Source organism: Phycisphaerae bacterium (assembly GCA_028714855.1).
Classification (GTDB): Bacteria; Planctomycetota; Phycisphaerae; order Sedimentisphaerales; family Anaerobacaceae; genus CAIYOL01.
Map to the genome: position 1 here is coordinate 1 of JAQTLP010000009.1, position 57671 is coordinate 57671.

At 47.4% G+C, this 57671-nt stretch carries 43 protein-coding genes and 1 tRNA gene (1 of these 44 running past the window's edge); 35 read left to right on the forward strand and 9 right to left on the reverse strand.

Annotation, left to right across the window (positions count from 1 at the left end; genetic code table 11):
• A partial coding sequence (locus PHG53_08260; GenBank protein ID MDD5381610.1) for a LamG domain-containing protein occupies positions 1-1219 on the forward strand: 1219 nt, incomplete at its 5' end.
• 143 nt (positions 1220-1362) lie between these two features.
• Here PHG53_08260 and PHG53_08265 read toward each other — a convergent pair.
• A complete protein-coding gene (locus tag PHG53_08265) occupies positions 1363-3762 on the reverse strand; it encodes a hypothetical protein (GenBank protein MDD5381611.1) in 2400 nt (799 codons plus the stop codon).
• A 358-nt stretch (positions 3763-4120) separates the two neighbouring features.
• Between PHG53_08265 and murJ the strand changes: the two genes are divergently transcribed.
• Positions 4121-5767, forward strand: a complete 1647-nt coding sequence (murJ, locus tag PHG53_08270) for a murein biosynthesis integral membrane protein MurJ (GenBank protein MDD5381612.1) — start codon at positions 4121-4123, stop codon at positions 5765-5767.
• Positions 5768-5795: 28 nt separating this feature from the next.
• Here murJ and PHG53_08275 read toward each other — a convergent pair whose 3' ends face one another.
• Complete coding sequence (locus PHG53_08275; protein MDD5381613.1) at positions 5796-7031, reverse strand: FtsW/RodA/SpoVE family cell cycle protein; 1236 nt, start codon at positions 7029-7031, stop codon at positions 5796-5798.
• Between the two features lie 613 nt (positions 7032-7644).
• Here PHG53_08275 and PHG53_08280 point away from each other — a divergent pair.
• From PHG53_08280 to PHG53_08300, 5 genes are all read left to right on the forward strand, one after another.
• Positions 7645-8952: a PASTA domain-containing protein gene (locus tag PHG53_08280; GenBank protein MDD5381614.1), complete on the forward strand. Its 1308-nt coding sequence runs from the start codon at positions 7645-7647 to the stop codon at positions 8950-8952.
• Between the two features lie 155 nt (positions 8953-9107).
• Positions 9108-9674, forward strand: a complete 567-nt coding sequence (locus PHG53_08285) for a PEP-CTERM sorting domain-containing protein (protein MDD5381615.1) — start codon at positions 9108-9110, stop codon at positions 9672-9674.
• 553 nt (positions 9675-10227) lie between these two features.
• The gene (locus PHG53_08290; protein MDD5381616.1) at positions 10228-10806 is read left to right on the forward strand and encodes a hypothetical protein; all 579 of its coding nucleotides are present in this window, start codon (positions 10228-10230) and stop codon (positions 10804-10806) included.
• Between the two features lie 130 nt (positions 10807-10936).
• On the forward strand, positions 10937-11515 hold the full coding sequence (locus tag PHG53_08295) for a hypothetical protein (GenBank protein MDD5381617.1): 579 nt from the start codon (positions 10937-10939) through the stop codon (positions 11513-11515).
• A gap of 440 nt (positions 11516-11955) precedes the next feature.
• Positions 11956-12453 (forward strand): PEP-CTERM sorting domain-containing protein, encoded by a 498-nt coding sequence (locus PHG53_08300; GenBank protein MDD5381618.1) that lies wholly within the window; start codon positions 11956-11958, stop codon positions 12451-12453.
• Between the two features lie 51 nt (positions 12454-12504).
• Here the strand turns inward: PHG53_08300 and PHG53_08305 are convergent, their stop codons facing one another.
• Complete coding sequence (locus PHG53_08305) at positions 12505-12999, reverse strand: type II secretion system protein (GenBank protein MDD5381619.1); 495 nt, start codon at positions 12997-12999, stop codon at positions 12505-12507.
• A gap of 128 nt (positions 13000-13127) precedes the next feature.
• Entirely contained in the window at positions 13128-16010 is a 2883-nt protein-coding gene (locus PHG53_08310) for a right-handed parallel beta-helix repeat-containing protein (GenBank protein ID MDD5381620.1), read from the reverse strand.
• Between the two features lie 213 nt (positions 16011-16223).
• On the opposite strand from PHG53_08310, the gene PHG53_08315 reads away from it, so the two are divergent.
• The 14 genes from PHG53_08315 (at position 16224) to PHG53_08380 (ending at position 32883) form a co-directional block, all read left to right on the forward strand.
• Positions 16224-17258 (forward strand): alcohol dehydrogenase catalytic domain-containing protein, encoded by a 1035-nt coding sequence (locus tag PHG53_08315; GenBank protein ID MDD5381621.1) that lies wholly within the window; start codon positions 16224-16226, stop codon positions 17256-17258.
• A gap of 4 nt (positions 17259-17262) precedes the next feature.
• Entirely contained in the window at positions 17263-18498 is a 1236-nt protein-coding gene (locus tag PHG53_08320; protein ID MDD5381622.1) for a competence/damage-inducible protein A, read from the forward strand.
• A 59-nt stretch (positions 18499-18557) separates the two neighbouring features.
• A complete protein-coding gene (locus tag PHG53_08325; protein MDD5381623.1) occupies positions 18558-20297 on the forward strand; it encodes an ATPase, T2SS/T4P/T4SS family in 1740 nt (579 codons plus the stop codon).
• 27 nt (positions 20298-20324) lie between these two features.
• The gene (locus tag PHG53_08330; protein MDD5381624.1) at positions 20325-21458 is read left to right on the forward strand and encodes a type IV pilus twitching motility protein PilT; all 1134 of its coding nucleotides are present in this window, start codon (positions 20325-20327) and stop codon (positions 21456-21458) included.
• Positions 21459-21699: 241 nt separating this feature from the next.
• On the forward strand, positions 21700-23466 hold the full coding sequence (locus tag PHG53_08335; protein MDD5381625.1) for an ATPase, T2SS/T4P/T4SS family: 1767 nt from the start codon (positions 21700-21702) through the stop codon (positions 23464-23466).
• Positions 23467-23526: 60 nt separating this feature from the next.
• Positions 23527-24786, forward strand: coding sequence for a type II secretion system F family protein (locus tag PHG53_08340; GenBank protein MDD5381626.1), 1260 nt, complete (start codon positions 23527-23529; stop codon positions 24784-24786).
• A gap of 58 nt (positions 24787-24844) precedes the next feature.
• Complete coding sequence (locus PHG53_08345) at positions 24845-25762, forward strand: hypothetical protein (protein MDD5381627.1); 918 nt, start codon at positions 24845-24847, stop codon at positions 25760-25762.
• 42 nt (positions 25763-25804) lie between these two features.
• Positions 25805-26671 (forward strand): type II secretion system protein, encoded by an 867-nt coding sequence (locus PHG53_08350; protein ID MDD5381628.1) that lies wholly within the window; start codon positions 25805-25807, stop codon positions 26669-26671.
• Positions 26672-26696: 25 nt separating this feature from the next.
• The gene (locus PHG53_08355; GenBank protein ID MDD5381629.1) at positions 26697-27359 is read left to right on the forward strand and encodes a type II secretion system protein; all 663 of its coding nucleotides are present in this window, start codon (positions 26697-26699) and stop codon (positions 27357-27359) included.
• A gap of 28 nt (positions 27360-27387) precedes the next feature.
• Positions 27388-28149: a hypothetical protein gene (locus tag PHG53_08360; protein MDD5381630.1), complete on the forward strand. Its 762-nt coding sequence runs from the start codon at positions 27388-27390 to the stop codon at positions 28147-28149.
• Positions 28150-28201: 52 nt separating this feature from the next.
• The gene (locus tag PHG53_08365; GenBank protein ID MDD5381631.1) at positions 28202-28552 is read left to right on the forward strand and encodes a four helix bundle protein; all 351 of its coding nucleotides are present in this window, start codon (positions 28202-28204) and stop codon (positions 28550-28552) included.
• A 26-nt stretch (positions 28553-28578) separates the two neighbouring features.
• Positions 28579-29364, forward strand: a complete 786-nt coding sequence (locus PHG53_08370) for a prepilin-type N-terminal cleavage/methylation domain-containing protein (GenBank protein MDD5381632.1) — start codon at positions 28579-28581, stop codon at positions 29362-29364.
• A gap of 47 nt (positions 29365-29411) precedes the next feature.
• Positions 29412-30311 (forward strand): prepilin-type N-terminal cleavage/methylation domain-containing protein, encoded by a 900-nt coding sequence (locus PHG53_08375; protein MDD5381633.1) that lies wholly within the window; start codon positions 29412-29414, stop codon positions 30309-30311.
• Positions 30312-30351: 40 nt separating this feature from the next.
• The gene (locus PHG53_08380; GenBank protein MDD5381634.1) at positions 30352-32883 is read left to right on the forward strand and encodes a hypothetical protein; all 2532 of its coding nucleotides are present in this window, start codon (positions 30352-30354) and stop codon (positions 32881-32883) included.
• Between the two features lie 18 nt (positions 32884-32901).
• Here PHG53_08380 and PHG53_08385 read toward each other — a convergent pair whose 3' ends face one another.
• On the reverse strand, positions 32902-33723 hold the full coding sequence (locus tag PHG53_08385) for an inositol monophosphatase (protein ID MDD5381635.1): 822 nt from the start codon (positions 33721-33723) through the stop codon (positions 32902-32904).
• Positions 33724-33777: 54 nt separating this feature from the next.
• On the opposite strand from PHG53_08385, the gene PHG53_08390 reads away from it, so the two are divergent.
• Positions 33778-34239 (forward strand): DUF2752 domain-containing protein, encoded by a 462-nt coding sequence (locus tag PHG53_08390; GenBank protein MDD5381636.1) that lies wholly within the window; start codon positions 33778-33780, stop codon positions 34237-34239.
• 16 nt (positions 34240-34255) lie between these two features.
• A complete protein-coding gene (locus PHG53_08395; protein ID MDD5381637.1) occupies positions 34256-34915 on the forward strand; it encodes a hypothetical protein in 660 nt (219 codons plus the stop codon).
• 372 nt (positions 34916-35287) lie between these two features.
• On the opposite strand, the gene PHG53_08400 is transcribed toward PHG53_08395, so the two are convergent.
• Entirely contained in the window at positions 35288-36313 is a 1026-nt protein-coding gene (locus PHG53_08400; protein ID MDD5381638.1) for a hypothetical protein, read from the reverse strand.
• Positions 36314-36535: 222 nt separating this feature from the next.
• On the opposite strand from PHG53_08400, the gene PHG53_08405 reads away from it, so the two are divergent.
• The 7 genes from PHG53_08405 to PHG53_08435 all read left to right on the forward strand — a co-directional run bounded on the left by PHG53_08405 (position 36536) and on the right by PHG53_08435 (position 47693).
• Positions 36536-38401, forward strand: a complete 1866-nt coding sequence (locus PHG53_08405; GenBank protein MDD5381639.1) for a right-handed parallel beta-helix repeat-containing protein — start codon at positions 36536-36538, stop codon at positions 38399-38401.
• A gap of 170 nt (positions 38402-38571) precedes the next feature.
• Positions 38572-40158 (forward strand): phosphoglycerate dehydrogenase, encoded by a 1587-nt coding sequence (gene serA, locus PHG53_08410; GenBank protein ID MDD5381640.1) that lies wholly within the window; start codon positions 38572-38574, stop codon positions 40156-40158.
• A gap of 6 nt (positions 40159-40164) precedes the next feature.
• Positions 40165-41529: a phosphoglucosamine mutase gene (gene glmM, locus PHG53_08415; protein ID MDD5381641.1), complete on the forward strand. Its 1365-nt coding sequence runs from the start codon at positions 40165-40167 to the stop codon at positions 41527-41529.
• 21 nt (positions 41530-41550) lie between these two features.
• Positions 41551-42453 (forward strand): cation diffusion facilitator family transporter, encoded by a 903-nt coding sequence (locus tag PHG53_08420; protein MDD5381642.1) that lies wholly within the window; start codon positions 41551-41553, stop codon positions 42451-42453.
• Between the two features lie 106 nt (positions 42454-42559).
• Positions 42560-44662 carry an acetate--CoA ligase family protein gene (locus tag PHG53_08425; GenBank protein ID MDD5381643.1) on the forward strand — a complete coding sequence of 701 codons (2103 nt, stop codon included), beginning with the start codon at positions 42560-42562 and terminating at the stop codon, positions 44660-44662.
• Positions 44663-44678: 16 nt separating this feature from the next.
• On the forward strand, positions 44679-46550 hold the full coding sequence (locus PHG53_08430; protein MDD5381644.1) for a GNAT family N-acetyltransferase: 1872 nt from the start codon (positions 44679-44681) through the stop codon (positions 46548-46550).
• A gap of 9 nt (positions 46551-46559) precedes the next feature.
• Complete coding sequence (locus tag PHG53_08435; protein ID MDD5381645.1) at positions 46560-47693, forward strand: acetoin utilization protein AcuC; 1134 nt, start codon at positions 46560-46562, stop codon at positions 47691-47693.
• 81 nt (positions 47694-47774) lie between these two features.
• Here the strand turns inward: PHG53_08435 and PHG53_08440 are convergent, their stop codons facing one another.
• Complete coding sequence (locus tag PHG53_08440) at positions 47775-49082, reverse strand: OFA family MFS transporter (GenBank protein MDD5381646.1); 1308 nt, start codon at positions 49080-49082, stop codon at positions 47775-47777.
• A 117-nt stretch (positions 49083-49199) separates the two neighbouring features.
• Entirely contained in the window at positions 49200-51182 is a 1983-nt protein-coding gene (acs, locus tag PHG53_08445) for an acetate--CoA ligase (protein MDD5381647.1), read from the reverse strand.
• 215 nt (positions 51183-51397) lie between these two features.
• On the opposite strand from acs, the gene PHG53_08450 reads away from it, so the two are divergent.
• Complete coding sequence (locus PHG53_08450; protein MDD5381648.1) at positions 51398-52171, forward strand: hypothetical protein; 774 nt, start codon at positions 51398-51400, stop codon at positions 52169-52171.
• Between the two features lie 57 nt (positions 52172-52228).
• On the opposite strand, the gene PHG53_08455 is transcribed toward PHG53_08450, so the two are convergent.
• Positions 52229-52302, reverse strand: a tRNA-Arg gene (locus PHG53_08455).
• 214 nt (positions 52303-52516) lie between these two features.
• Here PHG53_08455 and PHG53_08460 point away from each other — a divergent pair.
• The 4 genes in view from PHG53_08460 to PHG53_08475 are tightly spaced (at most 10 nt apart) and all read left to right on the forward strand, a layout consistent with a single transcriptional unit that may run on beyond the window.
• Entirely contained in the window at positions 52517-53710 is a 1194-nt protein-coding gene (locus PHG53_08460; GenBank protein MDD5381649.1) for a pyridoxal phosphate-dependent aminotransferase, read from the forward strand.
• Positions 53695-56691, forward strand: coding sequence for a hypothetical protein (locus PHG53_08465; protein MDD5381650.1), 2997 nt, complete (start codon positions 53695-53697; stop codon positions 56689-56691). The genes PHG53_08460 and PHG53_08465 overlap by 16 nt, the downstream gene beginning before the upstream one ends.
• A gap of 3 nt (positions 56692-56694) precedes the next feature.
• Positions 56695-57432 (forward strand): glycosyltransferase family 2 protein, encoded by a 738-nt coding sequence (locus tag PHG53_08470; protein MDD5381651.1) that lies wholly within the window; start codon positions 56695-56697, stop codon positions 57430-57432.
• Between the two features lie 10 nt (positions 57433-57442).
• A protein-coding gene (locus PHG53_08475; GenBank protein MDD5381652.1) for a gamma-glutamylcyclotransferase crosses the window boundary here: on the forward strand, positions 57443-57671 show its 5' portion. Its footprint extends 1691 nt past the window's final position; the window shows 229 of its 1920 coding nt (coding positions 1-229); the start codon lies at positions 57443-57445; its stop codon lies off the right edge, out of view.

Genomic DNA, 57671 nt, shown 5'->3' on the forward strand with positions numbered 1-57671 from the left:
TATCGGCTTCGGCGATACAACCACCAGAGGCCAAGGCACAGTGTACTTTGAGGATATTCAGATTTATGCTACCAGATGCGCCCTTGTGGAGCGCGATGCCGACTTTGTTCCCTTTGACTACGCTCCATCTGGCGTCCCTGCCGGTGACTGCGTGATAGACTATCTCGAGATTGAGGCAATGGCAGACGCCTGGCTTAACAGGGATGCGCTTATTAAGACGCGCAACCCGAGCCTTAACGGCGGTCCTGTTGTGTACTACCCGCTGAACGAGGGAGACGGCAACAGGGTATATACTGATCCCTGCGATTCTCGATGGAAAGGAACCTTCTGGAACAGTGCTACTACCCCGCCAAGTGATTTCGGCACCACATGGGCGACACCCGGCTACGATGGCAATGCGCTTAACCCCTGCATCTACGTGGCCGGCCTACAGGGTTCCAGGGTTCAGTGCGGCACAACCTATCGTGAGTTAAATCTTGGACCTGGTAACCTCGGAATTGGCGTCCAACGTCCAACAGATGTTAACGCGATAACCGTTTCTGTGTGGGCTAGGTGGTTAGGACCCCGCCTATGGGACGATTATCTGCGCAGCAAGGGTCAGGGCCTACTGGGTAAAAGAGGCGGTTATGGTGAAAACGCCATGATATGGACGTTCTGGATTAGTCAGGACCCTGGTGTTGAAGGTGCATTAGGTCTTGGGCATTATGCATCTGGTGACACTGCCACACCCGATTTGGTTACTAATGGTGGTTTACTGAATTCGTTTATTGGTCAGTGGGTACACTTAGCTGCTTCGTTCCCACATCCTCCAACGGCGACAGACGCAAACAGCCAAGCCAAACTTTATCTCAATGGCGGCCAAGTAGATTCCGGTCCGTGGAGGTTTAGTCACGGGTATGATCCCAATATATTCTTGACAATAGGCCAAACCAGTGATCAAAATGGCTGGTCGAACAGCCCTGCATCATTTTATGGCTACATCGACGAAGTCCGCATCTACAATCGCTGTCTGGAGCCCAATGAGGTAGCATATCTGGCTGACCTGACTCCTGAAGACGGCTCGCTGTGGGTTCCGATACCATCACTTGCTGAGATATATGATGCTAATGAAACACCTCCGTACATTGGTGAGCAAGCGAAAGGCCAACGAAGGATTAACTTCAAAGACTTTGCCCTTCTGGTTGATAAATGGCTTACCGAGCAGATGTATCCTCGCTAATCAATGCGAGATGACATAGACTTTGCACCAATCTGGGGCCTATGCTGAGCTAATCGGCATAGGCCCCGGTTGTTTTTGTATAGTGGGTAAAAGATGACGAAACGAAACAATATAACCTCTTAATTCGGTTTTTGCAGAGGTTGTTATGGGTATTGTTGCTGCGGGCTATCTTGTATCGGCTGGTTTGCCGGGTTGTCTGGTTCTGCGGTTTGCTGAGGCGGTGGTGGTGGTGTGCCGCCGAGGGCAACGGCCAAGTCGCGGACAGATTTGCTTGAATCGTATTTGGCGGCCCAATCAAGAACCTTAGTGAAACTGCTATCCTGGTTCTTGGCCAGCAGATAAAGTGCTATTAAACGAACCGGCCATCGCGTATCATTCAGATTTTTAGACAGCACGTTTAGAAGACCGTAATCCAGCGGTAAAGAAGTCATATCGGTCATAATATGCACCTTAACGACCCAATCATCCGAGGCGAGACCATTTAACAATGCGGAACTCAGTAAAGGCGGCATCGAATCGGAGTACGTAAACTTATAGGGAGGCTTAATGCCAGCCATTGCGTGCTGCTCCATCAGAAGGCCGATGAAAAGCCGAGCGGTTTTAATTTTTTGACCTTGTTGCCCTCTTGTGAGTGAACCGATCCGGTTTTTCAAGAAACTATCGATGATTTCGATTTTATGCCGCCTTATGGTGACAGTGGCTGGCTTCAGGTCAGGTATACGGCTGATTATACGGCCCTGGTCAGTTGTTACGGGGTCGAGATAAATGGTAAATTCGATATCAACAGATGCCTGCGGATGTGTAACCAGTAAATCCCTAAGTTCGCCGGTGGGCAGACTCAGAGGAACAAAGAAACTTGCACCAGGCCTGATAGGTGAAGCTGGCCTGATTTTGATAGACGCGAGGTTGGAGATGTTCTTGTTCAGATCGCCTGTGAGATTGGCGTCAACTCTGATATAGCCGGTGAACAATCCATCATCAGAGATCACAAGCGGCTCGGAAGAGATATTTGTTATTGCGATAATACCATCGAGGTCACCGCTATAAGAGAAGTCGTTGCCTCGGAAGTTTAACTGTGCTGAAATAATATTTTCCGGTTTAGCGAATTGAGGGACAAGCGCTTGTCCGAAACTGTTTCTTAGCGCCATCAAGGTCATATCCGGGTCGATGGGCGGGACATATTCCCCGCCGTTACGGCCCAGGATTTCCTTGGCGAGCTCAGCCTCCAGCGAGCCTGGGTCCTTGGTTATAGCAGACTTTAAGGTTTCAATAGCTGCATCTCTTTGTTGCTGCATCAGTTGAATCTGAGCCAGTGTTAAGTCGGAGATTTGGTTATGTTCATACTTATCGATAAGTGACACAGCCCAATCTGCTTGTCCATTCATTACAAGCGAATAAGCCAGGATGGCGGCTGCCGCAGCTGAATTTGGTTCAGCTGAGTAAGCCTTGTTAGCCCAGTGGAGCGCTTTGTTCGCGTCCGGTGAGGCAAAACAATAAAACCATGCGATATTCTGATTGTTGATTGTAGATGACTGCGTATTGATTTTTTCTTCGATGGCGCTGAATATCTGACTTGCCTGTTCTGCATCGCCGATTTTCAGTGATGCTTTGCCGGCAATAGCTTCAGCAAACAGGTCAAATCGTCCGCTCTGACGGAGCTGGGAAGCAATTTGCAGACAGTTATGCTGGTTTCGCTGTGTGTTGTAACTGTTAAGTGTCCATGGAAGATAGATATGAGACGGCAGCTCCTGCGAAGGATAAAGATAATTGAATAACTTGGCGCAGTATTCGTAGGACTCGGCAGCGGTTTGGTAAAGCTGCAGGCGTTCGGCGTATTGCGCGAAGGCCAAGGCGGCTTCCATGTCGAATAGATTTTCGCCTAACATTAATCTCAGGTGTTCAAGATATATCGGCGGCGCTATCTGTTCAGGTGCGAGCTCGGCCAGCTTTGCAAAGGCAAGCCTGTTGTATTTATTGTTGTTGTAGGCCTGCAGAAAGTAAACTTGAGCGGCTTTGGTATCGGCTTTTTCGGCGACCAACAACCCAAGCAAAGTGGCTAACTCGGAATCGAAACAGGCGTTTTTACCGCCTAAACTCCCTAATAAATTTACAAGAAGCTGCTCTCGCTGTTCACGAGAGTCCAACCGTTCGAGCAGATACTGCACTGCTTGTCGGGCTGGCTCAAAGTCGGCAGATTTATCTAAGTATCTCACGAGCGATATATACACCATCTCGGAGTAATCCTGCCCTGGATATTGAGTGGCAAGCTTAATCAGTAGAGGGTAAACCTGGTTGGCACGGTTATCCAAACCAAGTGCGGCAGTTAAGAAAACAATAGCCTGTTCGGTTTTAGGTCCGTTAATATCTTCAGAGCCCTCGACTGCGGTCGGGACTGGGTTAGCCAGTTCGTAAGCTATTTCATAGAATTTTTGGCCAACAGAGGGAGAAAAAAGCTGTTCTGAATCTGTGGGGCCTTGAGGCAGGGCCAGCGAGGAACAGAAGGGAACTATTAAAAAAACCCAAAAAGGCCACTTTTTAAGCATTTATAGTCTCCGATAAGGCGGGCAACCATTTTGCGAATTTCTGCAAACACAGCAAAAACCGCTTGGAAACCCACAAAAATGGGGTTCCGCCTGAGAAAACGTTTATTTAACAGATATTTCGGGCAATTGTTCTGTGTGCTTTAGGTATTATATGTGGTTGGATCATTGATTTTTTACGTCCTTTAGTTCCTGAATTTTGCCTGGGACAAGCTTTTTGGACTTGTTTTTCAGCTATACGGACGATTTTTTAAGCGGTGCGAGTTTATTGAGTCCCGAATAGGTTTTTTGATAATTTAATCTTTCTTTGTATCATAAGCCGAATAGTCAGTTTAATGATGCCGAGGAAATTTTGTTTATTATGAACACAAAACTCCATGATGAACATACAGAACGGGAACACTTCTTCAGTTCCGCCAAAACAATTGCGGTCATAACGCTGATTTCACGGATATTCGGTATGCTTCGTGATATGGCGATTACGTCACTTGGCGCTAACCGGCTCACCGATGCGTACGGTCTGGCTTTCCAGATTCCGAATTTATTTCGACGATTGTTCGGCGAAGGCGCTTTGACTTCGGCGTTTGTGCCGGTGTTTACGGAGACAACCGAGAATAGCGGATTTGAAAAGGCGTGCAAACTTCTTTCAAACGCATTTGCGCTTTTGGCGGTAGTACTGACGGCGATTATGCTGGTGGTTGAAATCGTTTTTCTGATTACGGCATTTTTGCCGGGACCGGAAGACCGGAAACTTCTGATGGTGCTGGCGTCAATCATGTTTCCGTATATGGTTACCGTATGCCTGCTGGCGATGGGTTCAGCGGCGCTTAACTGCAGGGGACACTTCGCATATCCGGCAGCGGCACCGATTATACTCAACATCTTCGGAATTGTTGCCGCCTGGTGGGTAGCACCGACTTTAAGGGAGGAGTTATCTGACAGATTAATAATTGTCGCCATCAGTGTGACATCTGCGGGAGTCGTCCAGCTTGCGGCGGTTTTATGGCTCCTCGGCAAAAGCGGTTTTTCGCTGAAGCTGCGATTAAAGCCCGTGGAAGAGGGCATAAGGCCTATGGTGAAATTGCTGGCGCCTGTGTTGCTTGGGCTGGGGTTTTTACAGATTTCGGAATTATTAGCTACGATAATCTCATGGAATTTAACCGCGGTTTCTGCGAATCCGACAATTAACATATTCGGCTGGGTATTACAACGTCCGTTGGCTCCCGGAGTTATTGTGCGGGTCAACGCTGCGAGGGCGCTGTATCAGTTTCCTATGGGGGTTCTGGCAATCCCGGTGGGCGTAGCGGTCTTTCCGCTGCTGACGCGTTATGCGGCTAGAGGGGACATTAGTAATCTGCGTGAAAGCATCAACCGCGCTTTGCGGCTGGCATTGATGGAGGGAATAGCAACCGGCGTGGGACTATTTATTCTGGCGGAACCGATTATAAAACTTATTTATACCCGAAGGAATTTTACGGCAGCGGATGCTGAACAATCGGCTTTTATTCTTAAAATGTATGCGGTCGGTATGGCGGCTTACTGCAGCTATCAGATATTGACGCGGGCATTTTATTCATTCAAAGATACGATTACGCCGCTGAAGATTTCCTCCTGGCTTGTGTTTTTGAATTTAGGGATGCTGGTACCTATGCTGTGGATACCATCATTGGGCGCCGGCGCCTTTGGGCTTTCAACAACAATTACTTTTACCCTTAATGTGATTGTTTTAGCGTATCTGCTGCGGAAACGGCTGGGGCTTTTCGGAGGCCGAAAAATACTGATAAGTGTTATCCGCACGGTTATCGGTTGTGCGGTTATGGCAGCGGTGGTGTATCTATTGCGATATAAGCTTGGGGATGTGCGGAACTGGATTGTGGTTGCGGTCTGCGTACCAGCCGGCGCGATTACCTTCTTTGCGATGGTTTGGCTTCTTGGGGCGCCGGAACTGGGAGAGCTAATGGGCGGCATAAAAGCAGCAAAAGAGCAGGAAACAGGCATTTCACAATAAGGCAACTGATTAGGTGGCGGACTGGTTGCTAAGGGGTAGTAAAAGGCCGGCATCTTCCGATGTTATTTAATAAACCTACAGAAGCCAAACTGACCAGCAGGCTCGAACCGCCATAACTTACCAGCGGCAAAGTCAAGCCAGTGATAGGCATCAGCCCCACAGTCATACCTATGTTGACGATGACCTCGACAGCAAACATCGCCACAATTCCGACAGCAAGCAATCTGCCGAACGGGTCGGTATTGTGCTCTGCGATTTCCAGACCGCAGCTGATGATAATCACATAAAGCCCCAGCAGACCCAGGCAGCCGAGAAATCCCCACTGGTGGGCGATTACAGAGAATATAAAATCGTTGTGTCTATGGACGAGAAAATCATACTTGATAAAGGGGCCTTGCCGGAAGCCGTATCCTGTCAATCCGCCGGAGGCGACCGCGAATTTCGAGCGTGTCAAATGATAACCCCACTCATTCTCCATCTGCGATGCGCTGAATTTTTTGCCGACGAGGAATTTGCCCAGAAGGGGATATTGTTCGGCTTTTTGCTGGAGCCATTTGCTTTGCAGCAGGACGCTGCTCACTCTGAGTCGCTGGTAAGGTCTCATTTCCCGCCACAGCAGGGGACTAAACAGTAAGGCCAGCAGGACTATAATCAACAGGTGTTTGGCTTTCGCCCCAGCTACGAAGAGCATTGTGAACAAAATCGGCATCATCAGAAGCACCGTTCCCAAATCCGGTTCGAGCAAAATCAAAACCATCGGCAGCAGAGTCAAAACAAAAGGGCCGATTAGGGCGCTGAAATTACGATAGTTGCTGCGGTATCTGAGATACCAGGCAAGAGCGAGTATGTAAGTGAGCTTGCAAAATTCTGATGGCTGGATCTGTAGAAAAGCGGAGGATGCTCCGATTTTTATCCATCTGCGAGAGGAGTTAATAACTGGAACGAAGGGGAGGTCTATAACTGTATCGAGCAGTAACACAGCTAAGAGTATCAGCGTGAAGATATATATCCCGCCGCTTATTGCCCCCAGTCGGCGGTAATTTATGAGGTTGGCCGCGATGAAGCCAACCATACCTATCCCGGCGAATACGACCTGCTTTTTCCAGAGTCCGCCCTCGCTTGTGCTGCGGCGGATAGAATCACCCACATCGCCGGTTTGGCCGGCGACGGCGGATAAGACGGGATTTCCGATGGAATAAATGGTGGCTATTCCTATCACGACCAGCGTTAAAGTGGCCGCCAGCAGCGTTAGTCTCACGGCCATAAGCCGGCCTTTTAGAAAGTTATCCATAAAGTGGCAAAATAACAAAAAAAGGCCAAAATTGCAAAAAGAGACCCAAAATAGAAAAAATTTATTTTTTAGTGAAAAAGGGCCTTTTAAGCTTTCTATGCCAGCCTAAACAGACATCTCTGAACCTTGGTAACGCCGTAAGCTGTATAAGCAAGGTTTTCGCGGTACGGATTGCCTAAATTGACATCCAAAGGCGTATTTTTATTGGGTTCCCATAAAAAACAGGAAAATGCCGATATTTTTAATTTTTTTGGTTTTTTTACATTTTTTTCTTGATTTATTAGGGGGGTTATGATATTTTACATTCAACCTTCACATATAAAGAACACTGTGCGGATAAGCTAAATAGGAGGTTTCTGGCACGAATTTTCGCCAAATGGCGGGAAAGGAGGAGACGGAAGAGCATGTAAGTATGCCTTTTCTGTCTATGCTGTTCTTGTCAGTCAGGGCATTATGCTCATTTAAAGCATGTTTTACAGGTATATTGAATTGCAAATTTCAAGACGGGAAGAAACCAAAGAAATAAACCAAGATTATGCAGAGTGTGTAGCTCTGAGATAAGAAGAAAAGAAAGGAAAGGTGTATTATGAGGAAATTTGTATTATTATTTTTTGTTGCGCTGTTTATGACTGTACCGGCAATGGCAGCGTCAACAGTTGACATCACCTGTACTGAGGCAGTTATAGGCGATGTAAACTGGGTTACTGTGTCGTATACCAGCGACATAAACCGGATTCGGGCGTTCGGCCTGGATATCAATGTCCCAGGGGGTAGTATCATAGATGTGTGTGATATAAATCCGAATTACAGGATTTACCCCGGTCAGATTAGTATCGTTGACGGTGACGTTAACGACTACTACACGCCTTATGACGCCTGCGACCTCGCGGACCATAATAATGTTATCACCCTTGAAATGGGTTCGCTTTACACAACTGACTCGAATTACGAATTAACCCCGAATGCAGGCTACAATATGATACCGGGGTTGAGCGGGACACTTCTGAAGTTCGCCTATCAAGATGCTAACTGTTACATTATTGACGTAAACGCACTTCGCGGCGGCATTGTTATGGAAGACCCAAATGAAGCGCCGAGCCTGGATAGCCCCCTTTACGCCACCGATTGTGGAGGGCTGTGCACTATGCCTAACCTAATAGGTGAAGATAAAGACGATGTGGACGCTATCCTTGCGGCGGCTGGTTTCCCAGCAGGTAATGGAACGGGCGTGAATAGCTGCGAGACTTTAGATGAGGTTCTCTCTCAGGACCAAACCGCTGGCACGGAGATTGACTGTGCTACGGTGGTTAATTATACGTATTCGCTGTATCAGACGGTTGTGCCGGACGTTATTGGTATGACACAGGCTGCTGCAGAAGCAGCTATTACTGCTGCCGGTCTCACTGTTGGCACTATAACTGAGGGAGACGGCGGCGCCACAACGATAGGCAATGTGTATGCCCAGAGCCCGACTGATGGCGGAACAGTTGTTGCTTGCGGTACGACAGTGGATATCAGCGTGGCTGCTTACTGCATGAAGTCAACGCATCCTGACTATGCCAAGTGGGTAGCGCAGGGCAGGCCGAAGTGCTGGTGCTATTCCAAGCAGTGCCGTGGCGACATGAGCGGTGCGAAAGAGGGAGTATTCTGGGTTAGTAATACAGATAAGGATATAATGGTGTTGTATTTGAACAAGTACCCGAACGCACCGGCACCATTCGCTGGCGCATGCGCGGACCTGAATCACACGAAAACCGGGTTATTCTGGGTTGAGAATACGGACAAGGCTCTCATGCTACCGTATTTTAACAAACCTGCAATACCTCCGGATTGTGATGCTACGTACATTAACTTCTGGTGTACTCCTGGCTCGACTGGTTTAGGATGTCCGTAACGTTTAAGTTGTTTTAGCAGTAAATGTAAATCTGCCTGCGGCGGATTGATAAATCCGCCGCAGGCGGATGAAGACGTAGGTTATAACAAATTTGGCTACCTTGAGATGCCTGTGTGTGGAGGGTGTTTGGAGGTAGTGATACATGAAAGGAGAAGATGATGAAGAAGTTGTTAGTTTTGATGTTGGTTCTTGGGCTGGCGTCGTTTGCCAGCGCGGCCTTGCAGCTTTCGGTTCACACCAATCCTCCGGGTGGAGAGACGTGGGACCCGATGAATCCGGAGGATTCAGAGATTACTATATCACCGAGCCAGACACTACTCATTGATATCTGGACAGATAGTCCGATATATTCAGGAGTTGGCGAAGGTTACTTCCTTTTAGGGGTTTCCGTCACCAAAGGTGTCCTGTCCGGCGGCGAGAGTCTCTATCCTGATGATGTTCAGTATTATTCTGGTCTGGGCACCGATTATCTTCCGGCGGGTGAGGCCGGCGATTTGGTTGCTATTGGTACTTTCCGGACTTCGGCATCTCCGATAACAGGGACGATCGTTAACACGATTTTATTCCATTGTGAATCAGAATTTGATGGGGTAATCAATCTGTACGAGACTGATTGGGTAACGCCTACACTGATAGATTCAGTGGTCATCCATCAGATTCCAGAGCCGGCAACAATTGCATTGCTCGGCCTTGGCGGACTGCTTCTGAGACGTCGTAAATAAGCAACCAGGAACCTAATATTAGTCGTGAAAAGAGGCAAGCTTTCGAGCTTGCCTCTTTTTTTAATTGGTCTCGTTGCGGGAAAAGGGCCTTTTGGGGCCGTAAAAAGGCGTTATAAAGGTTTGAAAATTTTTTGAAAAAAAGTGAATTTTTTTCTTGCATTTAGTGGAACTGTTCTGATATACTGATGTCTAATCTTTAGGGGGAAAGAAAACTCATATGCTCGGGGGCTGAGAAAACTCACCGGTTAAAATGGTATTTGGTATTTTATTGTAATTAAGCTGCCGCGTTTTGTTCCTAAGGAACTACGCAGAGGTTAGAGCAAATATCGGGGCTGGGAAAACTCATCGAAGGAAGCAAATTGACAGTTATTGGTTCTTTTTTGGATGAATATTGGTCTAAAGAAATAGCAGAAAGTAACTATGGACTATAAGCAGCAGACTGATTTGAAAGGAGGTATGTCAAATTAATTAAGTTAAAAGTATTGTTTTCGGCATCCCGCCCTGGGCGGGTAAAAACGTTATTTTGAAGTCAACAATTTTATTAAGGAGAAATATGATGAAGAAGTTATGTGTTTTAATGTTGGTTCTTGGATTGGCCTCGTTGGCCAATGCACAACTGCAGATTTCGGTCCACAACAATCCTGCAGGCGGCGAGAATTGGGACCCGATGAATCCTGAGGCTTCGCAGATTACTCTGTTGCCGGGCCAAACGCTCCTTCTGGATATCTGGACAACTACTGATATATATTCAGGTGTTGGTGAAGGCTACTTTGTTTTAGGAGTTTTGCCCAGCAGTGGAACATTAGCCGGCGGCAACAGTCTCTATCCGGATGATGCGCAGTATTATTCTGGTCTTGGCAACGATTATCTTCCAAATGGCGAGCAGGGTGATTTGTTAGCTATTGGTACTTTCCGGACTGAGACATCTCCGATAACAGGGACGCTCGTTAACCAGATTTTATTCACATGTGCAGGTGTTGGGGATGCGGTGATAAATCTGTATGAGACTGATTGGACAACGCCTACACTGTTAGACTCAGTGACCATCCATCAGATTCCAGAGCCGATGACGATTACTTTACTTGGCTTGGGCGGACTTTTGCTGCGTCGTCGCATGAAAAAGACAGCGTAAAATGTTTTTTAAGCATGAAGCGTATAGCAAAGAGGCGTTCTTAATGAACGCCTCTTTTTTTATTGTAAAATCGCTGCTGCACTTCTATAATAACCTGAGAGATTGAATGGTTATTTTAGAGGATAGAAGAATGAATAAGATATCGGCTGTGTTCGGAAGTCTTGTTTTCATATTGGTATTTGGGGGTTGTGGGCAGCAGGGCGGGAAGGTATCGAGCCAGCCTCAGTTGAAAAGCGAAACCAGTAAGAACAAGCTCCCGTCGTTTTTAGCCGGGGTGTGGGAAGTAAAGATGGGTAAATACAAAGGTAAAGTGGGCATTAAGATTGAGCCTGATGGCTCGGTTTCGAGGGCTCTTTACACGGAGGCAGGGCCGGTGTATCTCGCAGAAGGAGAGTCTTATGGGGAGGCAAAGGATAAAGATGAAAATGGTTACTATTTGTTTACTACAGCCCTGTGTGAGGCAAAGTATGTGCCAGAAACACGTGTGCTTAGTATGAAGATTGTAACGGATTCTATCTTACAGTTATCTATTGCGGAAATGAAAGGCGGAATGAATGAATACTTCGAGGGACCTGTCTCAGAGGACGGCAGGACTTGGGAGGCGGAGTGGTCTTATTATAGCTGGCTTGATGAGCAAGGTCCGCCTGATCCTAATACAATGAAGGCCAATCCTGTTCTGCTGATATTTACTAAAGCCGATACAAAATAGTTTTAACAGCTTAAATTAGTAATCATAGTAGCTGATGTCGTCGCTATCTGTCCCTATCCAATCGAGCTTTATTGTCTTTGTCTGGGGCTTATAGGCCTATCCTGTGCTATCCGCTGGTCCCATGGGGATTTTCCGGTTATTGGCTCGGTTAAGTTCTTACAAAGTCGCAACCGTAAGGGAACGGGCAAAGTCTATTCGGCTAAAACCCCACCCTACTTTTTGAGCTAAAAACCGCGATTTTTGGCTTGCACCGCATACCTCACAAAAGACAATCGCTATGAACAGAAAATAATGAAAAAAACAAAAAAATAACCAGAAAAGTCTTGACAATCAGCAACGGTTGGGGGTATTATGAGTATCAATAAAATAGTACGCCATAACATCGCGTATGTTATTACGTCAAAGAGAAGTTTTTGACCATTTTGAGAGTAGGAGGAGTTATGAAGAAGGTATTAATCATATCTTTAGTTCTTGTCATCACTTCCATAGCCAACGCCGTAACGTGGACAATCACAGACGAGATGATTAGCCCAACATACGAAATCACTGCTTCTGTAATTGACGCCCTACCAGATTATCAGTATGGCGTTGTTCTTGCTCTGGCGGTTGACAGCGGCGGTATCTTAAGCAATTTTGCCGCCGGGCCTGATGCCCCGCCCGATTCGTCCTTCTATTTTACGCTGAATGACTACGGCATAGGTTACCTCGGTCAGGGCGAGGTTTGGGGAATGGAAGATTGGGACTGGCCGGGTGAATTCAACGATGGTGACTGGCTGACCGCTGATTTTGAATTTGCATCCGGAGAAACCTCGGCGACTATTTCTCTATATTGGATAACGGATTCACCAATCCTTTTGACTTCACATACTGTGGTTCCGGAGCCGATTACATTGTCTTTGTTGGCTCTCGGCGGCCTGTTTCTTCGTCGCCGCAGATAGGAAAAAAGATTTGATGACGGCATAAAAACCCCGGCCAAGACCGGGGTTTTTTTAATAATCGTAATGTTTAACACCTTTTGAGTCAGTGCCTTTATCATCAACCTTGATGGCCTTTATAGAGGGTTTATATATCCAGCCGAAAGCACCCGTCGGCGGGTCGGGAAATAAAGTAGCGGGACCTAATACCTGCATAGTATTTTTATCATTAAATGGATTTTTGGGTATTGTCGGTAAATATGGTCCTAATGGATAGCCGGCGGTTCCTCTTGGTGCGGATACCCCGTCCGGAGTTGTTGCCCAGCATAGTTGTCTCGTAACAGTCGTTGGTACAGGGTTGAGTGTTCCATTTATATAGCCGGGTGGGAAGCCATTGTGCTGGGCGGCGTAGAGTTCGATTGCATTTCGCAGTGTGCGCAGATTGTCTTTTGCGGCGGATTCCTTGGCTTTCTCTATGTGGTTTTGAAAAATAGGCACGGTCATAGCTGCGAGGATGCCAAGAATAGCCACCACTATCAGTAATTCCACGAGTGTGAAGGCTTTTTTCATTTTTTGCCCCAGTCTACACTTTGCTTTTTCGCTCTCGCTTATTTTATATCGTCCACGAGGGAAGTGTACTTTGGGGAAAAAGCTTTATGGGACTTTACTTGCGATGAAAAATTGTCAAGTGAAGGCCGTTATTGGTGCCACGCGGCTGTCCAGAGCCATTGCTCGGCGAATACAGCATAGTCAGCGAAATCTACGAAATCATCATCATATAAATCACTCTGAAGATCACTGCCGTTATTGAGCCACTCGCTGGCCATTATATCAAGGTCAATATAATCAACAATGCCATCGCTATTGAAATCAGCGAGGTTAGTTGTTGTTACTACCTCATCGGCTCCCATATCGACTATATTGTTGAATATTCGCTGTTCGCCGTCTATGTCGGTGGTAGATTCAAGCGGGACAGATGAGTTATCTCCGGCATTTATACAGCCGGATATTGGCAGGAGGTGATAGTTACCTGTGATGAAGAAATCGTCATTAGGGTCGTCAGGTGTGTTGGCATCATTCCAACTGCCTGGGTCCATGAAATTAGGGTCGATGTCGATGTTGCCGTCGCCCCAGTTGAGTGTGCAGCCGGTGTCTATACAGGCTTGCCCGAAACCGCCCTCGATATCGCTGAATGCGACTGTCATCTCGGTGCCGATGGCGGTAGGCCATACGCGGCGTGTGTTTATAAGAGCAAGCTGATTGCCGTCCGGTGCAATGTTGTCGCGGACGATGCAATTTATAACCTGCGGATCGCTTTGTCTGAATGAGCCGACACCGCCGCCTTCCAGAGCTTTGTTGCCAATGACGGTGCAGTTGACGAAGGTTGGGTTTGACCAGTAAGCGTAGAGTCCGCCGCCTCGGTGTCCTGCTGAGTTGCCGCTTATGATACAGTTTGCAACTAAGGCATCACCACCTACATCCTGGTCTCCCCAGCAGCAGATTCCTCCGCCGTGACGGCCGGAGCCTACGGCTGAATTGTTGGTGATAATGCAATTCGTGATTATTGGGCTGCTTTTATAGCAGTATATTCCTCCGCCGTAACCGACGACGGTGAACGTGTTGAAGCTGATAATGCAATTTGTGATTATTGCGTTGCTGCCGTAACCGCAGTAGATTCCGCCGCCGTGGTCGTGCATAGAGTTATTTGTAATGATACAGTTTTTTATAGCTGGGCCGCTCCCGTAGCAGTAAATTGCACCCCATAGAGTGCCGCCGCCGTTAGTGATGGTAAGGCCGTTCAAGATTGAATTTGCATCTTCACCGTGGTGGAAGGAAAACCCCCGATGAGCTTCCAGTTGGCTGCCCTGGCAGTTGATTATAGTTGAGGCGACGATGTCTGGGTCGTTCGGGTCGATGCTCTGGACAGTTACAGCCTTGCCGCCGAAATCTATGTCTCTGTTGCCCGCACCAGTGTAGGTGCCGACAGTAACAACAATAGTATCATAATCATTCGCATCGTTTATAGCCTGCTGAATAGTTTCATATTGCTTATTGCTGGTGATGTTCCATACGGACCAGACCTCGTCAGCTCCCATATCAACATATTGATCCAAGATTCGCGGGTCGCCTTCATAGTCGGTTTCGTCCGCGACAGGGACAAAATTGGGGTCGCCTGTATTTATGCAATTGCTGTTGTAGTTGAGGGCAAAATTATTGCTGTCCGGGGCAATGAAGTTGGGAATGATGGAAATGTTTCCGTTGATTCCGGTCTGGTCGCCGATGACAGAGTTGTAATTGCCAGCCCCATTTCCCCATACGTTGTTGTATCCTATTACAGGTGGAGTGGACAGGGCGTATATGCCGTAAGAGTCACCGTTCGAGGCGATTATATTGTTCTTAATAATTGGAGCGGAATCACTTAGGCAGTCCACGCCGCCGCCATAGCTCGGTGATGCCGTATTTCCGACTATAGTGTTGTTGGTGATAATTGGTGTTGAGCCGCCTTTTACCCTTATGCCTGCGCCTTTTACGTTATTGATGATCATATTATTGCGTATGGTTGGGTTGCTGGTCCAAAATACCCCGATGCCGGCCCCGTTGGTGGATTCATTTTGTGTAATGATATTTCGCTCGATCAGCGGATTGGAGTAATAGTAGACGTAAATACCACCGCCGCCCAAATCATACAGGGGGCCTGCAATATTGGCTTGAATCAGGTTGTCCACGATGTTTGGCGCTGAGGTATAAGTAACGTGAATGCCTGCTCCGAGTTTAGAATCGTTGCCGATTATGTCATTGTCCTCTATCAGGCTATTGGCCCACTGTCGAAAGTGTAATCCTCCGCCATAGTTGTCAGCGTGGTTGTTCTCAATAAGATTTCTCTTGATAATCGCATCGACGCCTTGGAAGCCGACGATAGCGCCGCCGTCACCATGGTTGTTTACAGGGTAATCATTGTTGGGCGGGTTGAAGCCGTGTGCGACGACGGCAGAGTTATTGGTGAAGGTGTTATCGGTGATGACCGGGCTGATATGCACCGGCGGGTCGGTTGGATTATTAGGATTGACGGGGTCACCGTAAATATAAATCCCGCCGCCTTCGCCCGCTGTGTTATTCGAGAAAACGTTCTTGATTATAGTCGGCCCTGACATATTATAGCAGACTACTCCGCCGCCGCAGCGGTTCCAGCAGACTTGGCTCAACTGCCAGGCGATTGGCAGCCAGGAACCGGTGCCGCTGGTAATGGTAAAGCCGCTCAGCACCGAATTGGCGTCTTCGCCGTTATTGAAAGTTACTACGCTGCCAATGTTCATGTCTACAGGATTTGAACCATCAATTGTCGTTGCTGCCACTACATTCGGGTCGTTCGGGTCAGCAGACCGCACCGTAATAGCTTTTCCAAGAAAGTTGATATTCTCCTGATATGTGCCGTCTGAAACTACGATGGTGTCACCATGATCGGCGTCGTTAATTGCTGACTGGATGCTGCTGTATTCTCCGGGGGAAACATATAGTGTTTCTGCCGAAACTTGTGTCCAGCACAAGGTAAATGCGACAATTATTAATAAAATCCTCTTCATCTTCGGTCCCGCCTCGGGAAATTCAGCCCCAGCCCTTTATAACCCCTTATTATAGCAAAAAAGGGAAGAGAAATCCAGTAAAGGTGCTGGTTTTTGCCTCATAAGAATTGTATTATCGGTAATCTATGGAAGAAACTGCAATTTTTTGCTATAAACTGGTATTAGCGCAAATAGACGGGTGATTTACAAAAGCAGCGTTTTTGGAGAGAATTTGTGAAGGCGATTGTATTGACCGGCATCCGGCAGATGAAGATGACGAATGTGCCGGAGCCGGTTATAAAAAAAGATGACGAGATTTTACTGAAAGTCGAGGCGGTCGGCGTCTGCGGCTCAGACGTGCATTACTATGAGACTGGCAGAATCGGCTCGCAAATTGTTAAGTATCCCTTTGTAGTCGGCCATGAATGTGCTGCGACAGTTGAGGCCGTCGGCTGTGCAGTTACCCGCGTCAGGGCTGGTGATAATGTTGTTGTCGAGCCGTCAATGGCCTGTAACAATTGCGACCAGTGTAAAAGCGGAAGAAAGAATACCTGCCGGAACCTGAAATTTCTCGGCTGTCCCGGCCAGGCAGAAGGGTGTTTATGTGAGTATATCATTATGCCTGAAGATTGCTGCTTTCCCATCGATGAAAAAATCACCTTTGAGCAGGGGGTGTTGTGCGAACCGCTGGCTATAGGTATCTACGCTGTTAAACAGGCTCATCTATCGGAAAATACAGATATAGCGATACTCGGCACAGGTCCAATTGGCTTGAGCTGTTTGGTTAGCGCCAAAGCTAAAAATGTAAATTCCAGTTACGTTACCGAAAAAATTAAGGAACGTATGGAAGCAGCGAAAAATAATGGCGCAAGCTGGGTTGGGAATCCGAATAAAGAAGATATAGTTAAAGAAATTCTTAGGCAGAAACCATCCGGGGTGGATGTTGCCTTTGAATGTGCCGGGCAGCAGGAAACAATCGACCAGGCGGTAGAGATACTAAAGCCCGGCGGTAAACTAATGCTCGTTGGGATTCCGCGACTTGAAAGAATCTCGTTTAGTATTGATAAGATACGCAGGAAAGAAATCACTATTGTGAATGTTCGCAGACAGAATGAATGTACGCAGGCGGCGATTGATATGATAGCTGACGGCAAAATAGATGTTGATTTTATGATAACCCACAGATTCAAACTCGAACAAACCCAGCAGGCCTTCGATATGGTAGCTGAGTATCGTGATGGCGTTATTAAGGCACTAATTGAACTTTAGGCCTATGAGAAAAGCGAGCATCATTAGCATCGGCAATGAAATTCTCAGCGGTCAGACAGTAGATACTAACGCTGCATATCTGAGCGGGAAACTGCTTTCAATCGGCATACCTGTTGTCAGCTCCTACACAGCCGGAGATGATATGGATTTGATTGTGCGAATGTTGAATCTGGCGAGCGGTGATGCGGATGTAGTGTTAGTAACCGGTGGTTTAGGGCCTACTGATGACGATGTAACACGCCAGGGGTTTGCCAAATTTCTCGGCAGCGAATTAGAGTTACAGAGCGAGCTTTTCGAGAAGATTCGAAATATATTCGCTAACCGACAGCGGCCGATGCCGGAGAGAAATAAAATCCAAGCATACATACCGGCTGGTACTAAGGCCATCGAAAATAATCTCGGCACAGCTCCGGGAATAAGGGCTGAATTGAAGGGTAAATTGTTTTTCGTAATGCCCGGCGTGCCGTCGGAAATGAAGCAAATGTTCGAGGGGTCGGTTTTTCCAGAACTACAGAAATTTGCCGGCAAACAAGCGGTTATTGTGCTGAAATTGAGGTGTTTTGGGGCAGGGGAGTCAGATATTGCTGAAAAGCTCGGTGACCTTATGCAGCGAGGCAGAAACCCTTTAATTAACTGTACGGTGCATTATGGCGTCATTACGCTGCATATTATAGCAACGGCGGAAGATAAAGGGCAGGCGCAGGAAATGGCTCAAAAATGCGAAAAAACGCTGCAAAATGCTCTCGGAGAGCTAATTTATGGTACAGGAGAGCAAACTTTAGCTGAGGTTGTGGGGGCAAAATTAGCTCAACAGAAAAAGACAATCGCCGTAACTGAATCCTGCACAGGCGGCACTTTGGCCAAGTTACTGACCGATATCCCGGGGGCCAGCAAATATTTCACGCACGGCTGGGTTACTTACAGCAACATCGCAAAAATCAAGGCGCTTGGCATAGAAGCCGATTTAATTAAAGAAGATGGTGCTGTAAGCTGCAGTGTAGCAGAAGCTATGGCCAAGAAGGCCAGGGAAATAGCCGGAACAGACTTTGCAATCGGTATAACTGGTATAGCCGGCCCAGACGGCGGAAGCGAACAGAAACCCGTCGGACTGGTATATATTAGTGTGGATTCCGATAGTGGCTGTGAAACCAAGCGTTTTGTTTTTGCTGCTCACAGCAGAGATTTTGTACGGCTTCAGGCGGCACAAACAGCCCTGAATATGCTCCGGCTAAAGTTATAGCTTTGGCCAGTTGCGTCCTGATAGCAATTATGGTATAATAAAGAGTCTGGGATGCATATATGGCAGAGAAACGTAGACATTTAGGTGAGATACTCTATAAAGCGGGGCTGGTTGAAAAGCAGGCGCTTCTTAATGCAATCAAGACTTCTAAAACCAGTAATAAGAAGCTTGGTCAAGTATTGCTTGAATTGAAGCTTGTAGATGAAGAAACCCTTACCAAGGCGATCGCCAAGCAATTTGGGCTGGAATACATAAACCTGGATAAAGTCACCATTCCACCCGAAGTAATTAAACTTGTGCCGGAAGATCTTATGAGAAGGCACAATGTCCTGCCTCTTAGTATGAATAACGGCAGGTTGAAACTGATTATCGGCGACCCGTTAAACTTAGATGCGATGGATACGCTTCGGTTTCGTCTTAATGCCGAACTGGACTACTGCCTTGCAAACCCTTCAAAAATCAAATCTTATCTTAGTGATTCAGTAGTAGAAGAAACAAAAAGCGAAGAAGACGATAAGTTGAGACACAGCATCGACGCAACAGCCGCCGAGCTTGCAGAGGCCAGCCGAGAGCTGCAGGCAGAAGCCCTTAAAGCCGAGGCAGCAGGTGGCAGCGATGATGGCCCAATTGTTAAACTGGTAAACTTGATAATAGATAATGCCTATCATATGCGTGCGAGCGATATTCATATTGAGCCGATGTCCGACAGGGTACGTATAAGATATCGTGTCGACGGCGTCTGTCTGGAAAAAGATAACATTCCCAAAAATATGCAGCCACAACTGCTTGCCCGCTTCAAAATCCTGTCTGGTATGGATATTGCCGAAAGAAGATTGCCGCAGGATGGTCGTATTAAACGCATGATTGGAGACAGCGATGTTGACTTTCGTGTCTCTGCTCTGCCAGGCAACCACGGAGAAAGCGTGGTATTGCGTATTTTGCGCCGTGATTCAGTTAATATCGGTATTCAGTCACTCGGTTTTGAACAGGACGATTACGAGCGATTTTTGAGAATAATCAAAAGGCCCAATGGTATCTTTCTGGTGACAGGTCCTACCGGCAGCGGAAAAACCACAACTCTGTATGCAGCTCTGCAGGAACTTAACAGGCCGGACAAGAAGATTATTACCGCTGAAGACCCCGTGGAATACAACTTTACAGGGATGAATCAGTGCCAGGTCAAAGAAGAAATCGAGCTTACGTTCGATAAAATCCTAAGGGCAATGCTGCGACAAGCTCCTAATATCATACTTGTCGGTGAAATTCGAGACGGTATCGTTGCGGATGTCGCGATTCAAGCAGCACTTACAGGACACCTGGTTTTCAGTACTTTGCATACCAATGATGCCCCCGGTGCAATTACGCGTTTAATAGATATGGGTGTTAAGCCATTCCTTGTAGCCAGCTCGATTCAAGCTATTATGGCGCAGCGGCTCGTAAGAGTCATTTGCAGTAAATGCAAAGTAGTCGATGAAAATCCGGACCCGCATTATTTGCGAATGGTTAATATCACACCTGAAGATCTCAAGAAACATCCTATTTACAAGGGAGCCGGCTGCAGCAACTGCCAGAAGACCGGCTATAAAGGCCGAATGGCAGTATTTGAGATGGTGGAGCTAAACAGCAAGATAAGAGAATTGGCCTTTGAAAAGGCAACTAATACCAATTTGAGAAAGGCCTGCCGGGCAAGCGGAATGAGGACGCTGGCTGAAGACGGCAGACTGAAGATATTTAAAGGAGTGACTACACCGATAGAAGTAGCGGGTGTGGCGGAGGCCGAGGACATGATCACGGGATAGATAAAGTGGGTTATTGAGGATTCTTAAATGGCAACAGTTAATATGGATCGGTTACTGCAGGCTTGTGTCTCGCAAAAAGGCTCGGACATACACCTTACCACCGGCCGGGCACCGGTATTGAGGATAGATGGTTCACTGAGGTCTTTGGAAACCAAGGTTCTTGAGGCTGATGATACCGTGGCTTTGATGAAAAGTATCGCACCTGAGCGGAATCAGCAGGAACTTCAGGAAGAGGGCGGAACTGACTTTGGTTTTGCCTACGGTGATATAGCAAGGTTTCGTGTATCTGTTTTTCGGCAAAGGGGTGATATCGCGATAGTCTTACGTCTTATCCCAACAAAAATTCTGACATTTGAAGAGATAGGCCTGCCCAAAATTTGTGCTGCTTTGTGCCGGAGACCGAGAGGGATGTTTCTGGTTACAGGCCCGACGGGAAGCGGTAAAACAACCACCCTGGCGTGCATGGTAAACTATATTAATGAACATTTTGACCGTCATATTATAACAATAGAGGAACCAATAGAATATTATCACAAGCACAAAAAGTCGCTTGTCAACCAGCGAGAGGTCGGCGTTGATGTTCCAAGTTTTAGTGAAGCACTAAGGCGCGTTTTAAGAATGGACCCGGATGTTATTATGGTAGGTGAACTGCGAGACCTGGAGACAATCGAGGCGGCCGTTAGAGCTGCCGAAACCGGCCACCTTGTTTTCAGCACACTGCATACAATAAGCGCTGCGGGAACGATTACCAGAATTATTGACGTATTTCCGGTAAACCAGCAGGAACAAATTCGCACCCAGTTAAGCTCCAATTTGATGGCAGTTCTCAGTCAGGACCTTTGTCCTTTGGCTACCGGCAGGGGAAGAGTAGCTGCTTATGAGTTTATGGTTGTTACTCCTGCTATTGCCAACCTTATCCGTGAAAACAAGACTTATCGAATTGATTCGAGCATCCAGACGGGTAAAAAATTAGGGATGCAGCTTCTCGACGAACATCTTTGGCAGCTATATGAAACCGGCAAAATTACAATGGAGAGTATGCTGGATAAGGCCCGCGCACCGGGGGCATTGCAGGACAAGGCTATGGCCAAGCTAAAAGGTGTGAAGGGGAAGAGACCGACAAAGGAAGGCGAAGAGGAAATAGAAATTTTCCGGACGTAGCTAGCCACAAAAAACGAGTCAATTTTGACGAAATACCAGCTTGGAAATGAATTCGGCTGGTATTTTTTTGTATATTAAAAGGGCAGTTTTTTCGATAAATAGAGGGGTGTCTGGCGTTAAAATAGGCACTTTTGTAAGTCTTAACAACTAAATGTCCAATTTGTAATTTACTTGTCAAGAAGCTTTTAATGTGATATAATTAATACAGATTAGGAACCGATTGGTTAGAGGTATAAGGCAGATGGAAAAGGTAAAGACTGCAAAAACACTTCCTCCTATAGAACAATTAAGGGGTAGAACCCTCGGCAGGATACTTATAAAAATGGGTGTCCTGACAAGAGAAAAGGTCCATGAGTGCCTTAAGGTCCAGAAGCAGAAGCCCGGGGTTCGCATAGGCCAGATATTCCTCGAACTTGGCTTGGTAGATGAAAATCAGCTGCAAATGGCTCTCGCGGCCCAGCGAGGGATGGAATATATAAAACTGAGCGATATTGATATTCCCGCTGATGTAATCGAGAAGGTGCCGATGCAGATGGCAAAGACATATCACATCATACCCATCGAATATGATAAGGCGAAGAAAGAGCTATGTGTTGTTCTTGACAGCGCCGATAATTTCAAGGCGACCGATGACTTGAGCACCTTAATGGGTTTTAGAGTTACCGCGAAGATAACTGACTCTGATGCGCTTGAAGCTGCGTTAGCTAAATATTACAAAGAAGAGCAGGAAGAAAACATCAATGAACTGATAGGTGAAATCCAGGCGGACGGTTTCCTTGCAGAGTTCGAAGGCAGGAACGCGAGTATAGACCTTGATGAATTAAAGGAGCTGTCAGAATCGAATCCCGTCAAGAAGCTGCTGAACCTTGTTTTGATGCAGGCAATTCGTGACAAGTCCTCGGATATTCATTTTGAGCCGTTTGAAAATGAATACAAGATGCGTTATCGCATAGACGGCGTGCTTTACGAGATGGTTCCTCCGCCTAAGCACATCGCCGCGGCGCTTAGCTCGCGTATAAAAGTTATGGCGAGCCTGGATATTGCAGAGAGACGGTTGCCGCAGGACGGCCGAATATCGCTGACCGTCCAGGGTAAGCCGGTTGATTTGCGGGTTAGTGTTTTGCCCACAATGTTCGGAGAAAGTGTGGTGCTGCGTGTCCTCGATAGAAGTCAGCTAAGCCTGGATTTGGAAAAACTGGGGCTGAGACCATACGACCTTGATTTATTCCGTCAGCTTATTCACAAGCCTAATGGTATTATAATTGTGACGGGTCCCACCGGAAGCGGCAAAACTACTACTCTTTACTCGGCCTTGACCGAACTTAATGACATTGAGACTAAAGTTATCACCACTGAAGACCCCGTAGAATACGACCTTGACGGTGTTATTCAGGTTCAAATGAAGCCGGACATCGGACTGACATTTGCAAAGTGCCTGCGTTCGATTTTGCGTCAGGACCCCGACGTTATAATGGTCGGTGAAATTCGTGACCTTGAAACGGCAGAAATCGCGGCCCAGTCGTCTCTGACGGGCCATATAGTGTTTACCACGCTGCACACAAACGACGCCCCAAGCTCAATAGCCCGACTTTTAGATTTGGGTGTCGAAACATTTCTTATTACTGCTACGCTCGAAGGTGTCGTTGCTCAGCGATTGGTCAGAAAGATATGTGAGAAATGTAAAACACCATTCGAGCCAACAGAGACTCAACTGCTGGAATTAGGGCTTTCACCGGCAGATGTCAAAGGCAAGAGTTTCCATTACGGCAGAGGCTGCAGCAAATGCAATAATACCGGTTACAGAGGGCGAACGGGTATTTACGAGATTATGGTATTCACCGATGAGATACGTGAGTTAGTTATGAATCAGGCTTCGACAAGTCTCCTGCGTGCAGCAGGGCAAAAGGCCGGCATGAAGCTATTGCGGGAGAATGGTTTGGCAGCTATTTATGACGGCATTACTACTATAGAAGAGATAGTAAAAGAAACAATTTCAGAGGAGGCATAAGAAGACCAGTGGCTATGGAATATTTCATAGTAAATCATCGATCCGAAGGAGGTGATTAGAATGCCTATTTTTCAATACGAAGCGTTGGATTCTCAGGGTGTAGGAGTCAAGGATGAAATAGAAGCCCTGAGTCAGAAAGAGGCGATAAGCAAAATACGAAATATGGGCTATTTCCCCACGAAGGTCCGTGAACATGGGGCCGGGAAAAAAGCTCCGGAAAAAGCCGCCGCAAAGCAGAAACCGAGGCGTGGCGCCGGTGGAAAGGTTAAAGTCAAACTTGTAACCCAGTTTGCGAGACAGCTTTCTACGCTGCAGGACGCAGGACTGCCCATTTTGAGGTCACTGCGTATTCTGCAGGAGCAGCAAAAAGCAGGAACATTCAAGAGAGTCATTGGTTATGTGGCAGATGACATCGAAGGCGGCTCAACACTCTCGGAAGCTATGAGCAGATTTCCACGGTGTTTTGACCGGTTGTTTGTGAACATGGTGGCAGCCGGAGAGACCGGCGGCGTGCTCGACCTTATTTTGGCACGTATTGCTGATTTTATGGAGAAAGCCCAGAAGCTTAAATCCCGGGTTAAAAGCGCCATGGTTTATCCGCTTGTGGTTTTGAGCGCGGCATTCGGTATTCTTTTAATGTTGATGTGGAAAGTGATACCCACGTTTACCGAAGTGCTGGGTGAAATGACAGAGGGTGGAAAGTTGCCGGCGTTGACGCAAATGGTGTTCGGAATGAGCAACTGGATAGCATATCACTATGGCTGGGCTATTCTGTTAGGAGTGCCGTTCGGAATAGTTTTTATACTCAAAGCTGTAAGAACAGTTCGTGCCGGCAGATACGTTCTGGATACTGTCAACCTGAAACTGCCGGTGGTGGGCAAACTTAGCGGTTACGTGGCCGTTACACGGTGGACAAGAACGTTAGGGACATTGATTGGTGCCGGTGTGCCGATTCTGGATGCTATTAACACTTCGCGGGAGACGGCTGGAAATGAGGTCTATGCCAGCATGCTTGGCAAGGTTCACAACTCAATCAGGCAGGGCGATACCTTCGCCAGCCCGCTAAAACAATCCAAAACCGTTGACCTAATCGTATCCAGCATGGTTTCCGTAGGCGAGGAAACAGGCGACCTGGATAAGATGCTTCTGAAAGTAGCCGACAACTTCGATGAGCAGGTTGACGTGATGGTCGGTTCACTGATGTCACTGCTTGAGCCGATTATGATTATTGTGCTCGGCTCTATCGTTATGACCATCGTCTTGTCGATATTTATGCCGATGATATCAGTTATCCAAAGTTTATCCGGAGGCTCCAGCTAAAAGCTGGACTAAATTAACAGGTCAAGCATTTATTTAATTGAATAATGAGGAGAATAAAATGAAACCGATTACCAAACAATCTGACAAAAAAACAGCGTTTACCATTATCGAGTTGCTGACCGTTATGAGTATTATCGTGATTCTCATCGGTCTGCTTTTGCCGTCTTTGAATATGGCCAAACGGTACGCAAAAGAAGTAAGGCAAAGGGCACAGTTCCACAGCATCGGCGCTGCGATGGAGCTTTTCAGTGCCAACAGCGGGTGGGGCGGCTATCCGCCTTCGGACGCCTTGGACACAGCGGCGACGCCTCTGTACTACTGTGGAGCACAAAAGCTTTGTGAAGCCATGATGGGCCAGGACCTGGCAGGCTTTCACCCGGATTCACAATTCCTGGCTGCTTGTACGGATGGAACCAATAAATTATACAATAATAATCCGGTAGGTGATCCACTTTATCCTACCGAAGAGGCGAATTTGAAGCTCAGAAAAGGGCCGTATTTAGAAACTGAAAAAGTTAGTGCCTATAGGTTAAGCGATTTGTATGCAAATACAGGGTCGAATCTTGATCCGGATTTGTTTGTTCTGTGCGACGTGTATAACCGCGTTAGAAACAGGACAACTGGAAAAGGAGTAGGTATGCCCGTACTTTACTATAAGGCCAATAAAGCAAATACCAAACATGACCCCAATGCCGCCTATCTCCCAACAACTGCCGGTGATAATGGCTATATTTACAATTATCTGGACAACGATGATTTAGTCCTGCTGGGGTTGCCGGGGAGTACAACTCCACATCCCATGGCTTCTACGCAGACTCCCGAAGTATTTTATGAAATGACAAGGGATAGCAGGGTTAGCTTGCCGGACGGCTGGCCGTACAGGCCGGATTCTTATATCCTGCTTTCGGCGGGTTTTGACGGTCTATATGGCACAGATGACGACATATTTAATTTTGACAAGGCACCCGGCCAGTAATGGGCGCGTAGAGGACTGAGAAGAAGTAAGGAGGTAATAGCTGTGAAAGATAAAAAATCAGCTCATCGGAACGGAGTCTGCCGAAGCGTGGCTTTTACGCTGGTGGAGTTATTATCGGTTCTGGGGATAATTGCCATATTGGTTGCGCTGCTTATTCCTGCTCTGACTATGGTGCGTGACATGGCAAAAGAAACACAGCAGAAGGCCCAGATTGCCACCATCGAGATGGCTCTGACGGCGTTTAAGCATGATTACGGCGATTATCCGCCGTCACACGGCACATTTGGTAGTAGTATAGACTATTATTACCCCGGAGCTCAGACTCTTGCCGAAGCCCTTGTGGGCTGGGACCTGTTGGGGTTTCATTTTAGCAACCCAAAGTCAAGCTGGGATTCAGTAGGAACTGCATATCCGCAGCCACCGACTGAGGATGATTTGAAAAATAACAGGAGAGGGCCTTATCTGGAGCTTGCAACCGCTAACGCGTTTCGTCTGAATAATCTATTTACTGGTATTTCTTCAAATTATAATTCAGATGCTTTTGTGATTTGTGATGTATTCGGCAAAAAGCCGGTAAAAGTCGGCGGAAAGACTGTTATGGCAGGGGCCCCAATCCTTTATTACAAGGCGAATACCTCCAGTAAAACAATAGACTATACTAGTCCTATACTGCGCACAGAGCTAATATACAATTACTTAGACAATCGCTCTTTTATTTATGATTTTATTCCAGCGAGTCCACTTTATGACACTCAATTTTTCTATGATTATATCAGAGACCCGAAGGTAACAACGGCAGTTTGGCCCTTCAGGCCTGAATCGTACCTGCTGATTTCAGCAGGGTCAGACGGCCTGTATGGGACGAGAGATGATATTTGTAATTTTGACCCTAATTTCCCCCCCGAATAAACGATGCGATTGGTTGTATTTGACAATGAAAAGAAGACGAAACAAAACCGGCGTTACGCTTGTCGAGATACTGGTTGTCGTGGCGGTAATTGCGATATTAATCTCAATGGTAATCGGTATCGCCGCCCGCATCGACACTCAGGGTAAGGAACAGCTTACAAAAAATACTTTGGCGCTGCTTGATGCCGCTTTGGGGGAATTTGGCGATTACGAGTATAGCTACACAGACTACCCAAGTTTCGCTGGGCTTAAGTACCCGCCGGACTGCAATAATTTCGATACGAGCGACTTCGCAACAGAGTTAGGATGGACAATTGGCGGCCCAGGTACGCACGATGCCAACTATTCGGGAAGCGAGGTGATGTATTTCTTTCTGAGCAAGGTCCCCGAAAGCAGAACGATACTGGATAAAATCGACACGAAACTGGTAACTAATCTGGATATCGACGGAGACCCTATAGAAATTACCGTCGGCTCCGGCCCAGGCGCCAAAGTATATGAGCTGTTTAGAGTAATCGACCCCTGGGGTGAGTCCCTGCGGTATAGCTACTACGATAATACCCTGGAAAATACCACAAGCGAGCCAAGGCGTGTTCCACTGGGACCAGGACCGAAGACTTTCCCTATAGTTACCTCGGCCGGGGCGGACAAAACTTTCGGCACTGATGATGATATAGAAAGTGAGTAGGCCGTTTTAGGCCTTTAGCGGCATAAAGATGAAGACAAAACACAGACAATCCGGTCTTTCGCTGATGGAGGAGGTGGTTGTCGTTGCAATCATAGCGATACTTGTCGTTTTCGGCCTGCCTGCCATCCGCGCGTTTACCAGGTCGGTCGAGTCCGGCGGCAGCGCAAGGGCTATGATAAGCGCGGCCCTGGCTTCAGGCCGTGCCATCGCCGCTAAAGAGCAGCACTACGCCGGCGTCAGGTTCCAAAATATTTATCAGGAAGACGGCTCCGGCTGTCAGTATATGATTTTCATCGTTTATGACTCCAATCTTCCTCGTGACAGTATGCAAGGCAATCTCGGCTGCCGGGCAGTCGAGGATTATAAGCCGATTAAGCTGCCTGATTCGGTCGGTGTGATGGATTTAATGGTTAACGATACGGAAATCAGTTCCGACCTTCAAATAGATACGCCTGCAGAGGTTAATGATACGACTACATTTTCAGTTCTTTTTTCACCATCCGGTAAACTGGTGACACACAACCTTTGGGTCAGGAATAGGGATGGAGACACCGGTAACGGCAGCAAAGATGATATCTTTAATACAGAATCTAACGTTCGAAATGGTATCGGAATGTTTGTACAGGATGAAAACGGGGAAACGGAACAGAGCCGGAATAGTTTTATCATTTATGACAGGGCCGCATTTGAAAAGCTGGATTTGAGCAGCAGATACACTGATTATCTGGATGATTTGGCTTCGCAGGAGATTTACATAAACCCATACACAGGAACGATGATAGAAAAATAAAATTAGTTGTTAGTTCGTGGTTTGTAGTTCATAAATAAAGGTTGGGAATACAATGAGTTTTAGATTTGAAGAATTGGTGGTTTATCAAAAAACTCTGGATTTTGTTGACAAGATTTATTCGTTAACTAAAGACTACCCTCGCGATGAGATGTTTGGCTTGACGAGTCAGTTGCGAAGGGCTGCTGTTTCGATTTCTTTGAATATTGCCGAAGGTTCTGCCCGGACCAAAAAGGATTTTGGCAGGTTTATCGATATGGCAAGAGGTTCAATTTTTGAATGTGTTGCTATATTAAAACTCTCTGTGAGGCAGAATTATATGAACCAGTTGAAATTTGAGGAGTTAGAAAAAGACCTGGTTGAGATATCAAAAATGTTAAGTGGTTTAAAGCGTAAATTGTCTTAAAGGCTACGAACTACGAACTACGAACTATGAACTACAAACTAAGTAATTCCGGTTTTTCTCTTACTGAGGTGCTGATAGCAGTGGGGATACTGGCTGTCGGAATGGTTTTTGTGGCCGGCGTTTTTCCAGCGGGTATTTATTTAACGACAATCGCCACTGAAAGGACCATTGCTGCGGTGGCTGCTGACGAGGCCTTTGCAAAAATAAGAATATACGCCGTAGGCGACCTTCTCGATGCAACTGATAATGTTGACATCACCACATTGCCAACAAACTCGCTAACGGACTTCAATGATTCCACCATATTTCATGCAACATCAGGAATTACGGCTGACGAATTTCAATATCCTTCGGTCGATACGAACGAACCGAACCAGTACTGCTGGTCGGCTTTGTGTAGGCGGGTAGCGCCTGACCCTAATCAGCTCGTGCAGGTAATAGTCTTTGTGAGCAGGAAGACAGGCGGGAACCTGAAGTATCCGGACCCGAGCGATCCGCTCAACAGCATGATCTATATCGATTGGCCGAGGCCGGTCATGGTCGGTGTAACGGGGACTGCCGGCGGTAACGAGCTGACAATCGACTCCGGCTATGAAACATTTATCAACGACGGCTATACGGTAGTCGATGACGCGACCGGCCGGATTTATCGCGTCCTCGAGCGTTATAAACCGCCCGATGACGACACAATTCTGCTTGACATGAATTGGGATGGGACGTCTGGAGCTGGATTTGTTTGGGTGGTCCCGCCGCCGGTCGGAGGCGGCAGACGCCCCTGCATAACGGTGTATCAGAAATTAATAATTTTTTGAACTTAAAAAATAAAATCATGGTGTCTTCGTGTCTTGGTGGCAAAAAGATGAAAAAGGCTTTTACTCTAATTGAGGTTGTAGTCGCTGTTGCGCTCCTGGCGGTAGTGTTTGTCTTTGCAGGCATGATTTTCAGGGTCGGCATAGAATCCTACCGCATCGCCGGCGCAAATGCGGAAATTATGCAGAAACTGCGTGCCATCACCGACCAGCTTAACGCCGACTTCAGGGGCGCAATATCACCCCCGGGAGGAATGATACATTTTGTTTATCCCGTTGGTTATCTCGACCCAAACAGCATATCCTACATTGATAATAAATTTACTTATACCGCTGCTGATATGGCTAATATTAAAGGTGTGAGGTCAGATAGTATCGTGTTTTTTGCAACCGGGGATTTTCAATCTACCCGTCAATATGCTTACGCCGGTTCAACTTCAGACAAAACTGTAATAGGTAATGTCGCGTGTATATTTTACGCTCTTGCAAACGTACCCACGTATAGTCTGGAGGAGAAACCTGACCCCAAAAAAAAGATATTGATGAGAAGACAAACAATAATAATCCCGGATCCAAACTGGGTTCCGTTAGATATAAATGATTTGGGTGAATATTGTAATGCACAGTCTTTGGCTGATTTAATTGCAGATTTTGATGCTAATACCCTGACGGACGACAAGAATTTGGACCCTAATAACCCGGATGATGTAGTAAACTATATGGCTAAAGGAGTGGACGATTTCACGATACAATATGTTGGGACTGAGTCGCCTCCGGACCTTTCTAAAAATTTTAATGACTGGCGGCCGAACAATAGCGATGTTATCGCCGGCTGGGCTGGGGAAGCATTAATTCCAATAGCCTTTAAGTTTACCTTTACGTTATACGATTCCAAGGCGATTATAAAAGAAGGCAGGAAATTTACCCATATCGTCTATGTAGGAAATTAAGAAGTTCATGGTTTTTAGATTATAGCATAGGGAATAAAGCATGATAAAAACAGGATTCAAACTACGAACCACGAACCACGAACCACGAACAAGGCTTGCCTCGGCCCTTATCATCGCTGTGATTTTGACCAGCCTGCTGGCCATCATCGGCATGATGTTCGTTATGATTGCGCGGGTGGACAAAATGTCGACATCGGCAATATCGCAAAACAAGGACCTTGATTCTGTTGCCGAAGCAGTTGTTGCGAAAATATCGCAGGAGTTGGTTTTAGATGTCCCGGGCGTGGCGGGGCAGGAATACTATGACTATCCCGATGCCAACAGTAATGCATGGCTGGCAAGTCTCGAACCGTACAAGTCCGGCACAAATTATTACTGGCGGCGGATAAGTGATATCTATAATAGGCTGGATGCAAATGATTTGCCGGCTGGAATCGTTCCTGATTACCAGTCAAGTATTGCTGAAGATGTTAGTGCCGATGCCGATGGTGACGGCGTGGCCGACTCAAAATGGGTCAAGCTTGATGATATAACCTCCAGCAAAGGTAAATCCATTTACGCGGCTGTCAGAATCGTTGACAACGGCGCAATGCTGAATGTCAACACCGCTTATGAATTCGACCCGAATGCAGGGAGCTCTAATCGGATTGACGGCTCAAGTCAGACACAAATTGACCTCTTTACTTTGGCACAAAGAAGTCTTTCAAATACCATAGGTCAGCTTGATGATGCAAGATTTGGTGACGAGCCCCTTCCTCACAATTTGGACGATTACATCAGAGATGTTGTCTGGCGTTATAATGAACCAGACGGCAATTACGCGCCGTTTGATATCTCCGACGAGCTGGAGATAAGAAACAGATTTACCCTGAACCGGACCGGTGTCGACTGCCGCCTTGAAAACTTCTGGGCCGATGCATTTAAAGGCGCAGGTTATTTGAGCACCCCAGTTACAGTAACAGCGGGTAATTACAGTGATTGGCTTGAAGAGGTACATTATGATTCGTTGGTGCCAACGGCGTATTCCTATCGGCACATCGGCACTATTTACAATATGGACCGGATTATCACCCCCGATTGTAACAAGATGACTAATATAAATACTGCTGATGTTAATACTTTATGCGAAAGCATTCGCAGAATTCTTAGTGATGCTAATTATCCGGATGTTAATAGTGTATCCGCACAGATAGCAGTCAATCTGATTGATTTTCGCGATAGCGATTCGAACGATATTACCGTTTATTACAATCCGGATGACGACGAGTCCTATTACGGCTTTGAGCAGCCGTGTATTTATATCTCCGAGCTGGCCCACAAATTTAAACAGGATTCGGTTGACCCCACTATTGTTTATACGTCTTATGCGATTGAGCTTTACAAGCCCTATGCGGGGGATAGCGACCCCTGCGGTTGGCAGCTTGTGAGCGGCGGCGGTAAGATCCAGATAAATAATTGGACGGCAGGCGAGCAGTATTATGTCATACTAAATGAGGACCCTTGTGTGCCGCTTGATGTTAATACGGGAACTACCGTGCAGCCTTACTCATTTAGTTTTGCCGCAGGCGACGAAATAGAGCTGCAGCGGCCCCTTCCCGGCGGCGGCCATATTAAAGTTGATTCGAAGGTGGTCCCTGACCCCTGTGGCGGCTGGTTGGATTATTCTGGTAATCCCCGCAGTATCCAGAGGGATATTGACCGGCACAAGTGTATAAGGCGTTTGTGGGCAGGTGCCGCTGATGTGTGTACTCCGACGTTGGGCAGCTACAATAGTTATTCGAGCAGTGACTCGAATATGATTCAGGCGCATCCCGAAAACAAACCTTTTACAAACATAGGCGAGATCGGAATGATTCTCCGCAAAAGGGCCTATCCGGATCAGTATGTCCCGTATGCGATGAACTCAAACGATACCGAAGCCACTGCGAGAGTTGATTTAGCTGACCCTAATTTCCAGAAGCTTTTTAAATATTTTACCGTCTTAGACCCTGCGGTTTACTCCTGGAACGACCCAAACGAAACAAGGGTTAAAGGTCGAATCAATATCAATACCGCACCGTGGTATGTTTTGGCGCAATTGCCCTGGGTTTCGCAGAAAAGTAGCGGCAACGACGACGCCAATCTCGCACGGGCAATCGTCGCATACAGGGACCAAGATAATCTTTTGTCTTCCGGCGGGCCTGATTATAGCGGCCGTTCTGGAGAACCGGGCTTTAGGGGTATCGGTGAGTTAAATAGGGTTGTTGCCGGCCCGGATAATTACAGTATGAATTACTACATTCTGGGTGCCGAAAGAAACATCGATTTGCCCGGTTTCCCGGATTTAACAACGCCTGCTCCAAGTTTGGGCGATGGTGCCCCTTACGATTTCGAGGAGCGCGATGTGATTTTCTCGCGGATTAGCAATCTCGTTACTGTCCGCAGTGATGTTTTCACTGCCTATATCCTCGTTCGCATCGGCCGCGACGGCCCGCAAAAGAGGGTTATGGCCATACTCGACAGAAGTAATGTCTATCCCGGCAGCGGCAAAGTCAGGGTTATTGCCATTCACCCTGTCCCCGACCCGAGATAGGTTCTTATGAAGATGATGCTAAACTTTTGATTTTAGAAGCTGCAGCAATTCAGCGTGTACTTTTTTGTTCGCTGCTATCGTGTAGAATTTCTGACCCTCGTAGCCGTCTAAATCAACGGGAAAGATTTTTCCACCCTGCCAGTCGCTCACAGCAGCCCCCGCGACTTCGGCAATCAGAATCCCGGCTGCTATGTCCCACAACTTTTGGTACTGGGCAATTGTAGCGACGAGCCCTCCTTTTGCGACGTAAGCAAGCTGCAGGGCCGTTGTGCCGATGTTGCGAAATCTCGTTTTCTGCATAATTTTGCATGCCCAGTCCGGCACGCCGTCATCAAAATGACTGTCCAGCCCGACGCTCGAATAGACATTCATTTCCTCTTCGCCGGCGTTTATTTGCTTACCGTTCATCTGCGCCTGGCCGCCTTTAACTGCCGTGAACATCGAATTTGTCGCCGGCTCAAAAATCGCACCCGCAACCGACTCGCCTTTGTGCATTACTGCAATGCTGACGGTAAACAGAAGCATTTGGTGGGCGTAATTATTGGTTCCGTCTATCGGGTCGATGACCCACCAGAAAGAATCTGTCCCTCGCGGCGGCTGCTTGAATATCCTGCCTGTGTCGCCTTCTTCAGCGATAAAGCCGTGGTTCGGGTAACTTTCCTTAATCTTATCGATGATTATCTGCTGGCATTGAGCGTCAGCCTGGGTTACCAATTCGCTGTTGTTTTTTATCGAAACTTTGATAGAGCTGAGTTCTTCCATCGCCCGCTGCCCAGCCAGGCGCGCTGCTGCAACACCGGTTTCCAGCATCCTGCTTAAATCTCTCTGTTCTAATACCATATGGTTCTGCCTTGACAAAATTACAATATTGCCTATTCTAACGCAATTATGCAGGTGAGCCAACAGATAAGTAAACCGAAAATCTTTTACCGTGCATTGTCTCACCAGCGCCTCGGCGCCGGATTTATTTTCTTGGCGCTGGTTGCTTTTTTTGGCCTGTTTGCGTTGACGGGGCACTACAAAATTTCGCTGTGGCCTTATCCCTGCGGTTTCCAGCAAAGATATAACCTGCCATGTCCGACTTGTGGGGTAACCACTTCGGTAAAGGCCTTCGCTCAGGGCAGAATTCTGGAGTCGTTTTACATCCAGCCGGCCGCCGCGTTTTTATGCTGTGTACTGACAATTTCAGCGTTTTTGGCTTTGTTTATAGCTGTTTCTGGAATATACTTCAGTTTTCTTAATCGTTTTTTCGATAAGACTAAAATAAAATACGCAGTTTTAGCCCTGATAATTATTGTCGCTGTCGGCTGGGCGGTAACATTAGCTCGGGCACTGGCGGCAAACAGTCAGGGATGAGTAAAAGAAAGGAATTATGATAAAGAAAATAGAGAGACTGATCGTTTTTGTTGTATTGGCTGGGCTTTTTTTCAATAGCGGCTGTGGAATTGTAGGCCTGGTAGGCACGCCAAGCCAGTATGAGAAAGAAATTCCCGCTGAATATGACCTTACTAAGCAAAAGGACAAAAAGATACTGGTGCTTGTTAAGCAGCCTAGTGGGTTCAGAGCCAAGACAAACCTGCATTATTATTTGACTGAGGCCGTTCGCGATAGTCTCGTATCAAATGTTAAAGTTAAGCCTAAGTATGTACTTTCCTATAAGGTGTTATCTGAGTTTCGCTCTAACAGAAGCGATTTTTCATCGCTTTCACCCGAAGAAGTGGGTAAAGCTTTGGGTGCAGATATCGTTTTGTTAGTAGAGATTAGAGATTTTCAGCTTAATGAAGTGGTGGGGTCAGGTTACTATAATGGGAGTTTAAGCGTTCAGGCGGCTGTTTATGATGCGAACGATGGGAAAGAGTGGGAAGGGAGAAATGTCGATGTCGGATTCGATACTGGGGAACGCGGGCAGGAGGGAGCCGCCATGCGATTGGTAAATGCTTGTGCCTACTGTATTACGAGATATTTGTATAACTGCCCGGAATACAAATTTAGGATTTCTGACGAGGGGAAAAACACCGGTTGGGGAGATTAGTTTGGTCGTAAGCCGCTGGGGAAATGGGGAAGATGGGGGATTTAGGGTAGCATCAAACGCGCAAGTTTGCGTTTTTAGGTGGGTGTAAAGTGGTAGAAATTGCTAAAAGTTGCTAAAAATGCGCGCAAAAGTTAGACAAAATGCGCGGAAAATGGTTGGAAATGGTAGGCAATTTCTTACCCCCCTGCGCATTTGATTGAAATTTTTTGTCGGCCACGAAGTCACCAATACACAAAGAAAAATTAGTCACAGATTGCCGAAGTTAACACCGCTGAAGCAGAGTAAATTGGTCGTTAGTGAATAGTCATTAGTTGGTCGAGTTCGGCAAAGCCGAGAGAGCATAGCCTCCAGTTGCTTGCTGAGGGCAGAAGATCAGGATGATGATTTGTTGGCGTCGGCGGGAGCATTCGGTTCGGCGATTTGTTTTTTTGTCAGGACCTCTTTTATTTTTTTGAGGACATCGGGAGAGGGGACATTCTGTTCCTGCATTACCAGCAGTGCGAAGTTGTCGGCGAGAATTTCCTCAGGATGGATAAGGTAGTCTGTGTTTTTTCCCACCTGCTCAATTAAGCCAGACAGTTCTTCCATATCCACGAGCTTAGGGTTTTGGCCATCGTACACAGGCCTAAAGTCAGAAGAGCCGCCATTTTGTTCAACCAACAGGAACTGGAACTGGAGGTAGTTGAAGAACTCGCCGCCGCGTGCAACATCATATTTCTCAGCGATGGAAAACAGGATTGGAACCACTGAAACCACCTTTCCATTAAGCTGAAGGCGGATGTAATGGTCGTTTCTCGACGCATCGGGATTGGTAATCTTGCGAGACTTAAGTTCAGCAGGGAACTCGATTTCGTTGCACTTTGTGAAGCCGATGAGCCCATAGAGCCGTTCGCGCAGGTCAGGGTTTGCCCGGGTCAGGACATGAAAAAGCTCGTGACAGATAAGTTTTTCGACAGCCGATTCGTTTTCTGCGAGCTTATCTTCCGGAATAATTACGGCACTGCCTCGGGTGTATGAAGCATGGCCTTCCTCGTTTCCAGTGGTCTTGACCATATAGATTGTCTTTGGAAAGGGAAGGGGCAGAATTTTAAGCTTTGCCTGAAGGTTATAGAAAGCGGATTCAACTTTCTGCTTTTCGCTGTCGGTCCAGGGGAGGGCATTGTGGCCTGCGAACTCAAGAAACTCTGCTTTTGAAACGTCCCTATCTGTTTTCAGCCTTGCGGAACGGTCGAACGGACTCAGACATTGAACGAAGTCATCTTGTGTGGAAAGAATCTTTTTACCTTCATCAACAGTAGCGAAGACAACGGCGGTGTTGTCGCCTAGTTTTATATCACCTATGCAGGTTGTTGTAATAAAAGCACAAATAACAAAGAATGACAGATACAGGTTTTTCATATATATCTCCTTGCCGAGTATAACAATCGGAGTTTTCGGTAATATTAAGCTGAGAGGCGAGATGAGGGCAACAAAAATAGCGAATTAGAGAATTGGTGTCTGGGTTCTGGATAACGACATTCCGGGATCTCCACTGCGCTACGAGGGTGAAATTACTTGACAGTTGGGGCGGAATGGGGCAATATAGGGGGGTTAATATGTTTATTGTAAGGAGAAATGATTATGTCGTTTGGCCGTATGAATAAGAAAACCCTGTATCACGTCGTCTATGTCTTTATCTGCATAATGCTTGGTACGCTGCCTGCGGCGGCGCAGCCATCGGGCGGGCCTTATGGGCCGATTAAGCAGAAATACGATTTGCCTAAGGTTGATGGGAAGATTTACTACGTGGCTCCGGACGGCAAGGCGGAGGAAACAGGGGAAACGCTCGAGAAGCCGACGACAATAGAAGCTGCGATAGAGCGGGTAGTAAGCGGCGACGCAATCGTGATGCGCGGCGGGATTTACCGCACGGGGGAACTGGTACTGAACCAGGGAATCACTATACAGCCATACGAGGATGAGCTGCCGATTTTTAAGGGCACATTTGTTGCGAAGGAGTGGGAGAATCTGCACAACGGATTATGGTGTACATCATGGGACAGATTATTTCCCGAGAAGCCATTAGACTGGTGGAAGCGGAAGCGGCATGGGAAGGGGACACCGCTGGATCGTTTTAATAATGATATGGTGTTCGTGGACGGGAAGTTTCTGCAATCGGTCGGCTGGGAAGGCAATATTGACGCGAATTCCTACACAATCGATTATGAAGCGAAGGTGGTTTATATAGGGGTTGAACCAAACGACCACACGATAGAAATAACCGCCTTTAACGGCGGACTTACGCGGACAACGAAGGAATGTCACGGTAAGAAATCGGACGGCAAAGGGCCTGTGATTCGGGGAATCACTTTTACCCAGTATGCGCGGCTGGCGATGGAAGTTGCGGGGACGGAGCCGGAAGCCTTGTCCGCTGAGAGCAATCACGGCAAGGAAGTGACCGGGACGACTTTGGAGAATTGCGAGATTAGTTTCTGTTCGAGAGTGGCCGCTTATTTGCGCGGAGATGGTTTGACGATTCGGCATTGTAAAGTGAGCGATACAAGCACGGAAGGCATTTATATTATCGCCTCGTCGGATGTTTTGCTGGAGAAAAACATTTTCACACGGAACAATATCGAGAACATCACGGGATATTTTCCTGCGGCGGTGAAGATATTTAATCAGAGTTACCGCGTTACGTGCAGGGACAATTTGATTATCGACCTTCCGAATTCGAACGGTATCTGGTATGACGTGGGCGAGGTTGACGGCGTGTTCGTGGACAACTGGGTCGAGGGTGTAGGCAAAGTCGAAGGGCGGGTCATGGGTGAACGGTGGTATCCGAGCGACAGCGGATTTTTCTTTGAAATATCAAAGGGAGTAATTGTCGCCGGCAACGTGTTCGTCAACTGCGACCAGGGCATTCGCGTGCTCAACAGCTGCGATGCTCAAGTTTACAATAACACATTGGTGAACAGCACGGTATTCTTCGGGCGCACCTCAAGGGGTATAGCTGAGACCACTTACGGATGGGACCATCCGAGCACCGGGCCTGCTGTCGACGAAAGGGACGGACACGTATTTGTTAATAACCTTATGACGGCGGATGAGAATCATCGCGGACCGCTTTTGGTTTTCTGGCAGCCTGCGAACTTGTGCGAACGGTTTAATAAGCCACAGGTGAATCAGCTGGATTATAATGTTTATGTTCGGGCGAGTGACAAGGTTGAGCCGCTGATTTTGTGGAGTCCGGCGGCGGACGTTAATTGCCAGACGAAACTTGGTTCGCCGGAGGGTATGCAGAAGCTGCATGCGGAATTTTCGGCCCACAGCAAGTATTTCCCTGGTTACAGCGGTTCGTTATTCAAGGGTCCCGAACTGGGTAATTACCAATTATTAAAGGGATTTCCCGGGGCTATGACGGCGACCAGTCTTCCGGCTGAAATCGAGAAGCTTCTCGGCCGAGGCAAAGATTCGCAGTTTACCGGAGCGTATCCTCCTCAGTAAAGCAAGCTAAAGTCCTGGTTATAATGGGGTTGATGGCAAAATTCAGGCCAATAACGGCCAATTTTGCACAATAGTGATATTTTTCAGCAAGGGCGTGATTGATATTCATTACGGGGGCAGTTACAATATTAACCCTAAGATTGAGAGAAGTTTTTTTTGGAGACCAATTAATGATTAAGGTTCTAATTACGGACAAACTTGCACAGGAAGGAATTGATTTACTAAATTCCAAAGACGGCGTCGAGGCCGTTGTGAAACTTAAGATAAGCGAAGACGAACTTGCCAAGATTATCGGCGAATACGACGGCTTGATAGTCCGCAGCGATACAAAAGTTACCGCCAAGGTGCTGGCCAACCCGGGGAAACTGAAGGGTGTTGCCAGGGCGGGAGTTGGCATAGATAACATCGACGTTCCGGCGGCGACGAGGAAAGGCGTTCTCGTTATGAATACTCCCGGCGGCAATACGCTAAGCGCAGCGGAACATACGATGGCATTGATGCTCGCAATGAGCAGAAACGTCGTTCCCGCGTGCAACAGCCTGAAGAGCGAGGCATGGGACAGAAAAAAATATATGGGTAACCAGCTCAACGGCAAGGTGCTCGGCGTTATAGGGCTGGGCAGAATCGGCATGGCTGTGGCGAGAATGGCCAAAGGATTTAATATGAAGATTCTCGGCTATGACCCGCTGGCAGCTCCGCCGGATGCGGAGAAAACCGGAGTCGAAGTAGTTGGCAAGCTCGAAAAGATATTTAAGGAAGCGGACTATATTACCGTTCACGTTCCGAAGAACGAGCAAACGCTGAATATGATTGGCGCCGAGCAAATCAAGATGATGAAGCCAACCGTTCGGCTGGTTAACTGCGCCAGAGGCGGGATAATTAACGAAGATGCGGCTTACAATGCACTTGCGGAGAAGCGAATAGCCGGGGTTGCGTTGGACGTTTTTCCGAAAGAGCCGCCTGAGAGTTTCCGTTTCAAAGATTATGAAAACTGTCTTGTTACGCCGCACCTTGGCGCCAGCACAGAGGAGGCGCAGGTGGAGGTCGCCGTCGAAGCGGCGGAGATTCTTGTCGAGGCCATCAAGGGCGGGGCGGTCAGAAACGCAGTGAACGCACCATCTGCGGCAGGGGCTATGCCTCAGATTGTGAGCCAGTATGCAGAGCTTGCCCGGCGGATAGGCACGCTTATGAGCGCTATAACGACGAGCCCTATCAAGAAGGTCGGAGTTCAATATCGCGGCACAATTGCGGAAGCAGCTATCGAACCGGTTACACTTGGCTTTTTAATCGGCTTGCTGCAGCGGCATTTCGATATGCCTTTGAATATGGTCAATGTCGGTGTCCTTGCAAAAGAGCGCGGCATAAGCATCGACGAGACGAAGAATACGGAGGCAAAGGATGTCGCGGCAAGTTTCAGCGCCAAAATCGTTACCGATAAAGTTACACGGACCGTAACGGGTTCTGTGTTCGGAGGGAAACTGCTGCGGATAACCGAGCTTGACGGATTCAATATAGAGATGACGCCGCAGGGGCCTGTAATGGTCATCTTTAACGACGACAAGCCGGGCGTTATTGGGGCAGTGGGGACTGTTTGCGGCAAGTATAAAATCAATATATGCACGATGGGTGTCGGTCAGAAGCCAGAGGAACGAAAAGCCGTTCTTGCCGTAAGTCTCGACAAAGAACCCGACGCAAAAGCTGTTGAAGAGCTCGGCAAACTTGATTTTGTGAACGAAATTTACGTTTGCAAGTTATAGATTAGTATGCCTGAGAAATTGATAATAAGTATCAGCGGGATGAGAGGTATCGTCGGCGAAAATCTTACGCCTTCGATTGCCGCCGAGTACGGGTGCGCCTTCGGTAAATTTCTGAAGAACAGTCATGCCAGCAGAAATGGGAAATTTTCCGTGTGCATCGGGCGTGATTCTCGGTCAAGCGGGGAGATGTTAAAGTCGGCAGTAGCGACGGGATTATGTACGGTCGGAGTCGACGTGGTTGATTTAGGGCTGACGACCACCCCCGGCGTCGGTATTATGGTAAGAGAACTGCAATGCAACGGCGGAGTCATAATCACCGCTTCACATAATCCGATTCAATATAACGGAATAAAACTATTACTCGGTAATGGTATTGCTCCGCCGGCCGATACAGCAGAAAAAATCAAGCAGTATTTTTTCGATAAGCATTTTGCTCTTGTCGATTCACTTAATCACGGCAAGATAATCACTAATGAGCAGACAGATGCCACGCATATAGAAAAGGTGTTGACAATAGCCGACGAGGAAGCAATCGCGACGAAGAAATTTAAGGTTGTTTTAGACAGCGTTAACGGGGCAGGGGGGCGAGTAACCAAAAAAATACTTGCCAAGCTCGGCTGTGAAGTTATCGCAATAAACGATGAACCGACGGGCATATTCGCCCACAGACCTGAACCAACAGCTGAGAACCTGACCGGCCTTTGTAAAGCAGTAAAAGAGAATGGAGCCGACATCGGCTTTGCGCAGGACCCTGATGCTGACAGACTGGCGATTGTCGACGAGGCGGGGACATACATCGGCGAAGAATACACACTTGTCCTTGCGGCCAAATACATTTTCAGCAGGGAAACCGGCAAAGCGGCAGCAAATCTTTCGACGTCGCGGATGATAGACGACGTTGCCAGGGAGGCCGGCGGTCAGGTCATCCGCACGGCTGTCGGCGAGGCAAACGTGGCCCAGGCCATGATAGAACACAGCTGCGTCATCGGCGGCGAAGGCAACGGCGGCGTAATTGATTTGAGAGTCGGGCCAATACGAGATAGTCTTGTAGGCATTGCCCTTATCCTGCAATTGATGGCCGAGACAGGGAAAACGGTAAGCCAACTGGCCGGCGAAATCCCCAGCTATTATATGAGCAAAGAAAAATTTGCTGCGGACAAGTCGCAGGCCGAGCAAATACTGAAACTGGCCCAAAAGACATTCGCCAGTGCGAAGCTTAATACCACCGATGGCTGCCGATTCGATTTCGACGACGGCTGGCTGCATATACGGCCGAGCAACACCGAACCAGTTGTTCGAGTTATCGCAGAGGCAACCAGTAAACAGGCTGTTAGAAAATATATCGATACCGTTCTTAAAATTACACGCTAACGGACTGAAAAGAAAACCTGTATGGATGCAGATAAACAACAGTTAGCCTCAAAGCAGCTTCGGCGTGTTACATATCTTAGCATAGCAGCCAACTTTTTTCTGGTTGGCGGGAAGTTCATCGTAGGTTCAATAACCGGTTCATTGTCCCTGCTTGCTGACGCAGTTCATTCGGTATCGGATATGCTTACCGATATAGCTGTCCTGCTGGGCCTTTATTTCGGCTCAAAAGAGCCCGATTCGGAACACCCATACGGACACGGCAAGCTGGAGACACTTTCGGCCATTGCGATAGCCTTGGGCCTATTAGGGGTGGGACTGGGGATGATATACTACGCGGCCCTTGACATTGCAAAGGGCCATGTTACACGTCCAAGTAACATGGTTCTGGCAGCAGCGGTTATAGCTATCGTCATTAAAGAGGTGGTTTATCGCGTTACAAAAGCGGCGGCGATGAAATATCACTGTCCAGCGGCGCTTGCGAACGCATGGCACGACCGTGCCGACGCTTTAAGCTCGGTTGCCGTTATCGCCGGGGTAGTCGCGCAGAAATTCGGATTTGGCCACGGCGACCAGGTTGCAGCCATCGGCATCGGCGTTATGGTCGTGATAGTTGCCACCGGTCTTATCGGGGACTGCCTCGGGGAACTAATCGAAAAAGCTGTTGATAAGGCGACGATAGAGCAGATTGAAGGTATTATTAAAGCCAACGGACAGATCCGTCAGTATCATCAGCTTCGGACTCGCACCATCGGAAGGCAGGTCTCCCTCGACGTGCATATCCTCGTCGACCCGCATCTGCACATAGCTGCCGCCCACGGGATAGCCGATAGTTTAGAAAAAGCCCTGACCGAGCAGATAACACGCCCCGTAAACATTACGATTCACGTCGAGCCGGACACACCTGAGCTTAGAAAATCGGTCTAAATGAGAATTAATGAATAATAAAAAGCTTTACAAATCACTTCGATGTGAGGTAATATAGTCTGCCTTTAAGAACTGTGTTTTGTGTTCAGAAAGGTTATTAAATAATATGGCCCTCAAGAAGTTTTTCAATCCAAGCTCAGTTGCTATAGTCGGAGCGTCCAGGACAAAAGGCAAGGTGGGCTATGAAATCCTCAAAAGTATACTCGAAGGGAAATATAAGGGCGGTATATTCCCGATCAATCCGAATACGGAGACGATAGAAGGGCTTAAGTGTTATCCAGACCTTGAGTCTATCGGCCAGGTTCCTGAGCTTGTGATTATTGTGGTGCCTGCCAAGGCGGTTCCGGCGGTTATGCAACAGTGTGCAAAGATCGGCAGCAGAGCAGTTATCATTATTACAGCCGGTTTCAAGGAGGTTAACCAGGAGGGCAGAGAGCTTGAAAATTGCGTTATTCAGATAGCAAAGCAGGGGCACATTCGAGTAATTGGCCCGAATTGCCTCGGGGTGATAGTACCGGGCAGTAACCTAAATGCCAGTTTCGGTGGGGAGATGCCTGCAGAGGGGACGATAGGATATATTTCGCAATCAGGGGCCTTAATGGCAGCGATTCTCGATATGGCCAATGCCAACCGTATCGGTTTCAGCAAACTTGTGAGCATAGGCAATAAAGCGGACATCAATGAGCTCGATGTCATAAAGGCCTTTGCAGCCGACGCTGAAACACGGGTCATTGCGGGCTACCTTGAGAGCATTGTTGACGGGAACACATTTGTGAGCCAGGCGGAGCAGCTATCTCTGCTAAAACCGATATTACTGATGAAGGCCGGCGTGACATCGGCTGGCGCAAAGGCGGCATCGTCTCATACGGGCAGCCTTGCGGGCAGTGAAGTTGCGTATGAATGTGTATTCGAGCGAGCAGGCATTATACGATGCAGTTCCATAAAGCAGCAGTTTGATTATGCTCAGGCGTTTGCGAATCAACCCCTGCCTACGGGTTCGAGGGTGGTATTAATTACCAATGCCGGTGGGGCTGGTATTATGGCGGCGGACTCTGTAGAACAACATGGTCTTAGCTTTGCGAAGCTGAGCGAAGAGACAACAGCCAAACTGGCAGCGAAGCTTCCGGCTTCGGCCAATATTAATAATCCTGTAGATATACTCGGAGATGCCTTAGCAGACCGTTATGAATTTGTCCTCGATACTGTCCTTGAAGACGAAGGTGTTGACATAGTTTTGGTTCTTCTGACCCCCCAGGCAATGACTCAGCCTGCAGCTACAGCTGAGGCAATGGTCAGAATAACGAGCCGGAAACCAGCTAAAACCGTTCTTGCCTGTTTTCTCGGCGCCAGCAAAATAGCCGAAGCAGTAAAGATATTAAAGAAAGGTAAAATCCCGATATATGATTCTACGGCGATGGCAGTTTCGACTATTAAAGTAATGACAGATTATGTGCGATGGCGGACGCGGCCTAAACGCGTGGTGAAGCTATTTGCCGTTAACCGTAGAAAGGTTGAAAATGTTATAGAGAGGCATCTGCGGCGCGGGATTCGTGAAATCAGTGAAGAAGATTCGAAGGAGATACTCGAGGCGTACGGATTTGTGACGCCGAAGGGTTCTATAGCAACGACATCGCAGCAGGCGGCGAACATAGCGCAGCAACTGGGATTTCCTGTTGCACTGAAAATCTGGTCGCCTGATATATTACACAAATCAGATGTCGGCGGTGTTAAGCTCGGTTTAAAAAGCGAAGCCGAGGTGATGGACGCTTTTGACCTGATGATGTACCGAATGCCGAAACAGGTTCCTGGCGCAAATATCCTCGGCGTTCTTGTTCAGGAGATGTGCAGAAGCGGCAAAGAGGTCATACTTGGGGTGCATCGCGACCCTCATTTTGGTCCATTGATGATGTTCGGGATGGGCGGGACGATGGTTGAGGTTCTAAAGGATGTGGCATTTTACCTGGCACCGCTGACGGCAGAAGAGGCAAAGCAGATGCTTGTCAATACCCGGACATACAAGATACTGAAGGGTGTTCGCGGCGAAGAGGGAGTGGACATAGATATAATAGCAGAGGGGCTGCAAAGACTATCACAGCTGGTTACAGAGTTTCCGCAGATTCAAGAGATGGATATAAACCCGTATGTTGTCGGCCCGGCAGGGACGACGTCAATTGCTGTTGATGCAAGGATAAGTGTAGAACAGGTTTAACTGAGAAAGACTGCTTATGCAAAGACTTGACTGGAAAGAGAAGTACAAGGAGAAAATAACGACAGCGGCTTCGGCGATGAAGCTGATTAAATCCGGCAATCATATATTCATAGGGACGGGCTGCGGTCAGCCGCAGCATCTTGTTGAAGCTTTGGTCAAGCATTCCAGCGGAATCACTGACGCTCATATAGTTCATCTGCTGACTATGGGCGCTGCGCCTTATGCCGACGAGAAGTTTCGCGAGAAGTTCAAGATGAACAGTTTTTTCATTGCCGATAACGTTCGCGATACTTTGAGCAGGGGTATCGGCGACTACACCCCCATATTTCTCTCGGAGATACCGCGTGAGTTCGAGCGAGGCAGAATTCCGATTGATGTTGCGTTAATTAGTGTAACACCACCAGATGTAAACGGTTTGTGCAGTCTTGGTGTGTCGGTAGATATTGTCAAGTCTGCCGCTGCCAATGCAAGGTACATCATAGCGCAGGTGAACAGCAGAATGCCTCGGACGTTCGGTGACAGCTTCGTACATGTCAATACCATCGATGCTCTGGTGCCCTGCGATGAGGAAATTATTGAAACCATTATACCCGAACCTGACGAGACCCTTCGCAGCATCGGTGAAAATATCGCCAGACTCGTCGAAGACGGCAGCACGATTGAGTGCGGTATAGGACAAATACCTCATGCCCTTGCTGAATTTTTATTATATAAGAAAGACCTTGGTATTCATACGGAGATGTTCAGTGATTGGATTATAGATTTGATTGAAAGCGGAGTGGTCACGTGCGCGAAAAAGACACTCAATCACGGCAAAGTCGTGGCGAGTTTTTGTATGGGCTCAAGGCGGCTTTATGATTACATAGACAATAATCCCTTTTTTGAGTTTTATCCCACCGAATATGTTAACGACCCTTACGTAATAAGCCAGAATGAGAAGATGGTCGGGATAAATGTCGGATTAGAAATTGACCTGACAGGTCAGGTGTGTTCGGATTCGCTTGGTTACAGATTTTACAGCGGCATCGGCGGGCAGGTTGATTTTATTCGCGGGTCAGCCAGAAGCAGGGGGGGCAAGGCGATTATCGCGATGCCTTCCACTGCGAAGAACGGGACGATAAGCAGGATTGTGCCACATCTGACCGAGGGAGCCGGTGTAGTTACCACCCGCGGCGATGTTCATTATGTAGTTACCGAATACGGAACCGCCTACCTGCACGGTAAGAGCATTAGAGAAAGAGTCCTGTCGCTGATTAATATTGCGCATCCGAAGTTCCGGAAAGAGCTGATTCAGGCTGCCAAAGAGCAGAGGTATATTTACTCCGACCAGATAGAGCTGGATACCGAACAGGTTATATATCCGGAAGGTCTGGAGCGTTATGATACTTTACGTGACGGCACGGAGATATTCTTCAGGCCGGTGCGGCCTACCGATGAGGCGGCATTATCAGAGATGCTGTATTCGCTCAGCAGTAAATCTGTTCAGACCCGCTATATGACTCACACAATTGCTTTTCCTCATAAAGATGTCCAGCAGCTAACAAACATCGATTATTACCAGGACTTAGCCATTGTGGGGACGGTCCCGGGGGTATCTGGCGAAGAGATAGTTGCTATTGCCCAGTATTTTCTCGACCCAAAGACTCATGCAGCAGAGGTGGCTTTTATTGTGCAGGATGAGTGGCAGCAGAAGGGGATGGGGACATTTCTGTTGGAGTACCTTACCCAAATCGCCAAGAATCGCGGTGTAAAGCGTTTTTACGCGAAAGTATTGCCGAGTAATAAAGCGATGCTGTCAGTCTTTCACAACTCCGGCTACAAAGTGAACACTGAGTTCGATGGTGAAGTTTATAGTGTAACATACAGTTTGGCGGAGAAAGAAAGGTAAGAACAGCCTTTGGGGACGAGAGAATCAGTATTTATTTATTCGAAGGATTTGGAGAAGTATCCGTATCCGCCGGAGCATCCGTTTAGTACAATCCGGGCTAAAAGGGTTCGGGAGATTGCCAATTCAATGGGGCTTTTGTCCGGAGCAGGCAGAAAAGAAGCGGCACCTGAGCCAATTGAGAGAATCATTCTCAAGAAGTTTCATTCATCGCGTTACCTGCATACCTTGAAAGAGGTGTCCAGAGGTAAATTTACCCCTGAGGCGATGGGTATGGGAATCGGGACGTCGGATTGTCCTGTCTTTAAGGGGTTATACGAAGGGGCTGTTTTGGCGGCAGGGGGGACACTGGTGGGTGCAAAGCAGATATTGTCGGGTGAAGCGGATGCGGCATTTAATCCGTCAGGCGGGTTTCATCATGCGGGACCTGAACGAGCATCTGGTTTTTGCTATATCAATGATGTTGCGCTTGCCTGTATGGTGTTGGCGGAGGAGGGGAAGAAGGTGTTATATCTTGATGTGGACGTTCATCACGGCGATGGGGTGGCGTACGCTTTTTTTGACCGGCGCGATGTGATGACTATATCGCTGCACCAGAACCCGAGGACACTATTTCCGGGAACGGGTTTCGAAGATGAAATCGGCAGCGGGGAAGGGAAAGGTTACTGCGTAAATATCCCCCTGCCGATAGGCACTTATGATGAAGCATATATAAAGACATTTGAAGCACTGGTGCTGCCGTTGATCGGGGTATACAAGCCGGATGTATTTGTTTTCGAGCTGGGGACGGATGCTCTTGCAGGCGACCCGCTTGCTCATCTGTCTCTTACTAATAATGTTTATGTAGAAATCATCAATCACCTATTAGGTTTTAACAAACCTATTCTTATGACGGGCGGCGGTGGTTATAACATCGGCAATACGGTGAGAGCATGGACGCTTGCATGGAGTGTTCTATGCGGTGCAGACAGCGAAAGTCATGAACACGCTCTTGGCGGAGTTATGCTCGGCAGCACCGAATGGCAGGGCGGTTTAAGAGACCAGGTGTTAGCTGTGAGCAATCAGCAGCGTGATGCAGTGATGTCCGCAATAGAAGTAATAATAGAGCAAATTAAGAAGAATGTATTCCCACTGCACGGATTGTGACGGAAGTTGATATAAAAAAGCCCGGGGTATGCCCGGGCTTTTTGTATATTTAAAGCAGGTTTTTTCGAGTTAGTCTTCTGCTTATGCCTGAACCGCCGGCTCTGATATTGCGACGGGTTTCAGTGTGGTGGCTATAAGTGCTGCAAGAATACACGCGATACCAGCCGGTATGAATGCCCACATCCAAGCCTGAGCATTTCCCATATATCCTCCGAGGATAGGTCCTGCGATACCACCTACGCCATATGCCATAAAGACCCATGGGTAGTTTTCACCAACGTTTTTATTACCAAAGAGGTCGGCAGTTGCAGCAGGGAAAAGAGCAAAGTTACCGCCGAAATTAAATCCGATAATGGCGGCGCCGATATATAGTCCCCATTCGCTTCCGCCGATGAAGAAGAAGACAATCATCATTATTCCCTGTATGAAATTCATAATGATTATCGAGTTCTTTCTTCCGAGTTTGTCGGAGGCCGCCCCCCAGACAATGCGGCCGAGGCCGTTGAGCAGTGCATAGAACAGGCCCATGGCGGTTCCTGTAATGATGCTTGCCTTGGTAGAATCAATGCCAGCTTTTGCGAGAGCGTCCATGCCAAAAAGCTTGATAATGCCAATTACCATCAGTCCCGCACCGGCACCAAATGTGAAGTTTATAAATAAAACCCAGAATTGATATTTTTTAGCCATTCTGGCCGGTGTTAGATTTACACCTCCTTCACTGCCTTTACCTGTTACAGGCGGTGTCCAGCCCTTGGGAAGCCATCCCTCTGGAGGGTTAATCATAACTAATGAGCCGAGCCCCACGAGAACGGCAAATAAAATGCCGTAGAGCTTAAACACTTCACTTACGCTCCATCCAGCTCCGAAGAGTCCCATCCAGCCGGGAGTAAGGTCAACCGGGCCGAATTTAAAGCCCTGAGTGAGCTTAACCCAAATAAGTGCTCCGAATCCGAAACCAGCAACAGCGAGGCCCATAATGAGACCTTTCTTATCGGGGAACCATTTTGCCAGAGCCGCAATCGGGCATACATAGGCAAGGCCAATACCTGCTCCGCCGAGGAGGCCTACACCGAGCAGGATGCCTGCGAAGCTTGTTCCGGAAAAACCAGCCAACAGATAACCTATCCCCAGAACAATACCACCGGTGATGGCAACTTTTCTGGGGCCGACTTTTTTCTGCCATTTTCCCGCAATCAGAGCCATTACAACGGCGAAGGAAACAAGGCCGATAGAAAAAGGCCACTGGGTTTTATCGGTGGCGAAGTTGAAAGGCGCTTCGGTTAATTTCTTTGTAAATGCGGACCAAGCATAAATAGCTCCCAGACAAAGCTGGATGAGGATGCCGCCTACCACTACCAGCCATCGATTCATAACTTTTTGCTCGTTCATTTTGTCTCCTTTACCTCAAAAGCAGACGGGTGCGCAACTTTTCATTGCACACCCGAGTCCTTTTTAATCAGTTTAATCCGTGGTTAAAATCCAAAATCCTAAACCTGCAAATTAAAATCACTTACCGCGGCCTTTCACAAGTTCTTCTACAACGTGCGGGTCTGCGAGAGTTGTGATATCACCGAGGTTCGAAGTGTTTCCCTCGGCTATTTTGCGCAGTATTCGCCTCATAATTTTCCCGGAACGTGTCTTCGGAAGAGCAGGGGCAAATTGTATCGCTTCAGGGACGGCAATTGCTCCTATTTCCTTGCGAACGTGCAGGAGGAGTTCCTTTTTCAGGTCTTCGTTTTCCTGGACACCCTGCTTTAGTGTTACAAACGCATACAATCCCTGCCCCTTTATATCGTGCGGAACGGGAGTAACCGCCGCCTCTGCCACTTTCTCATGGCTGACGAGTGCGCTTTCCACCTCAGCCGTTCCAATGCGGTGTCCTGAGACGTTCACCACGTCGTCGATTCTTCCCATCAGCCAGTAATCGCCATCTTCATCTACTCGGCAGCCGTCACCGGCGAAGTAAATGTTATCAAACATTGTGAAATATGTATCAATGAACCTGTCATGGTCGCCCCACATTGTGCGCATCATTCCAGGCCAGGGCCTTTTTATACAGAGCTTTCCGCCTTCGTTCACATCACATTGGCTTCCATCATCCCGCAGGACAACAGCGTCAACACCGAAGAAGGGCTGGTTTGCGCTGGCGGGCTTTAACGTATGAGCACCGGGCAGAGGTGTAATCATAAATCCGCCGGTTTCCGTCTGCCACCAGGTATCAACGATTGGACATCGGTTGCGTCCTATCTTTTCGTAGTACCACATCCATGCCTCAGGATTTATGGGCTCGCCGACTGTTCCGAGGATTCTCAGAGTGTCGAGTTTGTATTTGGCGGGCCATTCCTCGCCGAGACGCATCAGTGCTCTAATAGCAGTTGGTGCAGTATAGAAAACAGTAACGCCGAACTTATCGCAAATCTGCCAGAAGCGTCCGGCATCCGGATAAGTGGGGACTCCTTCGAACATTAATGATGTGCTTCCATTTGCAAGCGGGCCATAGACAATATAGCTGTGGCCTGTCACCCAGCCGATATCAGCAGTACACCAATAAATATCATCGTCGTGAATGTTGAAAACGAGTTTGTGGGTAAGAGTGACGTGCATCAGATATCCGCCGGTAGTATGGACAACACCCTTGGGCTTTCCAGTCGAGCCGGAAGTATAAAGGATAAAGAGGGGGTCTTCGGCGTTCATATGTTCTGCTTCGCATTGCTCTTTGGCGCCGGCCATTTCGTCATGATACCATGTATCTCTGCCGTCTTTCATATTGCAGGGCTCATCGTTGACTTTTACAACTATAGCGGATTCGATTGTCGGTGTTTTTTCGAGAGCTGCGTCGGCTATGTCTTTCAGTTTGATATGTTTACCGGCTCTCAGTGAAACATTTGAAGTGATAAGCATTTTGCAGTCGGAGTCATTGATTCGGCCTTCAATGGCATCGGAGCTGAATCCGCCGAATATGACCGAGTGAATAGCGCCGATGCGGGCACATGCAAGCATCACTATAGTAAGTTCAGGGACCATCGGCATGTAAATTGCGACACGGTCACCCTTTTTTATGCCTTTTGATTTCAGGACATTAGCAAATTTACAAACGTGCTTGTACAGTTCTTCGTAGGTAAATTTCTTAACGGCATCTTCAGCTTCACCCTGCCAAATCAGCGCGGTTTTCTTTGCGGTTGGCGTGCCAAGATGACGGTCGAGGCAGTTATATGCTATGTTCAGCTCGCCGTCTGCGAACCATGTGTGTTCTATTTTGCGACTTTTCGTGTCCCATGTATACTCGAGACTTTTGGTCGGTTTTTTGAACCAGGTTAGACTTTTGGCCTGCTCCATCCAGAAGCTATCGGGGTCGTTGATAGACTGCTCCCACATTTCTTGATACTGCTGCCTGGTGGTTATATAAGCATTTTTCTTGATGTTTGCCGGAGGCGGGAACGTTCGCTTTTCGACCATAAGAGACTGGATAGCTTTTTGTTGTTCTGCCATAATACGATTCCTCACAACTCAAAATTAACATACTTTTCATTCAACCTTGGTTTAGATACCAGAATCTAACATACTATCCGAGTTGGTGGAATATGTCAATCAACTTAATTCGATTTTTTACTTGATTTGCATTTATTTGCTGATAAACTCGCTGTCTATTTATTTAATTTCACGGCTGAAGAGGCTTTTTATAGTGCTTTTTTGAAAGGAAGATTATGAAAAGGATTTTACTAATTATGATGATGCTACTGGCCGCGGCCTCTTTAGCGGTGGCAGCGGAAACGGAACAGGAAAAGAAACTTGGCGTTACTTTTGACCTGCAGTATCACAGCAAATGGCTTAGTAAAGGAGCTGAGGCGTACGGTCAGCACGGCGCACTTTTCGAGATACTCGACCTTGATTTCTACGGTACCGGTTTTGGTGTAAATACTACTCACCGCGGCGCCATCGGAGGCGGGTATGTTGACAATGAAAGGTTTGATTTCAGACCGTATTACAAGAATCGGCTCTTCGAAGGCCAATCTTATGTTACGAATTACAATTTAAGCGTTGGGTATGAATATTATCCCGGTCTTTCGCGGCGGAAGTCCAATACCACCTACGAGTGGATATTTGCATTTTCGTGGCCGGATATTTTACCGAAAGGCTTCGTGCCCGGCTACATCGCGCATTACGAATATCCGGCTGTGAGCGGCGGCCGTTTCAACCATATTACCGGCTGGGTCCACCGCTTCAAACTTGACTATTATATGGATATGCCCCAATTACCGAAGCCGCTGTGTCTTTCCTCGGAAGTCGCCTACACTGACGGCCTTGGCGGCGCTTCGCACGACTGGTCATACGCCACCTTTGGCTTGGGAACAAAATTTGATATCACCAAGAACCTTACATTTGCTCCCGGGGTCTACCAACAAATATCAATGGACAAATCGGTATCCAAGCGAAAAGATATAACATACTGCATATTGAGTATGAAGTATAAGTTCTAAATAAGGTATGGTTTTATGTTTGCAACAGGGCCGGTTTAAAACCGGCCCTGTTTTTAATACGCCCGGCGTGATTCGAACACGCAACCTTCGGTTCCGTAGACCGACGCTCTATCCAGTTGAGCTACGGGCGCAACAATCACCGCTGCCAAGTTATTTATATTACAACCGGCGGTCATTTGTTTCAAGAAAATTAAGGTAAACCCCATGCCGACTTTATAATCTGCCGATTTTTCCGCAGTGGAGGCCTAAACGGCGCTTGACCTATTGTTTTATTTCAAATATCATTACCGTCGGTTATATTGATTAAGGCGGATTGCATTGATTGAATTTCAGAGGTACAGATAAATGAAGGTCAGTAAACGAGCGCAGGCGATACCACCTTCGGCAACTTTGGCTGTTACTTCGCGGGCGAAGGAATTGAAGGCCAAAGGTGTAGATATAGTCGGTTTTGGGGCAGGTGAGCCGGATTTCGACACGCCTGATTTTATCAAGGAAGCCGCGATAAAAGCTCTGAAGGCAGGCAAGACTAAATATACAGCTGAGTCTGGTATAGTTGAACTGCGAACCGCTATTGCCGCCAAGCTGGAAAAGGAAAACGGCCTCAAATACACGCCTGAGCAGGTCATAGTCAATATCGGCGGCAAGCACTCCGTTTATGAGGCGATGCAGGCAGCACTTGACCCGGGCGACGAGGTGATTTTACCTGTGCCGTATTGGGTAACATACCCTGAAGCGATAAAGCTCGCCGATGCAGTCCCTAAAATTGTTCAGACAGACAAGAAGAACAGTTATAAGATTACGCCGACCCAGTTGAAGCAGGCCGTCACAAAGAAGGCCGCTATGCTCGTGCTTAATTCGCCAAGTAATCCGGGCGGTTTTACTTATACTCCCGAAGAACTCAAGGCCATCGCAAAGGTCCTCGAAGGAACACAAGTGATGGTGCTTTCAGATGAAATTTATGAGAAGCTAATCTACGGCGATACCAAGTTTATAAGTTTCGCTTCGTTGTCCAAAGACGCCTATGACAGGACACTGACCCTCAACGGCCTGAGCAAAACATATTCTATGACCGGATGGCGGCTTGGGTATGCTGCGGGGCCTCTGGAAGTTATAAAGGCAATGGGGCGTCTTCAATCTCATATGACCTCTAACGCCGTAACCTTCGCTCAATATGCGGCAATTGCTGCGTTGACCGACCCTGTTGCAGACCAGACCATAGAAAAAATGAGAGTGGAGTTTGAGCGTCGAGGCAAATATATGGCAGAGCGTTTGAACTCCATCGAAGGCGTTGAGTGTCTCGAATCTACCGGGGCTTTTTACTGTTTTCCTGATGTTTCGAGCCATTACGGCCGAACTATTAATGGAGCGAAAATCGGCGGCAGTATGGACTTTGCAAAAGCGCTTCTGGAGCAGGCCAATGTCGCTCTTGTTCCAGGCTTGCCGTTCGGGTGTGATGCAAATGTGCGGTTAAGTTTTGCCTGCTCGATTGAACAAATTACCAAAGGATTGGATAGATTAAAGAGATGGCTAAGTCAATGAACAACGTTAGAAATTCTAAAGGAAACAAGACTACGGCAGAACCCCCTGAAGTTTCTGCTGCGGTAGATATCCCAAGTCGCCATGCGTTGTCCGGCTGGCCGATGATATTGGGGTGGCTGGCAATGCTCATTTTTGCCTTTCACGCCAGCACGCATATGGTCGGGGCCGGCGATACTTGGGTCGCAATGGCCTGCGGCCGGCATTTTATCAATCACGGTGTTAACACAGTCGAGCCATTCAGCGCAAACTCACACAAGGCAGGCCCAACAGAAGTGGAAATCGCGACATGGCCGAACTGGGCACAATGGATTACGCAGAAAGTCGGCATTGAAACAGTTAAATACTGGCATCCGACCGGCTGGGTCAACCAAAACTGGCTGACACACGTTATTTTTTACTGGCTGACAACCTTGTCTCCTTTCGCGGACGCCGAGACTTTTTCATTTAATACGCTGGTTTATTGGAAGTTTGCGATTTATATAGTTACCGTGATTTGTGTTTACTACACCGGCCGATTATTGGGGGTCAATCCGGCTTTGTCGGCAGTGCTCGCCTGCTTTGCGATGTTTACGGGGCGTTCCTTTCTTGACGTTCGTCCTGCGGGTTTCTCGAATTTGCTGGTTGCCGTATTTTTACTTATACTTGTCCTTGCTACGTATCGAAACATATTATATATCTGGCTTATTATTCCGCTCACTATTTTCTGGTGTAATGTCCATGGCGGGTACGTTTATGCGTTCATAATGCTCGTGCCATTCGTGGTTTTGCATCTTCTAACGAGTATCTCCAGAGGAAGGTTTGTTTCCATCGGTCTAAAAGGAGTTTATCATACTATTGCCGCCGGCTTTATCGCTTTTGTTGCGGTGATAGTATTCAATCCTTTTCACCTTACAAATCTTACGCATACTTACGTTATCAGCTTTAGTAAACACGCTGAAATGTGGCGTACTGTTAACGAGTGGCATCCTGCTTTTGCATGGCAAAATCCCGTTGGTACAGGATTCCCATTTTTAGTTCTTTTTATTTTAAGTATCGGTTTGCCTTTGTTTTGGCTCTTCAGCTATTTTATGAAACCCAAATTGCTGAGAGCACCGAAGGGTGAACTTGAGGTACAGGAAAAGCTATTCAAAGCTCTCTCGACAATCTTCGGCTTCGCGGCCGCTGTACTTATATGCTGGATTACATTTATTTCCTTCTCTTTTGTTAAAGCTGATGTGGCGAGCCTGCTTTTATGTACTACATTTGTGTGCATCCTGCTGCTCAGTATTTATAAAAGTGTTTATTTCATTCATTTGGCAATCGGCCTAACGCTGCTGGCTATGGGCGTTAGTGATGCGAATGCCAACTATTCCGGAAGATATATCTATCCGTTTGTTATACTGCCTGCTTATGTCATACTGCATATTTTTGTCCTGCTGTTCTCGAAGACCGTTAAATTCAAACCCAAAAATATTGCCTTTGTTGTTCTTGCGGCTGTTGTTTCATTGTTGTTAATGTTTATTATCTTTAATCCTTTCAAGTTTAATATGCCTTTTTTAAACGCTGTGAAGCAGTTTGTGGAATTGCATCGGACATGGAGCCCCGAGTATGAACGCAACCTTGATATAACTTATGAACACCTTTTTGGTGTCATTTATATTGTGAACATTGGTTCGATTATCCTTTGGTTAACACTTCCTCGCCTGCAAAAATTATTCGCTTCAATTCCGAATAAAATCCGTGAAGGATCCCGGGCCGTTCAATATGAAATACCTAAACTTGATTTGCCGTTAATAGCCATCGCTGCTCTTACCATTTATATGGCTTATCGTTCCCGCAGGTTTGTACCGATAGCAGGTATTGTAGCATGTCCAATTGCAGCGATGCTTATTGACCAGATAGCTCGCACAATCTCAGCTTCACGTAATTACTATAAAACCCGTTCTTTTTCCGTAGGTCCAATGCCATATAACCTTCAGGTATTTTTTATCTTTGCTGCCGCGGTAGCGGTTATGGCTTTTGGCATCTCGTGGGGACTACAATTCAAGCATGTTTATCTTGATTGCTGGCCCTCCGGTGCGAGATTAAATTCCGTTTTTATGCGGATGACAGCATCGAATGTCAAACCGTTTGACGGCTGTAAGTTTATAAGAGACAATAAGTTAAAAGGTAAAATGTTTAATTACTGGACCGAAGGCGGTTTCATTGCCTGGGGTCAGGAACCTGATCCGAATACAGGGAGAACCCCTCTGCAATTATTTGTGGATGGCCGCGCGCAGGCGGCGTATGAGCCGAAGGCTTACCGGATATGGTCCACTATTATGTCAGGAGGCCCGGCTCACCAAAGTGCGCTGATAAGAAAGGTTCCTTCTGATTATATCGAAATCGGCAAATGGGTGGATGAACAACTGAAAAAACATAATGTCTGGGTGGTTTTAATGCCGCTTGCCGACACAGAGGTGAATAACGGGCCTTTCGTAAAAGGCATTGAACGTAATCCTAACTGGGCTCTTGTCTTCTTTAATAACACAGAAAAAATCTTTGTCGATGTAACGACCCCGCAGGGCAGAGAGCTTTTAGAGGGCATATTCAAAGGTACGACGCTTTACCCAGATGAGTTTTCCAAAAACCTTGTTGTTGCTTATAACACCGCGGGTGGTGACTCAAAGAAACAAAGCCTTGACTTTGCAATCGAAGCCTTTAATTTATACCCATCGCAAGCACCGTTACTGATTATTTTGCCTTTTGCTCAATACGCTGAGACGCTACCTGTTGTAAATGATTTCTGCAAAAATTATTTCGATGATTTCACAAAAAATAAGAGTCTTTATGCAAAACAGGATGGATATCTCAATAGAATCTGGGCTGTATGGATCGTATGCAGATATTTGCGAGAAAGCGCTGCAATACAAGGTAACACCGAACTTGTACAATTTTATGACGCCAAGCTGCGAGAGTATCAGAGTGAACAGGAACCATTACAAAAGGGGAAGAAGTGGTGACCTGTGATAAAAGAAGATACATTGCCGGCTAACGTTTCAGAACCGAAAACATCGCTCAGTGTTTTCTTTCCTTGTTATAACGAGCAGGATAATGTTAATCGCACCGTGGAACAGGCACTTGCTGTTCTAAGTGGACTTAACGCCGATTTCGAAATAATTATTGTTGATGACGGCAGTTCCGATGCCACCGGGCAAATCGCCGACCAAATCTCCCGACGAGACAGCAGGGTAAAAGTGGTGCACCACCACCCTAACCTCGGTTACGGGGCCGCATTGCAGTCCGGATTCAAGGCGGCCGCTAAAAAATATGTTTTTTATGCTGATGGTGACGGCCAGTTCGATATCAGCGAATTGCCGCCGTTACTGCCGCTGATGAGCCAGTTCGATATTGTCAGCTGTTATCGACTTAACCGTCAGGACAACTTTGTTCGCAGGTTCAACGGCTGGGCATGGACGAAACTGGTCTGCTTTTTACTCAATATAAAAATCCGTGACATCGACTGCGCTTTCAAACTTTATAAAAGGGAAATCTTTGACAATATCCAGATGTCGAGTATGGGCGCTCTGATAAACGCTGAGATTCTCGCCCGAGCAACCCGCAAAGGCTATTCCATTACCCAAAAAGGCGTACATCATTATCCACGGACGGCCGGCACGCAAACCGGCGCTAATTTAAGAGTAATTCTTCGTGCGTTCAAAGAGTTGATCAAACTGCGCAGCAAAATTATAAGCGGAAGCTGATAATTGGGGTATGAACAAAGAGAAAGTCAATTTGTTCGTCTACGGCTCACTGCGGGAGCCCGAAATATTCAAGTCGGTCAGCAGCTTGGGTTTTACTATTGACAGGTCACGGACCAACGAAGGAACCCTTTTAGCAGAGCCGGCTCTGCTGCCTTACTATCGAAAAGTAACGCCCGACAATGTCTATTTCTATGCCGTGCCGGACGCATCTTCAAAAATCGAAGGTTTCGTTATTTACG

Excerpts from the sequence above, each read along its gene's own strand:
- PHG53_08265 (MDD5381611.1), bottom strand. The coding sequence starts at position 3,762 with ATGCTTAAAAAGTGGCCTTTTTGGGTTTTTTTAATAGTTCCCTTCTGT.
- murJ (MDD5381612.1), top strand. The coding sequence starts at position 4,121 with ATGAACACAAAACTCCATGATGAACATACAGAACGGGAACACTTCTTC.
- PHG53_08275 (MDD5381613.1), bottom strand. The coding sequence starts at position 7,031 with ATGGCCGTGAGACTAACGCTGCTGGCGGCCACTTTAACGCTGGTCGTG.
- PHG53_08280 (MDD5381614.1), top strand. The coding sequence starts at position 7,645 with ATGAGGAAATTTGTATTATTATTTTTTGTTGCGCTGTTTATGACTGTA.
- PHG53_08285 (MDD5381615.1), top strand. The coding sequence starts at position 9,108 with ATGATGAAGAAGTTGTTAGTTTTGATGTTGGTTCTTGGGCTGGCGTCG.
- PHG53_08290 (MDD5381616.1), top strand. The coding sequence starts at position 10,228 with ATGATGAAGAAGTTATGTGTTTTAATGTTGGTTCTTGGATTGGCCTCG.
- PHG53_08295 (MDD5381617.1), top strand. The coding sequence starts at position 10,937 with ATGAATAAGATATCGGCTGTGTTCGGAAGTCTTGTTTTCATATTGGTA.
- PHG53_08300 (MDD5381618.1), top strand. The coding sequence starts at position 11,956 with ATGAAGAAGGTATTAATCATATCTTTAGTTCTTGTCATCACTTCCATA.
- PHG53_08305 (MDD5381619.1), bottom strand. The coding sequence starts at position 12,999 with ATGAAAAAAGCCTTCACACTCGTGGAATTACTGATAGTGGTGGCTATT.
- PHG53_08310 (MDD5381620.1), bottom strand. The coding sequence starts at position 16,010 with ATGAAGAGGATTTTATTAATAATTGTCGCATTTACCTTGTGCTGGACA.
- PHG53_08320 (MDD5381622.1), top strand. The coding sequence starts at position 17,263 with ATGAGAAAAGCGAGCATCATTAGCATCGGCAATGAAATTCTCAGCGGT.
- PHG53_08325 (MDD5381623.1), top strand. The coding sequence starts at position 18,558 with ATGGCAGAGAAACGTAGACATTTAGGTGAGATACTCTATAAAGCGGGG.
- PHG53_08330 (MDD5381624.1), top strand. The coding sequence starts at position 20,325 with ATGGCAACAGTTAATATGGATCGGTTACTGCAGGCTTGTGTCTCGCAA.
- PHG53_08335 (MDD5381625.1), top strand. The coding sequence starts at position 21,700 with ATGGAAAAGGTAAAGACTGCAAAAACACTTCCTCCTATAGAACAATTA.
- PHG53_08340 (MDD5381626.1), top strand. The coding sequence starts at position 23,527 with ATGCCTATTTTTCAATACGAAGCGTTGGATTCTCAGGGTGTAGGAGTC.
- PHG53_08345 (MDD5381627.1), top strand. The coding sequence starts at position 24,845 with ATGAAACCGATTACCAAACAATCTGACAAAAAAACAGCGTTTACCATT.
- PHG53_08355 (MDD5381629.1), top strand. The coding sequence starts at position 26,697 with ATGAAAAGAAGACGAAACAAAACCGGCGTTACGCTTGTCGAGATACTG.
- PHG53_08360 (MDD5381630.1), top strand. The coding sequence starts at position 27,388 with ATGAAGACAAAACACAGACAATCCGGTCTTTCGCTGATGGAGGAGGTG.
- PHG53_08365 (MDD5381631.1), top strand. The coding sequence starts at position 28,202 with ATGAGTTTTAGATTTGAAGAATTGGTGGTTTATCAAAAAACTCTGGAT.
- PHG53_08370 (MDD5381632.1), top strand. The coding sequence starts at position 28,579 with ATGAACTACAAACTAAGTAATTCCGGTTTTTCTCTTACTGAGGTGCTG.
- PHG53_08375 (MDD5381633.1), top strand. The coding sequence starts at position 29,412 with ATGAAAAAGGCTTTTACTCTAATTGAGGTTGTAGTCGCTGTTGCGCTC.
- PHG53_08380 (MDD5381634.1), top strand. The coding sequence starts at position 30,352 with ATGATAAAAACAGGATTCAAACTACGAACCACGAACCACGAACCACGA.
- PHG53_08385 (MDD5381635.1), bottom strand. The coding sequence starts at position 33,723 with ATGGTATTAGAACAGAGAGATTTAAGCAGGATGCTGGAAACCGGTGTT.
- PHG53_08395 (MDD5381637.1), top strand. The coding sequence starts at position 34,256 with ATGATAAAGAAAATAGAGAGACTGATCGTTTTTGTTGTATTGGCTGGG.
- PHG53_08400 (MDD5381638.1), bottom strand. The coding sequence starts at position 36,313 with ATGAAAAACCTGTATCTGTCATTCTTTGTTATTTGTGCTTTTATTACA.
- PHG53_08405 (MDD5381639.1), top strand. The coding sequence starts at position 36,536 with ATGTCGTTTGGCCGTATGAATAAGAAAACCCTGTATCACGTCGTCTAT.
- serA (MDD5381640.1), top strand. The coding sequence starts at position 38,572 with ATGATTAAGGTTCTAATTACGGACAAACTTGCACAGGAAGGAATTGAT.
- glmM (MDD5381641.1), top strand. The coding sequence starts at position 40,165 with ATGCCTGAGAAATTGATAATAAGTATCAGCGGGATGAGAGGTATCGTC.
- PHG53_08420 (MDD5381642.1), top strand. The coding sequence starts at position 41,551 with ATGGATGCAGATAAACAACAGTTAGCCTCAAAGCAGCTTCGGCGTGTT.
- PHG53_08425 (MDD5381643.1), top strand. The coding sequence starts at position 42,560 with ATGGCCCTCAAGAAGTTTTTCAATCCAAGCTCAGTTGCTATAGTCGGA.
- PHG53_08430 (MDD5381644.1), top strand. The coding sequence starts at position 44,679 with ATGCAAAGACTTGACTGGAAAGAGAAGTACAAGGAGAAAATAACGACA.
- PHG53_08440 (MDD5381646.1), bottom strand. The coding sequence starts at position 49,082 with ATGAACGAGCAAAAAGTTATGAATCGATGGCTGGTAGTGGTAGGCGGC.
- acs (MDD5381647.1), bottom strand. The coding sequence starts at position 51,182 with ATGGCAGAACAACAAAAAGCTATCCAGTCTCTTATGGTCGAAAAGCGA.
- PHG53_08450 (MDD5381648.1), top strand. The coding sequence starts at position 51,398 with ATGAAAAGGATTTTACTAATTATGATGATGCTACTGGCCGCGGCCTCT.
- PHG53_08460 (MDD5381649.1), top strand. The coding sequence starts at position 52,517 with ATGAAGGTCAGTAAACGAGCGCAGGCGATACCACCTTCGGCAACTTTG.
- PHG53_08465 (MDD5381650.1), top strand. The coding sequence starts at position 53,695 with ATGGCTAAGTCAATGAACAACGTTAGAAATTCTAAAGGAAACAAGACT.